Origin of the sequence: Actinoplanes sp. CA-051413, from assembly GCF_050955795.1 — a bacterium.
Classification (GTDB): Bacteria; Actinomycetota; Actinomycetes; order Mycobacteriales; family Micromonosporaceae; genus Actinoplanes.
Map to the genome: position 1 here is coordinate 6697009 of NZ_CP192100.1, position 56636 is coordinate 6753644.

Sequence of the window (56636 nt, forward strand, 5' to 3'; positions counted from 1 at the left end):
GTCCCACACGTGCAGACCCCAGCCGGAGTAGTCACCGTCGGCCCGCCGGTAGTGCACGATCGCGGTGTTCTGGTCCTGCTCGACGGCCGGGCCGGTGGTGGTGACCGTGGGATCACCCTGCTTCAGCCAGACCTCGGGTGTCTTCGTCGGATCCAGGAAACGGTCGGCGCCGACGTCCTTGACGCCGTTCTTGTCGACCACGATGAAGCCGACGTTCTTGGCGCCCGGCTTGAGCTTGACCCAGGCGAACCGGCCGTACGCGTCCACCCCGTCGAAGGGCTGCCCGGCGGGCCAGGTGGTCGGCGTCTCGACGTCGCCGAAGGCGTACAGGCCCCAGTCGTCGTAGTCGCCGGCCGGTCGCTGGTAGTGCACGATCGCGTAGTCCGGTCCGGCGGTCACCGGCGGCGTGCCGACCTTGATCCGCGTGTTCGTCACCGCGAGGCGCCCGCGGCTGTCGCGGGCCACCGCCTTGTACTTCACCGGGGTGCCGCCGGCCAGGCCGGTCAGATCGTGGAAGATCCGGTACGGCGCCCGGTCCGCGGTGCCGAGCAGCTGCCAAGGGCCGTTACCGACCTGCGCGGCGAAGGTGACCGTGGACAGCGGGTCGCCGGTGGTCGTGGCGGTCAGCTCGGTGCGCGTCGGCACCAGGGCCTCGGCCTTGGGCGCGGTGAATGTCACGGTGGGAGCGGCGGATGCCTGGGCGATCGGCTTGGCGGCCCGGTAGACGACCGAGGACAGGGCCGGGACGGTGACGGTCAGCTTGCCGTCGCCGCCGGTGGCCGCCGTACCCGTGGCGCCGTAGATGCCGGCGAACGAGCCCGCCGGGGTCCAGGTGTCGAGCGTGACGGTCTGCGCGGTGGTGGCGTTGTTGACCGCGACCACGTACTCGGTGCGCGACTTGCGATCAATCCGCGAGGTGGCGAAGACGCCGGGGCCGTCAGCCGCGTACCGGGTGACCTGCAGTCCGTCCCGCAGGGCGGGGTGGGCCTTGCGCAGCGCGGCGAGCGAGCCGATCGCCTTGTAGAGCGGGTGGCCGGTCTCGTAGTTGGCGACCGCGTGGGTGCGGTCGGTGCCGATCAGGTCGTCGTCGAGGTAGTCGGCCGACCGGCTGGCGAACATGTCCTGCCGGGCGTCCTTGTCGCCGCCCGGGCCGGTGAAGCCCTGCTCGTCGCCGGAGTAGACGACGGGCTGGCCGCGGCCGAGGAACATCAGCTCGTGGGCGAGCCGGTCGCGGCGCAACTGGACAGCGGGGTCCTTCTCGGCGGCCGCGACGAACGAGCCGATCCGGCCCATGTCGTGATTGCCGAGGAACGTCGGCAGGCGGTCGGCGCCGGTGTCGCTGGTGGTGTAGAGGTCGTCGGCGGCGTACAGGTCGGACAGTGCCTTGGCCGAGCCCCCGTCGGCGGCGAACGACTTCGCCGCGGCCTGGAAGGAGAAGTCCAGGATCGCCGGCAGGCCGCCGCGACGCACGTACGTCGACTCGACCTCCTGGTCGGCGCTGTAGACCTCGCCGAACATGAAGAAGTCCTGCTTGCCGGCCTGGCGCGCGGCCCGGTCGATGCCGTCGGCGAACTGCGGCCAGAAGTCCAGGTCGGTGTGCTTGACGGTGTCCAGGCGGTAGCCGTCGATGCCGGTCTTCGCGATCCAGTCGCCGTAGATCTTCGTCATGCCCCGGACGACCTCGGGACGCTCGGTGAACAGGTCGTCGAGGCCGAAGAAGTCGCCGTACTCGCTGTTCTCGCCGACGAAGGTCGAGTCACCGCGGTTGTGGTACATCGTCGGGTCGTTGAGCCAGGCCGGCTTCTTGACGGTGGCGTCCTCGGCGTCGATCACCGGCGTGTACGGGAACGACTCCTTGTTCAGCTGCGGGAAGGCGCGGCTGCCGTCGGCGTAGTTGCGGTCCTCGAACTCCCGGCCCTGCGCGTCCACGTACGGGGCGGTGGCCTTGTCGATGTAGTCGTACTTGTTCTCGGCGTACTTGATGACGTCGGCGGTGTGGTTGACGATGATGTCCAGGTAGATCTTCATGCCGCGCCGGTGCGCGAGGTCGACCAGCCGCTGCAGGTCGGCGTTCGTGCCGAAGTGCGGGTCGACCTGGGTGAAGTCGGTGATCCAGTAGCCGTGGTAGCCGGCCGAGATGTCGTCGCCGCTGCCCTGCACCGGCCGGTTCTTGAAGACCGGGGCCAGCCAGATGGCGGTGGTACCCAGCCCCTGGATGTAGTCCAGCCGGTTGATGATCCCCTGCAGGTCACCACCGTGGTAGAAGCCCTTGTCGGCCGGGTCGAAGCCGGTCGAGAGCCGGTCACCGGGCAGCCTGCCGGTGTCGTTGGACCGGTCACCGTTGGCGAAACGGTCCGGCAGCACGAAGTAGAACTGCTCGGCCGGCTCCGGCGCGGCGTCGAAGCCCCAGCTCGCCAGGGCGGCGGCGGACGGCTCGGCGGGACGGGCGGCGGAGGCGGGCACGACCGCGGCGATGCTCAGCAGCACGCCCAGGATGAGGGACCCGACGAACGTCGGACGCCGTCCGGGCAGGAGGGTTTCCACATTGAGGCCTTCCGATGGCGGGGCGACGACGCACGCTAACCTCCGGCGGACAGCCCTTGCAAGACTTTGCAGAAGTTGTCATGGAATTACAGCGAAACCTTCGAGCAACAATGTGGACATGACCGACGTCGTCTATCAGATCTACCCGCGCTCCTACGCCGACGCGGACGGCGACGGCGTCGGTGACCTGGCCGGCATCACCGCCCGCCTGGACCACGTGGCCAGGCTCGGCGCCGATGCGATCTGGCTGACGCCCTTCCAGCGTTCACCGCAAGCCGACCACGGCTACGACGTCAGCGACTACACCGACGTCGACCCGCTCTTCGGCGACCTCGCCGCGTTCGACACCCTGCTGGCCCGGGCCCACGAACTCGGCCTGCGCGTGATCGCCGACGTGGTCCCCAACCACTGCTCCGCCGCCCACCCGCTGTTCCGGGCCGCGCTGGCCGCCGCCCCCGGCAGCCCGCCCCGCGAACGGTTCCACTTCGCCGACGGCCGCGGCCCCGGCGGCACCGAGCCACCCAACAACTGGCCGAGCGTCTTCGGCGGACCGGCCTGGACCCGCATCACCGAGCCGGACGGCCGCCCCGGGCAGTGGTACCTGCACCTGTACGCGCCGGAACAGCCCGACTGGAACTGGCGCGACCCGCGGACCGCACCGTTCTTCGTCGACGTCCTGCGCTTCTGGTTCGACCGCGGCGTCGACGGCCTGCGCATCGACGTGGCCCACGGCCTGTTCAAAGCCCCGGGTCTGCCCGACCTGCCGGCCGGCGTGATCCCCGAGCCGGGCCGGCTGCGCGGCAACCCGCTGGCCTGCGACCAGGAAGAGGTCCACCACGTCTACCGCACGTGGCGGCGGCTCGCCGACTCGTACGACCCGCCGCGCGTCCTGATCGGCGAGGTGAACCTGTCCCCTGACCGCGCGGCCCGCTACGTCCGCCCCGACGAACTCCACCAGGCATTCGCGTTCGCCTTCGTGACGACGCCCTGGGATCCGCACGCCTGGGTGGCCACGGGCACTTCTCTGCTGGCGCACGCCGCGGGCCCGGCCCCGGTGACCTGGGTAGCCGAGAACCACGACGTGGTCCGAGCCCCGACCCGCTACGGCAACCCGGCCCGCGCCCGCGCGGCGATCTTGACCGTGCTGGCCCTGCCCGGTGCTGCGTACCTCTACCAGGGGCAGGAGCTGGGATTGCCGGAGGTCGACGTGCCGGTGGCCGCTCGGCAGGACCCGGCGTGGACCAGGGCCGGCTTCTCCCGCGACGGCTGCCGGGTGCCGTTGCCATGGCGGCGTGACCCGGCGGGGGCGTACGGCTTCTCCCCGGCCGGCGGTCAGCCGCCGTGGCTGCCGGTTCCGGCGGGGTGGGGTGCTCTGTCGGTCGAGGCGCAGGTGGCTGATCCGGGGTCGACGCTGCACCTGACCCGGCGGGCGCTGGAGCTGCGGCGTTTCTTGCCGGCCGAGGACACCGTGCTGTGGTCGGTCCAGGAGGACGGGCTGCTGCTCGCCCGGCGAGGGTGCGGCGTGACCCTCGCCGTAGCCATGGGTGACGGCGATGCTCGGCTGCCGGAAGGGGACGTGCTGCTCACCAGCGGACCACTCGCCGAGGACGGGCTGCTCCCCCGCGACACCGCCGCCTGGCTGCGCGAGCAGCCGAACTAGCTGGCCGCGGGTTCCTGTTCGCGTTCGACCTGCTGGTTCCATTCGCGCTTGGTCGACTGCCAGCCGTCCTCGTTCAGGCCGCGACGCCAGTAGCCCGAGATGGACAGCTGCGTCATCGGCAGCCCGCGTTCCACCCGCAGCAACGCGCGCAGGTCCTTGACGAAGGTCGCCTCGCCGTGGACGAACGCGTGCACCTGCCCCGCCGGGAACGTCAAGCCGTGTACCGCCTCGACCAGCGCCTCGCCCACCGGCCGGCCGTCGCGGTGCAGCCAGGTGATCTCGGCGTCCGCCGGGGTTTCCAGCTTCTGCTCCTCGGCCGCGTCAGCCACCTCGATGAACGCCCTCACCGGCGCCCCGGCCGGCATGCCCTCCAGCGCTGCCGCGATCGCCGGCAGGGCGCTCTCGTCGCCGGCCAGCAGGTGCCAGTCCGCCGCCGGGTTCGGGGTGTAGCCGCCGCCCGGGCCCATGAAGCGGACCGGGTCGCCGACCTGCGCCGCGACGGCCCACGGGCCGGCGATGCCCTCGTCGCCGTGCACGACGAAGTCGAGCCACAGCTCGGGGACCTCAGGGCGCCAGCGGCGCACCGTGTACGTGCGGACCAGGGGCTGCTGGTCGCGGGGCAGCGTCTCGCGGATCACGGCGAGGTCGAACGGCTCCGGGTACGCGACCCCGGGCCGCGGGAACAGGATCTTGACGTAGTGGTCGGTGTACGCGCCGGCGTCGAGCCCGGTCAGGCCGGCCCCGCCCACCACGATGCGGACCATGTGCGGCGTGAGCTGCTCGACCCGGGTGACTTCCCCGATCGTGGCCGCCCGGACAGGCCTGTTCGCCATGACAACACTTCCCTACTGGGTCTCGGTCGGGGTAAGGCTACCCTTACGAACCGACCGGCCGGTGCTGCCCGGTGGTGAGACGCGCGTCGCGGGACAGGGCCAGCGGCAGCAGCGCCGCCAGCACCAGGGCCGCGCCGAGCGGCAGCAGGTCCAGGTTGAGGCCGATCGCGGCGAAGCCCACCAGCACCAGCACCGGGCTCCAGACCGGCAGCCGGCGGGCCAGGACCAGCCGGACCAGCAGGATCAGGAGCCCGATCTGGAAGAGCGCCGGACCGATCAGCTCCAGCGGGTCCGGCAGCGGCGCCGCCGAGCGGAAGTCCTCCGAGAGGTCGCCGGTGATGACCCAGAGGAAGCAGCCCGCGCCGAACAGCACGGCGACCGTGGCCGCCTCAACCAGGATGCGGGACGCCGGCGCGGCGGGACGGTCCAGCCCGCGCAGCGCGACGGCGAGCACGGCGAACAGCACGATGGCGACGAAGAAGGCGACGTGGCCGAGGTCCCACGCCGGGCCGTTGTGCCGGTCGCCGTCGAGGCCGTCCACCACCCGCAGCAGCCCGTAGACCAGCATGAGCGCCGGGGCGGCGAGGGCACAGATCCTGAGGAGTCTCGGCATGGGCCTCAGCCTGCCGCCGGGCACCCTCGGCCCACATCCGGGAATGACCCCGACACGACCCCGAGAGTCGTGGCATGGTGTCCGCAAAGGAGGGTGCTCATGCCCGGGGACCGTACGTTCGTCATCGCCGGCGCCGGACTGGCCGGTGCCAAGGCCGCCGAGACGCTGCGCGCGGAGGGCTTCACCGGCCCGGTCGCGCTGATCGGCACCGAGCCGGAGATCCCGTACGAGCGGCCGCCGTTGTCCAAGGGCCTGCTGCTCGGCACCGCGCAGCGCGACGACGCGTACGTGCACGACCTCGACTGGTACGCCGGGCACGACGTGCAGCTGCGGACCGGCACCACGGTCAGCGCCATCGACGCCGAGAAGCACCGGGTCCGGCTCTCCGACGGTGACGACCTCGGTTACGACAAACTCCTGCTGTCCACGGGCGCCTCGCCGCGGACCCTGGGTGTGCCGGGCGCCGGGCTCGGCAACGTGTTCTCGCTGCGTACCCTGGCCGACTCGGACCGGATCGCCGCGGCCGTCAACGGCGCCACCCACCTGGTGGTCGTCGGGTCCGGCTGGATCGGGCTGGAGGTCGCCGCGGCCGCGCGCACGCGCGGCGCCACCGTGACCGTGGTGACGCCCGCCGAGCTGCCGCTGCGCTCGGTCCTCGGTGACCGCCTCGCGAAGGTCTTCCTCGGCCTGCACCGTGAGCACGGTGTCGACTTCCGCTTCGGTGCGCGGGTCCAGGAGCTGCGCGGCGGACCGGACGTGGCCCAGGTGGTGCTCACCGACGGCACGACCATCAACGCCGATGTCGTCCTGGTGGCCATCGGCGTCACGCCGAACACCGGCCTGGCCGACCAGGCCCGGCTCCCGGTCGACAACGGCGTGCTCGTCGACCGGCAGCTGCGCACCGCCGACCCGGACATCTTCGCCGCCGGGGACGTCGCCAACGTCGACCATCCGCTGCTGCGGACCCGGCTGCGGGTGGAGCACTGGGACACCGCCCTGCACTCCGGGCCGGTCGCCGCCCGCGCGATGCTGGGCCAGGACGCCGAGTGGGACCGGCTGCCGTACTTCTTCACCGACCAGTACGACCTGGGCATGGAGTACGCCGGCTGGGTGCCGCCCGGGACGGAGGCGCAGGTGGTGATCCGCGGTGACGAGCCGGGCCGCGAGTTCATCGCCTTCTGGACGGTCGAGGGGCGGGTCGCCGCCGGGATGAACGTCAACGTGTGGGACGTGACCGAGCAGATCCAGGAGCTGGTCCGGGCCGGGCTGCGGGGCCGTACCGTCGATCCGGTCCGGCTGGCCGACCCGGACGTCGCCCTGACGGAGGTGTTCGCATGAGTGAGGCCCTGGAACGGCTACGGCGTTGGGAGGAGTCCGGCGCGACCTGGCGGGTGCTGGTCCGTACCCCGGAATCGGTGGAGATTGCCCTGCTCTCCTGCGACGCGGGTGAGGAGATGGACCGCCTGCGGACCGCCGACCCGGCGGTGCTGGACCACGTCGATGCGCGGGAGCACGACGAGGAGTAGCGCCCGCGCTGGACGTCGTTTGCAAGGATCAGGCGATGTCGCGTCCGCCGTCCGAGGTGCGGGAGCGCCCGGCGGCGGCTCCGGCCCGTGCGGGCGTTCCGCGCTGGGCGCGTCTGGCCGCGATCGGCGTCGCGGTGGTCGTGCTGGCGGCCATCGGTCTGCGCGGGCGCCTGCCGGACCCGCGCGAGTTCCTCGCTGCCCTGGCCGGTGCGGACTACGGCTGGATCGCGCTCGCGGCCGCCCTGCAGGTCGTCTCGCTCGCGGCGTTCGCGTTCCAGCAGCAGCATCTCCTTGCCAATCTGGGGGTCCGGCTGCGGGTGCGGCGGATCATGGCCATCACGCTGGCCCGGTCGGCCCTGTCGATCAGCCTGCCCGCCGGGGCCGCGGTGTCCACCGCGTACGCGATCCGGGAGTACCAGAAGGCCGGCGTGTCCCGGCGGGTCGGTGCCGCGTCCGCGGTGGTGTCCGGGCTGGCCTCCATCGGCGGTCTCACGCTGCTGTACGTGGCCGGCGGCGCGGGCGTCGTCGCGCGTGACCCGGGCACCTATCTGAGCTGGCGCCCGCTGGTGGTGGTCGCCGCGATCGCCGCGCTCACCACGGCCGGCGTCGCGCTCGGGCGCCGGCACGCGGTCCGGCCAGAGCGGGCTTCCACCGGCGCGGGTCCGCTGCGGAACAGTCGGGCCGGGCGGCGCGTGGCCCGGCTGCTGAGCTCGGCCCGCGGCGCCTGGCGGGCCGGGGCCGGGTTGCGCGTACGCGACTGGGCGGTGGCGCTGGTGTACGCGGCGGTGAACTGGCTGACCGATCTGCTCTGCCTGGCGGCGGCCGCCCGCGCGCTGGGCCTGCCGGTGGGCGTGACCACGCTGGCCGGGATCTACCTCGGGGTGCAGATCGTGCGGCAGGTGCCGTTGACCCCGGGCGGGGTCGGAGTCGTCGAGACCGCGCTGGTCGCCGGCCTCACCGCGACCGGCGCGACGGCCATCAGTGCGGCCGCCGCCGTGCTGGTCTACCGGCTGCTCTCCTGCTGGCTGATCATCCCGGCCGGTGGTGCCGCGGCGCTCGCGCTGCGCCGGGCGACCACGGTGCCGGTGCGGTAACTCCGGCGATCGCCACGGAAACAGTGATCGCAGGTCTTGTCTGCTGCGGATTCGGTGAAAAGATGTCTCCGCGAGGCGTGATATCTCTGCGGGAGGCCCGATGAGCACCACCAAGCGCGTGCTGACCAACTTCATCGACGGGGCGGCGGCCGAACCGGCCGACGGCCGGTACGAGGACCTGATCGACCCGTCCACGGGTGAGGTCTTCGCGGCCGCGCCGGTGTCGGGGCAGGCCGACGTCGACCGGGCGATGGCGGCGGCGGCGACCGCGTTCGAGAAGTGGCGCGACACCACACCGAGCGACCGGCAGCGGGCCATGCTGCGGTTCGCTGACGCGGTGGAGGCCCGGGCCGACGAGCTCGTGGCCGCCGAGTCGCAGAACACCGGCAAGCCGCTCGGGCTGACCGCCAGCGAGGAGCTGCCGCCGGCCGTCGACCAGATCCGCTTCTTCGCCGGCGCGGCCCGGCTGCTGGAGGGCCGCTCCGCGGGTGAGTATCTGACCGGTTACGAGAGCTACGTACGGCGGGAGCCGGTGGGCGTCTGCGCCCAGGTGACGCCGTGGAACTACCCGCTGATGATGGCGGTGTGGAAGCTGGCCCCGGCGATCGCGGCCGGCAACACGGTGGTGCTCAAGCCCTCGGACACCACGCCGGTCACCACGGTCATGCTGGCCGAGATCGCCGCCGAGTTCCTGCCGCCGGGCGTGCTCAACGTCGTGGTCGGTGACCGCGACACCGGGCGGGCCCTGGTCGCCCACCCGACCCCGCGGATGGTCTCGATCACCGGGTCGGTGCGGGCCGGCATGGAGGTGGCCTCCGCCGCCGCGGCCGACCTCAAGCGCACCCACCTGGAGCTGGGCGGCAAGGCACCGGTGGTGATCTTCGACGACGCCGACCTCGAGGCGGCCGCGGCGGCGATCGCCGAGGCCGGCTACTTCAACGCCGGTCAGGACTGCACGGCCGCGACCCGGGTGCTGGCCGCCCCCGGCGTCTACACCGACTTCGTGGCGGCGCTGGCCGAGCAGGCCCGCGGCACCCGCACCGGTGCGCCGGACGACGAGGACGTGCTCTACGGCCCGCTGAACAACGCCCGCCAGCTGGACCGGGTCGGCGGCTTCATCGACCGGCTGCCCGACCACGCCAGCCTGGAGGCCGGCGGCGCCCGGGTCGGCGAGCGCGGCTACTTCTACTCCCCCACGGTCGTCTCCGGTCTGCGGCAGACCGACGAGATCATCCAGGACGAGGTGTTCGGGCCGGTCATCACCGTGCAGCGCTTCACCGACGAGGACGAGGCGGTGGCCTGGGCCAACGGCGTCGAGTACGGCCTGGCCTCGTCGGTGTGGACCCGCGACCACGGCCGGGCGATGCGGATGACCCGGCGGCTGGACTTCGGCTGCGTCTGGGTCAACTGCCACATCCCGCTGGTCGCGGAGATGCCGCACGGCGGCTTCAAGCACTCCGGGCACGGCAAGGACCTCTCCGTGTACGGCCTGGAGGACTACACCAGGATCAAGCACGTCATGCACAGTCTCGAGGGCTGATCCATGGGGTCTGAGGAGCTGCACAAGCGCCGCCACGCCGCCGTCGCGCGAGGCGTCACCTCCATGGTGTCGTCCTACGTGGACCATGCGGCCGGCGGCAGCCTGCACGACGTCGACGGCCGGGAGTGGATCGACTTCGGTTCCGGCATCGCGGTGACCAGTGTCGGTAACGCGGCGCCGCGGGTGGTGGCCGCCGTCCGTGAGCAGGTCGAGCGGTTCACCCACACCTGCTTCATGGTGACGCCGTACGAGTCGTACGTGGCCGTGTGCGAGCAGCTGGCCGCGCTGACCCCGGGGCGGTTCGACAAGCGGGCGGCGCTGTTCAACTCCGGTGCCGAGGCGGTGGAGAACGCGGTCAAGGTGGCCCGGCACGCGACCGGGCGGCAGGCAGTGGTGGTGTTCGACCACGCGTACCACGGGCGGACCAACCTGACGATGGCGCTGACCGCGAAGTCGATGCCGTACAAGCACCGGTTCGGACCGTTCGCGCCGGAGGTCTACCGGGCCCCGATGTCGTACCCGTTGCGCGACGGCGGGCTGTCCGGGCCGGACGCCGCCGCGCGGGCCATCGACGTGATCGAGAAGCAGGTCGGGGCGGCGAACGTGGCCGCGGTGCTGATCGAGCCGATCCAGGGTGAGGGCGGTTTTGTGGTGCCGGCCCCGGGCTTCCTGCCGGTCCTGGCCGCCTGGTCCCGGGAGGCCGGGGCGGTGTTCATCGCCGACGAGGTGCAGACCGGCTTCTGCCGCACCGGCTCCTGGTTCGCCTGTGCCGACGAGGGCGTGGAGCCGGACCTGGTCACCACGGCCAAGGGCATGGCCGGTGGGCTGCCGCTGGCCGGGGTGGTCGGGCGGGCCGAGCTGATGGACGCGGTGCACCCGGGCGGCCTGGGCGGCACGTACGGCGGCAACCCGATCGCGTGCGCCGCCGCGCTGGCCGCCATCGAGACCATGCAGGAGCTTGATCTCAACGCCGCCGCCAAGCGGATCGAGGCGCAGTTCATGCTCCGGCTGACCGCGCTGGCCATGAGCGACCCCGGCATCGCCGAGGTCCGCGGCCGGGGCGCGATGCTAGCGATCGAGCTGGTCAAGCCGGGCACGCTGGAGCCGGACCCGCTGCGCACCGCGGCCGTGGCGCGGGCCTGTCACGGTGCCGGGCTGCTGGTGCTGACCTGCGGCACCTACGCCAACGTGCTGCGCTTCCTGCCGCCGCTGGTCATCTCCGAGGAGCAGATCGCGCGGGGCCTGGACATCCTGGCCGAGTCACTGCTCGCGCAGCTGCCAGGGTGAGCCGTAGGCGGTGAGCAGGTCGAGGAAGGGGACGGCGTCGAAGGCCTCGGGGCCCAGGACGCCGGCCCCTCGCCACGCGCCGGTGGCGAGCAGTTCGAGGGCGACGACCGGGTTGACGGCGGTCTGCCAGACGACGGCCTGCGAGCCGTACTCCCGCATGGACCAGGCGTTGTCGACGACGTGGTAGAGGTACACCGAGCGGGGCCGGCCGTCCCGGCCCGTGCCGGTGACCAGGGTGCCGGCGCAGGTGCTGCCGGTCATCTTGTCGCCGAGCCCGGCCGGGTCGGGCAGGCAGGCGGCCACCACGTCGCGTGGTGACACCGAGACGCCGCCGACGCGCACCGGTGCCGTCCGGTCCAGACCCAGCTTGTGCAGGGTCTTCAGCACGTCGATGAACTCCTTGCCGAGCCCGTACTTGAAGGTCACCCGGCGGGCGTCGACCCAGCGCGGGATGAGCAGCACCTCCTCATGCTCGACGTGCACGCACTCCACCTCGCCGATGCCGCCGGGGAAGTCGAAGATCTCCGGCTCGCTCAGCGGCTCGGTGGTGAACCAGCCGCGGCCGGCCTCCCAGATGACCGGCGGGTTGAGGCACTCCTCGATGGTGGTCCACACCGAGAACGAGGGGGCGAAGTCGTAGCCGGCGACGACCAGGTTGCCGCCGTCGCGGATGCCGATCTCGTCGATGCTGGAGAAGAGGTGGTCGGCCGCGTACCGGGCGAAGACGTCGGAGAGGCCGGGCTCCACGCCCATCCCGACCAGCGCCAGCCGGCCGGCGTCGAGCCAGCGCCCGGCCGCGGCGAACTGCTCGTCGCCGAGCTTGACCCCGGTACGGCTGAACGGCTCCTGGGCGTGCGGGTGCGACAGGGACATCGCCATGTCGAGGTAGTCGGCGCCGGCCTCGTACGCGCCGTCGAAGATCGGCATGACGAACCGCGGGTCGACCGCGTTCAGCACGTGGGTGATGGCGTGTTCGCGGCAGAGCGCGGCTACCGCGGCGGCGGACGACGCGTCGGCCCGGGCGGCGGTGAAGCCCGCGTGCCCGGCGACCGCCGCGCGCGCCCGTTCGAGGTCGTAGTCGGCGACCACGAAGGCTTCGTAGAAGTCGCGTCGGGCGGCGATGCCGACAGCCGCCGCGCCGACCCCGCCGGCACCGACGAGTAGTACGCGCATGGCATGCCTCTCCACAAAAGGTGCGCTCGTCACATGAAAACGTGTGGCGATCACGGTATCGCGACGGAAACACTTGTCAATGGGCCAAAATTCTGCGATAAACGCAGCAGCAGGGTTTGCCTCCACCCCCCGGGAAGCCACCTCATGACAGTCACCGCACCGCCTCGGCGCCCGCTCCACAGAGCACGGTCAGCCCCGCCACGGATTCGCGGGAGTGTCCGGAATGCGCCGACGGATTCCGTTGCCATCCGCCGTCCTGCACGCCAGAATCGCTGCGTGACGGACCTGGCGCTGGACGACGTGAACAAGCAGATCATCGACCACCTGCAGCGGGACGGACGGATGTCCTACGCCGCGCTGGCGAAGATCATCGGGTTGTCCGAGGCGGCCGTGCGCCAGCGGGTGCAGCGCCTGCTGGACGGCGGGATGATGCAGATCGTCGCGGTCACCGACCCGCTGATGCTGGGCTTCGCCCGCCAGGCCATGGTCGGGGTCAAGTGCGTCGGCGACATGCGCGCCATCGCCGAGCAGCTGGCCGCCATCCCCGAGGTCGACTACGTGGTGATCTGCGCCGGCGGCTACGACCTGCTGGTGGAGCTCGTCTGCACCGACGACGAGCACCTGCTGACGCTGCTCAACGAGGCCATCCGCGCGGTGCCCGGCGTCACCGGCACCGAGACGTTCATGTACCTGAAGCTCGCCAAACAGACCTACGCATGGGGGACACGATGACCGAAGACCTGTCCGGGTCCGCCCGCGACCACCTGTGGATGCACTTCACCCGGATGTCGTCGTACACCGGGGCGCAGGCCGGCGAGGTGCCGGTCATCGTGCGCGGCTCCGGGCCGTACATCTGGGACCAGAACGGCCGCCGCTACCTGGACGGGCTCTCCGGGCTGTTCGTCGTGCAGGCCGGGCACGGCCGCGGCGAGCTGGCCGACGCCGCCGCGAAGCAGGCGTCCGAGCTGGCCTACTTCCCGCTCTGGTCCTACGCCCACCCGACCGCGGTGGAGCTGGCCGAGCGCCTGGCCACGCTGACCCCCGGCGACCTCAACCGGGTCTTCTTCACCACCGGCGGCTCCGAGGCGGTGGAGAGCGCGTGGAAGCTGGCCCGCAGCTACTTCAAGCTGACCGGCAAGCCGATGAAGACCAAGGCGATCTCCCGGTCCATCGCCTACCACGGCACCACCATGGGCGCGCTGTCGCTGACCGGGCTGCCGCTGATCAAGCAGGAGTTCGAGCCGCTCGTGCCGGGCGCGCTCAAGGTGCCCAACACCAACTACTACCGGCGCCCGGACGAGTCGATGAGCGAGGAGCAGTTCGGCATCTGGGCGGCCGACCGCATCGCCGAGGCCATCGAGTTCGAGGGCCCGGACACCGTGGCCTGCGTCTTCCTGGAGCCGGTGCAGAACGCCGGCGGCTGCTTCCCGCCGCCGCCCGGTTACTTCCAGCGGGTCCGCGAGATCTGCGACCGTTACGACGTGCTGCTCGTCTCCGACGAGGTGATCTGCGCGTTCGGCCGGCTCGGTGAGTACTTCGGCTCGACCCGGTTCGGCTACACCCCCGACATCATCACCTGCGCCAAGGGCCTGACCTCCGGGTACGTCCCGCTGGGGGCGATGATCGCCTCCGAGCGCCTGGTCGCGCCGTTCCTGGAGGGCGCCAACTCGTTCTCGCACGGTGTCACCTTCGGCGGGCACCCGGTCGCGTCCGCGGTCGCGCTGGCCAACCTCGACATCTTCGAGCGCGAGGACCTCAACGGCCACGTCCGGGCCAACTCGGCACTGTTCCGGTCCTATCTGGAGCGGCTCAACGACCTGCCGATCGTCGGCGACGTCCGCGGCGACGGCTACTTCTTCGGCATCGAGCTGGTCAAGGACAAGGCGACCAAGGAGACGTTCGACGCCGACGAGTCGGAGCGGCTGCTGCGCGGCTTCCTGTCCCGGGCGCTGTTCGAGGCCGGGCTGTACTGCCGCGCCGACGACCGCGGCGACCCGGTCATCCAGCTCGCACCCCCGCTGATCTGCGAGGAGGAGCACTTCGCCGAGATCGAGCACGCCCTGCGCGGGGTGCTGACCGAGGCGTGGGCCCGGCTCTGAGCCCACCCGGCCCCTCCTACTGGCTGGCTGCCCTCGGGGAACCGGAGGCGGTCCGGCCGCCGCTGCCCGGCGACCGCGACGTGGACGTCGCCATCGTCGGCGCCGGGTACACCGGGCTGTGGACGGCGTACTACCTGGCAAGGGCCGACCCGACGCTGCGGATCGCGGTCATCGAGGCGCAGTACGCGGGCTTCGGCGCCTCCGGCCGCAACGGTGGCTGGTGTTCCGGGCTGTTCCCCGTCGGCGTGGGCGCGCTGGCCCGGCGGCACGGCCGGGAGCAGGCGGTGGCCATGCACCGGGCGCTGGCCGAGACGGTGGACGAGGTGGGCCGCGCGGCCGCGGCCGAGGGCATCGACTGCTCGTACGCCAAGGGCGGCACGATCGCGCTGGCCCGATCGGCGGTCCAGTTGCGCCGGGCCGAGGCGGAGGCAGCCGAGGCCCAGGAGTACGGCTTGGACGTGACGCTGCTGAACGCCGCCGCCGCGCGGGAGAAGTGTGGCGCTGCCGGGGTGCTAGGCGGCACGTTCAGCCCCGACTGCGCGTCGCTGCAGCCGGCGGCCCTGGTCCGCGGGCTGGCGGCCGCCGTCGAGCGCCGGGGCGTCGCGATCCACGAGGGCACCCGGGCGCTGCGGCTGTCGCGCGGCGCGGTCCGCACCGACCACGGCACGGTACGCGCGGACGTGGTGGTCCGGGCCCTGGAGGGCTACACGGCCGCCCTGGCGGGACACCGCCGCACCCTGGCCCCGGTGTACTCCCTGATGATCGCCACCGAGCCACTGCCGCCCGAGGTGTGGGAGCGGATCGGCCTGGCCCGGCGCGAGACGTTCACCGACCATCGGCACCTGATCGTCTACGGCCAGCGGACCGCCGACGACCGGCTGGCGTTCGGTGGGCGGGGTGCGCCGTACCACTTCGGCTCGCGCGTGCGCCCCGCGTACGACCGGGAGCCCGGTGTCTTCGCGGCGCTGCGCAAGGCCCTGACCGACCTGTTCGGCATCGACCCGCCGATCGCGTACCGGTGGGGCGGTCCGCTGGGCATCCCCCGCGACTGGATGCCCTCGGTCGGCCTCGCCGACGGCCTGGCCTGGGCCGGCGGCTACGTCGGCGACGGCGTCGCCGCGGCCAACCTGGCCGGGCGCACCCTGGCCGACCTGATCACCGGTACGGACTCCGAGCGCACCCGGCTGCCGTGGACCGGCCACCGCTCCCGCGCCTGGGAACCGGAACCGCTGCGCTGGCTCGGCATCAACGCCGCCCTGCACGGGACAGCCCTGCGCGACGCCTGGGAAATCGCCCGGAAATAAGGGTGCAGATCCGCGCGACCCTGCCGATGGGGTGGCCCGACAGTCAGCGACGACGACAGGGGTTCACCATGGCAGTCGAGGCCATCGGCTCGACGGGGTCCAGCACGTCCAGCGCCCGCACCGAGTTCCAGCGCATTCAGCAGAAGCTGGCCGACGACCTGGCGGCGAAGGCGGCCGAGAAGGTCGCCGCCAAGGACAAGGCGGTTGTCACCCGGACCGAGGAGGACTCGCTGAAGGAGCGCCAGACGACCAGCAAGACGCTGGACATCGGGCAGCTCGGCAGCTCCCTGGACCTGATCATCTGAGCCGTCCGCCGGCGACGACACGCATGGGATAAAAGGCGCTGAACGGCCACAATGGCCGGCCGGGCGTCGTAGCATCCGGTGTCCGCATCGCCCAGCCCCGGAGTCGCCTCATGTACGGCCGGCTCGCCCTGGTGATCACGCTGGCCCTCACCGCCGCGCCGGGTGCGGCGGTCGCGGCACCACCGGACCCGGCGGCGCTGGAGGCGGTCACCGAACTGGTCGACGGCGAGATGTGGCAGAAGGTGACGTACCGGGTGCACCGCGGCGAGGAGGTCACGGCGGCCCTCGGCGTGATCAGCGTGCAGGCCGCGCCCGTCCGCGGCCTGGTCGCCGAGGTGCGGGCGTACGGCGACCTGGAGTTCACCCGGCACTACCGCAACTGCTGGTACACGACCGGGACCGACGCGGAGATCGCCTGGTGCCAGTTCGACGACGCGATCGTGCCCGGGCACGGCGGGCTCACCCTCGAGGCCCCGATGGTCTCGGTGCGGCCGGACGCCGCGCCTGGGCACATCCACGGCCTGCCGTTCCGCTGGCAGAGCCTGAGCTGGGCGGCCTCCCGTGGCGGTCTGCGCAAGGTGGTCGACTACTTCAAGGTGCCGGGCGCCGCGGTGACCCGGGGCACCGACGGTGTCGTCGGCCTGCGGGGGCGGGCGCTGCCGATGGCCGACATCCGCACCAACGGCAACTTCGCCCCGCTGGAGCTGGTTGACGGCCCGGCCCCGGCGAGCCCTTCGGCCTTCCCGGCCACCTCCTCCCCGAGCGCCACCGCATCACCCGCGCCGAGCGCCACCGCTTCACCCTCCCCGGCCGCCACCGCTTCACCCTCCCGGGCTGCCACCGCTCCGCCCTCCGCGGCCGCCACTGTGGCCGGAACCGGCCAGGACCCCGGCGCGGAGCCCGGCGCGGGCCCCGGCGCGGAGCCCGGCGCGGGCCCCGGCGCGGAGCCCGGCGCGGGCCCCGGCGAGGAGCCCGGCGGCGCGGGCCTGCCGGTGACCGGTGGCCAGACCGCCGGGGCGGCCGGCATCGGCGTGGCGCTGCTGCTCAGCGGAGTCGCGACCCTCATGCTCGCGCGCCGGCGGCGCCAATTGTATTGACACAAGTTCGACCGACTGGCACCCTCCCCTTGTATCGAGCGCATGACACAAAGGGGGACGGGTGTACGTCATCGCCACGGTGGTCCTGGTGTTGCTGCTGCTCGGCATCGCCGCCCTCGCGCTGGTCCGGGTCCACTGGCCCCTCACCGTGCCCGCCCCGGCCGTCCGCCGCCCCGACCCGGCCGCGAAGTGGCGAGTGGCCGGCATCCTCACCGGCGCCGTGGCCGCCGCCGTCGCCGTCGCCGCGCAGACCCCCGAGCTGGGCCGCGGGATCCTGCTGGCAGCGCCCGTCTTCAGCATCGGCGTCTTCGCCGGGGCGCTGACCGGCGAGGCGACCCGCGGCCTGCCGGCGGGCGGGGTCCGCCGGGCCGGGCTCCGCGTCCGCCGCACGCTCGACTACGTACCCCGCCTCCTCGGCGCGGGCGTCGCCGTGTCCACCGTGGCACTGTTCGCCGTGGCCACCCTCACGACCATGACCGCCTCCGCGGACTCCGGCGGTCGGCAGCTGACGTGCCCGGGAAATGTGCAGGAGCCGTGGCCGGGATCGCACTACACCGTTCCGGCCCTGTCAGCCGTGGTGGCCGGGCTCGTGCTGGCCGCGTTCACGCTGCACCGGGTGGTCCGCCGCCCGCAGGCCGCCGAGCTCGCCGCCACCGACGACGCGTTGCGGCGGCGTTCCGCCGAGGTCGTCACCGCCGCGACCGGCGTCCTGGTGCTCGTTCCGCTGACCGGGATCGCCCTGACCGCGGCCCTGGCCCTGCGGACCAGGTCGGAGTGCTCCGCCCAGTGGTGGGACTTCGCGGGACAGAGCCTGTCGGCACTGGGCCTGGTCGCGTTCGCGGCGGCGGCCTGGTGCGGCGCCTGCGTGCTGCTGCCGGCCAAGCGGGCCCGGGCATGAGCGAGCCGCCGGTCCTGAGTGTCACGACGACGGACCCCACCCCGCCGTACGAGCAGGTGCGCCGGCAGCTCGCCGCCCTGATCGGCAGCGGTTCGCTGCGCCGGGGTGAGCGCCTGCCGCCGCTGCGGCAGCTCGCCGGTGACCTGGGCCTGGCCGTCGGCACGGTCGCCCGGGCGTACCGGGAGCTCGAGGCCGCCGGCCTGGTCGTCTCCCGCCGCGGCGGCGGCACCCGGGTGGCCGACGACCCGGCCCGCCCGGCCGGTCCGGCGGACGACGAGTCGGTGCTGCGGCGGGCCGCCGAGGACTACGTCTGGCGGGCCCGGGCGGCCGGCGCCGACCGCGGCTCCATCCTGGACGCGCTGCACCGGGCCCTCGACGCCACCCCCTGACCGGAGATATCGACGCCCTTGACTATCCGCGAGACCGGGGCTTAACGTCTGCGAAACCTTCCCGAGCACCAGCGAAGTCTTCGAGGGCGTCGATGAAACGATTCATGACCGCCGTGATCCTGGTCCTCGCCACCGCACTCGCGGGCTCCCCCGCCCTGGCGGCGGCGCCCACGGTCACGCAGAGCTCCGTCACCGTGCTGACCACCACCGGCCGCACCGCGCTGACCTACACCGGCTACATGAACGGCGAGTCGTTCCAGCAGGACGGCATCACCACCGTCGCGGGCTGGCAGTACACGGCGTTCTGGGACCAGAGCGGCTACGTGAACCTGTCCCGGCGGCAGCTGCCCGGCGGCGGGTGGCAGAACCTGCGGCTCACCGACTACGCGACGACCTCGACCGACTCGCACAACACCATCAGCATCGGCATCTCGCGCCAGGACGGCACCATCCACCTGGCCTTCGACATGCACTCCTCGGTGCTGCGCTACCGCCGGTCGATCGCCGGGCTGGCCACCTCCCCGGGCACGGCGGCCTGGTCCACGAGCAGCTTCGGCCCGGTGGTGACCAGCCTGACCGGGGCGGGCATGCCGACGATGACGTACCCGCAGTTCCTCACCACCCCGGCCGGCAAGCTGCAGCTCGCCCTGCGCACCGGCACCAGCGGCGCCGGGGACGAGGTCCTCTACGAGTACGCGGGCGGCACGTGGAGCTCCGTCGGGCGGTTCATCGACGGCACCACGGCCAACAACAACGCGTACCTGTTCGGGCTGGAGTACGACAGCACCGGCCTGCTGCACGCCACGTGGACGGTGCGGGAGACGTCGAACGCCAGCACCAACCATGACCTGTTCTACGCGTACAGCAAGGACGACGGCCGTACCTGGCGCAACAACGCCGGGACCGTCATCGCGACCACCGGCAGCGCGCCGCTGATCTCCGACGCGGCCGGGCTGCGGGTCTGGGCCATCGGCCAGAACCGCGGCCTGATCAACCAGGAGTCGCAGGTGGTCGACAAGGCCGGGATCGTGCACGTGCTGGCCTCGCACCTGCCCGCGTCGGCCCCGAGCAACAGCGACTTCACCGCGGCCCGGGAGAACGCGGTGCTGGTGCACTACTGGCGGGACAAGGCGTCGAAGGTCTGGCACCAGACGTACACGCCGTTCCTGGAGCGCTCCAGCCGCGGTGACATCGCGGTCGACGCGGCGGACAACCTCTACGTCGCCAGCGGCGACTCCAGCACCCGCAAGCTGCACATCGAGACGGCCTCGAAGGCCTCCGGCTGGACCGACTGGACGCTGCGCTACACGTCCGGCGCGATCTACTTCTCCGACCCGCTGGTCGACCACGAGCGGCTGCGCACGCTCGGCGTGCTGAGCATCTTCGCGCCGCGCTACGGCGGCAGCCAGATCGACATCCAGGACTGGACGGTACGCCCCTGAGCGCATCGAACCCTTACGATCCTCTCCATGGAGCAGACCCAGCCGCCCGTCGACCTGCAGACCGACCGCCCGCACCCGGCCCGGGTCTACGACTACCTGCTCGGCGGCAAGGACAATTTCGCAGCCGACCGCGCCGCCGCCGAGCAGGGCATCAAGGCCAATCCGGCCAGCCGCACGCCACCGCGGGAGAACCGCGCCTTCCTGCGCCGAGCGGTCCGCTTCCTGGCCGCGGAGCGCGGCATCGACCAGTTCCTCGACATCGGTACGGGCATCCCGAGCGCCCCCAACGTGCACCACGTGGCCCAGCAGGTGAACCCGGCCGCCCGGATCGTCTACGTCGACAACGACCCGATCGTGCTGGCCCACGCCCGTGCCCTGCTGACCAGCACCCCCGAGGGCCGCACCGAGTATCTCGACGCCGACCTGCGCGACGTGGACTCCATCCTGAACGCCCCGCAGCTGCGGGACACCCTGGACCTCGGTCGCCCGGTGGGTCTGCTGCTGATCGCGATACTGCACTTCATCGGCGACGACAACGACCCGGACGACATCGTCGCGCGCCTGCTGGCGGCTCTGCCCCCGGGCAGCCACCTGGTGCTGTCCCACCTGACCGGTGACTTCGCGCCCGAGGCGTGGGAGCGCGTGGCGGCGATCTACCGGCGTACCGGGGTGACCATGCAGGTGCGCCCGCGCGAGCGGATCGCCCGCTTCTTCACCGGCCTGGAGCTGGCCGAACCGGGCCTCGAGCTGGTCAACCGCTGGCGGCCGGACGGCCCCAATCCCGATGGTGAGCCGACCGACGCCGAGGTCTCCGTCTACGGCGGAGTGGCCCGCAAGCCCTGAGTCACCAGTTGAAGCGGCCCGGGTAGGTCACGTCGGCGAGCTTGTTCTGGCCCTCGACGTCGGGGTGGAAGTAGTCGATCTCGTTGACCAGGTCGAGGGAGAAGCGGACCCGGTGCGCGTCACCGCCGTCCCAGCGGCACTTGCGGCCGTACTTCTCGCAGGCCGCCTCCAGCTCCCGGTTGTACGCGTCCACCCGGTCCTCGACCTGGTGGCGGCGCTCGTCGTCGGCCTTGGCGGTCGAGGTGGGCCGGGCCAGCAGGGACTGACACACGCCGCGGTTCCAGGCCCGCACGGCGCGCTCGTTCTCGTGGCCCAGCTGCCACAGCCGGTAGATGTTCGGGATGCTCACCACGAGCACCCGCGCCTTCGGCAGTCCCTTCTTGAGCCGGGCCAGGGCCGTGTCGACCTGCTTGCGGAAGGTCCTGGTCGTGGTCATGTCGGCGACCCGGCCGGTGCAGGCGTCGTTGGCGCCGATGAGGACGGTCACGTACTGGACCTTGTCGTCGACCGCCCGGCCGGCCTGACCGGCGAGATCACGCGCCCGGGCCCCCGGTACGGCGTAGTTCTCGGCGTTGCCCTTGATCGCGCCGTTGTCCTCCCGGATCCGCCGGTAGTGACTGTCCACCGCGGCACTGCTGCCGGTCGTCCACGAGTTGCGGCTGCACGCCACCAGGGTGAAGCAGGTGCCGTAGCCCGCCGTGATGGAGTCGCCCAGCGCCCCCATGGACGCCGGCAGGCCCTTGGCGGTGCCGGTGGGCTCCGGGGCGGCGGTTCCGGCTCCCTCGCAGGCCAGCGCGAGGGCGGCGAGGGCGACGAGCACGATCAGGTGCCAGCGGCGGAGCACAAGTAATCCCCCATCACGGAATGCAACGACTGCATCACCGTAAGGCATCTGCGCCGCGGCCGTCACCCCGGTCACCCCCGGCCGCGCGGGACATCGCAAGCTGATCACCATGACCTACTCCGCACTCAGCCACCTGGAGTGTTCCCGCACCGGCGCCCGCTACGACGCGGACGTGGTGCAGGGAGTCAGCGACGCCGGCGTACCGCTGCTGGCCCGCTACGACATCGAGCAGGCGGGCCGGTCCCTGACCCGCGAGTCGCTCGCCGCCCGCCCGGCGACCCTGTGGCGCTACCACGAGATGCTGCCCGTACGGGACCCCGGCCGGCTCGTGACCCTCGGCGAGGGCATGACGCCGCTGCTGCCGCTGCCGCGCTACGGTGCCCGGATCGGCGTACCCGCGCTGCTCATGAAGGACGAAGGCCTGGTGCCGACCGGATCCTTCAAGGCCCGCGGGGCCGCGGTGGGTGTCTCCCGGGCGGCCGAGCTGGGCGTCACCGGGGTGGCCATGCCGACCAACGGCAATGCGGGAGCGGCCTGGGCCACCTACGCCGCCCGGGCCGGAATGACGTGCCTGATCGCGATGCCGGTCGACGCGCCCGCGATCACCCGCACGGAATGCGTGGCCACCGGCGCCGAGCTGTACCTCGTCGACGGGCTGATCGGCGACGCCGGCCAGCTCATCAACGCGGCGGTCCGCGAGCGCACCGGCTACCAGGAGGTGTCGACGCTCAAGGAGCCGTACCGGCTCGAGGGCAAGAAGACCATGGGGTACGAGATCGTCGAACAGCTCGGCTGGCGGGTCCCGGACGTCATCCTGTACCCGACCGGCGGCGGTGTCGGGATCATCGGCATCTACAAGGCCCTGCGGGAGATGCAGGAGCTCGGCTGGATCGGCGCGGACCTGCCCCGGCTGGTGGCGGTGCAGGCCGAGGGGTGTGCGCCCATCGTGGAGGCGTTCGAGGAGGGCGCCGACGTGAGCCGGCCGTACCCGGATGCGAAGACCATCGCCTTCGGCATCACCGTGCCCAAGGCCCTCGGCGACTTCCTGGTGCTGGAGGCGGTCCGCGCAACCGACGGTACGGCGGTGGCTGTCAGCGACGAGGCGCTGCTGGCCGAGCAGCTGCTCGCCGCCCGCGACGAGGGCACCTTCATCTGCCCGGAGGGGGCGGCCTGCCTGGCCGCGGCCCGGCAGCTACGCGAGAGCGGCTTCATCGGCGCGGCCGACAGCGTGGTGGTGCTCAACACGGGTTCGGGCCTGATCTACCCGGAAACCATCACGGTCGACGTGCCGACCCTGCCGGTGGACGGAGTGATCCCTCGTCTTAGTCCACCGACGGAATTCCACCCGAACAGGTGACAGTCAGCCGCACGAGGTCGTTGCCGTGCTTGAAGACCGCGTAGACACTCGATCCCGGCCCATAGTCGGAATCGTTCACCTTGTACGGCTTCTTCGGGGAAGCGGACAGCAGCTCCGCGGTGGAAGCGCTTGGGCAGGTCGCCCGGACCGAGCCACCGTCCGAGGTGAACGTACGCTCCACGGCCTCCGGCGGCTCGGTCGTCGGCGCGGCCGTGGTGGGCTCGGGCTCCTCCGGGCCGGCCCCGGGCTCCGTGGTGGTCGGGGCCGGGGCGCCGTCGACCGGAGGCGGGAAGCCGGCACCCCCCGGGGGGCCGCCGGGCTCGCCGGCGGCGGCCGGTCCGGTTCCGCCGGTCCTGCCGGGGGTGGGGGCACCGGCAGGGGCACTCGGCTTGCCGGCGATCGACGGGGTGCGGGCCGAGGGGGCGAGCGAGGCGGCGTCGGCGGCGCTGAACATGGGGGCGGCGGCCGATCGGTCGGGGTTGGTGCCGTCCGGGTTGATCAGCCACCAGAGCAGGCCGACCGTGCCGAGCAGGGCGACTGCCACGATGAGGGGCAGGACCCGTCGGCGGCGGCGTCGCGCTGCGGCATGCGGGTCGGTGGGCGGGACTGCGGTGTGGGGTGGGGTGGTGGCGCGCTCGCCCGCGGGGCGAACGGTGTGGCCGGCCGCAGCCGACCCGGCGGCAGCCGACCCGGCGGCGAAGACCGGATCGGAGGGCCCGGAGGTCGGGGCGCCTGGCCCGCCTGCGCCGGCCGCAGCGCCCGGCCCGGCAGCCGCGGCAGGGCCCGACTGCGCGCCCGGCCAGCCGGAACCGGCGCCCGCGCCTTGCCCACCGAAGCCGCCCGCGGGATCAGGCCCTCTGGCATCCGTCCCGGCCGGCCCGCCGAAGCCGCTCGCCGCGTCCGGCCGACCGAAACCTGCGGCATCTGGGCCGCCGACATCGGCACGCTCATGCCACCCGGCGGGACCGGCAGCCGCAGCGCCCAAACCGGCCGCCGCACCTGGTCCACCAAGGCCGGCAGCCGCCGCGCCGGAGCCGGCCGCCGCACCTGCTCCCCCAAGGCCGGCCGCGCCACCCAGCCCGCCGGAATCCGGAACAGCCGGCCGCGGCGGGTGGAACATCTCCGGAGGAACTCGAGACGGATCACCGAGGGCCGCGACAGCAACCCCCGGCCCGGCCGCAACCGCCCCGGACGACCGCGGCCGGATCAGCACCGAAGGCTCGTTGTCGAACGACGGCCCCTGCTCCCCGGCCGGCGTCGCGTCCTCCACCACGCGTAGCCCCGCACCCTGAGCCAGCAGCGCCGCCGCTTCCCGGGCGCTCGGCCGTTCCGTGGTGTCCTTGCTCAGGCACCGGTTGCACAGCGCCGTGATGTAGTCGGGCACGCCCGGGCGGACCGGCAGCGGCTCCGGGTCGATGTAGACGTGGGCGTTGAGCATCTGGGTGGTCGTGTCGGCGCTCCACGGCGAGTGTCCGGAGAGCATCCGGTAGAGCAGGACGCCGAGGGCGTACACGTCCGAGGCCGGTTCGACGCCGTCGCCGGTGAGGCGTTCCGGGGCCAGGTAGGCCGGGGTGCCGAGCACCTCGAATTCCTCGTCGCCGGTGCCGGCCGGGTTGATCGCCGCCGCGATGCCGAAGTCGACGACCTTGGCACCGGTCTCGGTCAGCATCACGTTGGCCGGTTTGATGTCACGGTGCACGAGGCCGTCGGCGTGGGCCGCGGCCAGCGCCGCCGACACCTCCGCGGCGACCCGCATCGCGAAGCGCGGGGACATCGGCCCGGCGTCCATCCGGTCCTGCAACGTGCCGCCGCGGACCAGCTCCATCACGACGTACGGCACGGAGGCCCCGTTGTCGCGGGCCTCGCCGTAGTCGTACACCTGGGCGATGTTGGGGTGCGACAGCGCCGCCGCCGCGCGGGCCTCGGCCCGGATCCGGTCGCGTGCGTCCGGCTCGCCGGCGTGTTTGCCGGCCAGCAGCTTCACCGCGACGGGCCGGCCGAGCACCTCGTCGCGGGCACGCCAGACCACGGCCATGCCGCCGACACCGATCTCGTCGAGCAGCGCGTAGCGGCCGCCGAGCAATTGAGCCCCCTCCATCCGGGGCAGTCTGCCCGGATCCGCTTCGCCGCGCATCCCCGGGGTCCCCCACATCTTGACGTGGATCGATGTATTGCGCTGAGATGAACGACGTCACCGGTTGTTAACGGTCACATCATCCCAGCCCCCGGGAGGACCCGCCATGCCCATCTCCGGACGTCTGCTGACGGCGGCGGTGACCGGTCTGCTGGCCGGCGCGACGCTGACGGCGGTCACCGCGCAACCCGTGGCCGCCGCCGGGCCCGCGCCGCACTACCTGATGACAGCCTTCACCAACTCCAGCGAGTCGAACATGTACGTCTACGACTCGTCCAACGCCACGAACTTCGACCTGATCAGGGCGAACGCGTACACGCCGCCGTCGGGGCTGATCCGCGACCCGAGCATCATGCGGCACACCGACGGCTACTACTACATCGTCTACACGACCAACTGGACCGGCAACACGATCGGTTTCGCCCGCAGCACCGACCACGTGACCTGGACGTTCCTGCGCAACGTGACAGTCGGGCTGAACGGCGCGACCGGCAGCACCTGGGCGCCCGAGTGGTTCAAGGACACCGACGGCAGCGTCAACGTCATCTTCTCGGCGTCGAGCACCGGGACGGCGGGGCAGTTCCAGCCGTACAAGATCACTGCGACCAACGGTGACCTGTCCGCGTGGAGCGCGCGCACCGCGATCGGCATTCCGGCCAACCACATCGACACCTTTGTGGGGAAATCCGGCAGCACCTACCACGCGTTCGCGAAGAACGAGACGACCAAATACATCGAGCACGCCACGGCCGGCTCACTGACCGGACCCTGGACCTTCACCGGTACGGGCAACTGGGCGGGCTGGGGCTCCGGACTCGAAGGCCCGGCCCTGGTCCAGCTGCCGAACGGATCGTGGCGGCTCTACTTCGACCAGTACGGCGCCGGGCGCTACTACTACGCCGACAGCAGCAACCTGAACACCTGGTCGGCCAAGACCGAACTGCCCGGGCTCTCCGGCACCGTGCGGCACTTCACCGTGCTGCGCGAGAACGTCGGCGACAGCACCGCGGTCCCGACCGGCAACCGGTCCCTGCGCTCGGTCAACTTCCCCGACCGGTACGTGCGCCACCGCAACAGCCTCGGCTACCTGGAGCCGGTGAGCACCGCCACCGACAGGCTGGACGCGACGTTCACGATCGGCGCCGGCCTGGCCAACGGCAACTGCTACACCTTCCAGTCGGTGAACCCGGCCGGCCGCTACCTGCGCCACGCCAACAACCGCCTGGTGCTGGCGGCGAACGACGGCAGCGCGACGTTCCGCAACGACGCCACGTTCTGCGGACGGGCCGGGCTGTCGGGCAGCGGGACGTCGTTCGAGTCGTACAACTATCCCGGCTTCTACCTGCGGCACTACAACTACGAGCTCCGCATCGACCGCAACGACAGCAGCGCCGCCCTGAAGTCGGACGCCTCCTTCACAGTGACCGCGCCGCTCGGCTAGGTATCACCGCACGCCCTGCCGAATAGGCTCGCGCTCATGACCGGCGGCGACTGGAGGGATGGCGGGTTCAGGCAGCGTCGGCCCTCCGTGGAGACGCTCGCCTGGGCCGCGGCGTCGATGGGCCCGGGCAGTCGCATCGTCGGCCGGCGCCGGTTGACCGGTGGCGTCTGCTCCGCCGTGCATCGGCTGACTGTCGAGCGACGTGGCATGCGAACGTTCGTCGTCCTGCGGCAGTACCCGGCCGGGCTCGGCCTGCAGGAGAGCTTGGAGAAGGAGATCGCCAACCTCGGTGTGGTGGCGGGAAGCGGGCTCCCGGTTCCGGGCATCCTGGCCACTGATGTTGCTGGTGCTTCGACCGGGGGCGCGCCATCGTTGCTGATGACACGGTTGCCGGGGCATGTTGACCTCAGCCCGGCGGAACCTCGGGCGTGGCTGACGAGGATCGCGGAGATCGCCGTCTTGCTGCATTCTCTCGATCTCCCCGCGCAGACATTCAGACCGTGGACGGATTCCTGGATCGCTCCTCGTGACGGGTTCCAGGTGCCGGTCGACGCACAGAAGCCAGCTGTGTGGAAGGCGGCGTTCCGTGTCATGGCGACGCCGCCGCCAAAGGACACTGCCGTCTTTCTGCACTGCGATCTTCTGCCGGTCAACATGCTGTGGTCGCGCGGGAGGATCACCGGACTGACCGACTGGAACTCCATCCATCGGGGAGCGCGCGCGATCGACATCGGGCACTGCCGGCGATACCTGGCGGCGCTCTACTCGCCCGAGTGGTCGGAGCAGCTCCGGTCGCTCTACGAGTCGATCGCCGGGGTGACTCTCGATCCGTGGTGGGACCTGTACGCCCTGCTGCACTACGACGACAGCGGGCCGAAGTGGATCCGTGGTCAGGTCGCTGGGCGCCGTCCCGTCGATGTGCCGGGCATGACTTCCCGGGTCGAGGTCGCTGTCGAGACAGCGCTACGGCGCCTCGGATAGGCACCGGCTGACAACAAGACACAGACACCACAGCTGGCCGGCACGGTCGGACCGGCACGTGGCCGAAGGCCGCGTCACGCGGGTAAACCGTCGTCCGGCCCATAGACCGTCGCCTCCGCCGGACGGACATCGATCCAGGTAGAGCTAGCCATGCCGCGATGCGGATCCCCCGCATCGAGCAGCGGCCGACTCGACCAGGAGCCTGACGATGACCTCGCGAAGACTGACCTTTACCTTGGCCGCCTGCCTCGGCGCCGCCGCGGCGGCCTGGACCAACGGCTCCGCGGCGTGGGCGGCCGATCCCACCGTCGCCTGCCGGCCGGGGCCCCCGGCCGCCGAGAACGCTGCCGTGACCCGGCAGGTGTACGCCCAGGCGATCCGTGACGGAGCGTCACCGCGGGTGCTGCTCGCAACGTTCGAAGCGGCCTGGGTCGAGTCCCGGCTGAACAACTGCAGCAACGGTGACCTCGACTCGATGGGCGTCTTCCAGCAGCGGGCCAGCTGGGGCAGCGCCGACGCCCGGACCACGGTGGCCACCGCCACCCATGCTTTCGTCGTCCGGGCCAAGAACGTCGACGCGACCTCCGCGCCGTCGGTCACGGCGGGGCAGATCGCCCAGAAGGTGCAGGCGTCGGCGTACCCGGAACGGTACCCCCAGGCGCAAGGCACCGCCACGGCGCTGTTGAGCGCGTACGGCGTGACCAACGGCGCCGGCACCCGGATGATCGGCCCGAACGCGTACATGGACGTCAGCAACAGCGGGCAGATCTACGCGTGGAACTCCCGCTACCTGGGCGGGTCGCCGGGTGGTTACTCCGGACGCTTCACCGATGCCAAGGTGACCGCGGGCGACAACGGTTACTGGCTGCTCACGTCGGCCGGACAGATCTACGCGTATGGCGACGCTCCCTATCTGGGCGGCGGGGCCGCCGGGCACACCGGTGACCTGATCGCCCTGGCGGCGACGCCGAACGGCCAGGGCTACGTGATGCTCAGCGCGTCGGGCCAGGTCTACGCGTACGGAAACGCCGGCTACTTCGGCGGCAGCCAGGCCGGCGCGGGCGGCGAGTTCACCGACATCGAGATGACCCCGACGGGGCGTGGCTACTGGCTGCTGACCTCGGCCGGTCAGGTGTACGCGTACGGCGACGCCGGCTTCTTCGGCGGCAGCCCCGGCGGGTTCACCCGGGCCATCACCGCCATGTCTCCCACCGCCGACGGGCGAGGCTACGTCCTGGTCTCCAAGTCCGGCCAGGTGTACGCGTACGGCAACGCGAGCTTCAAGGGCGGCTCACCCGCCGGCATCTCCGGCGAGATCACGGACATCAGCTACACCCCGGGCAGCGGCTACCTGCTCATCAGCAGCTCGGGCCAGCACTACGGCTACGGTGACGCGCCCTTCATCGGCAACCCCAGCGGCGCCAGCCCGTTCTGATCCGCTCCCGCCGAAAGTTCCCACCTCATGACCGCGAACACTGTCGGAAAGGCAGCTCTGCAAATGACTTCCTGGAAGCGACTGAGGGCGATCATCGCCACCGCCGTGATGGGTTCCGCCCTGATCAGCTCGCCGGCGTCGGCCGCAGCGGGCACCTACCTGCTGGGGCCCGACGAGACCCTGGGCTCGGGCCAGAGCCTCGTCACCGCGAACGGCATCGCGCTGACCATGCAGGGCGACGGCAACCTCGTCGAGTACGCCCCGGGCAACCGTCCCGTCTGGGCGTCCGGCACCAACCGCAGCGGCTCGATCCTACGCATGCAGAGCGACGGGAACGCCGTCGTGATCGCCCCGGGGAACGTCGCCGTCTGGAGCACGGGGACGAACGCCAACCCCAACGCCACCCTCGAACTGCAGACGGACGGCAACCTGGTGGTGTACGCCCAGGGTCACGTTGCCCGGTGGGCCAACGGCGTCTCCGTCTCCACCGGCTCGAACGGTGCCACCGAGCAGGCGAACGCCATCCTGGCCAACCGGAACATCACCCTGCAGACCGTGCACGTGAGCGGCGTGGCTGACAACGCCCACGCCCGCCAGAACATCGTAGACACCGCCAACGGTCTGCAAGCGGCACGGTCGAACTACGGGGGCGCACCGGGCGGCCGGGTCTCGCTCGACCCGCGCATGCTCACCGCGCTCCGTCAGATCGGCGCCGAAGGGGCGCTGCGGGTCAGCGAGATCGCCGGCGGCAGCCACAGCACCGGCAGCCGGCACTACGCGGGACGCGCCTTCGACCTCGACCAGTACGGCGGCCGGTCCACCACGACCATCGTCAACCGGTGCCGCCAGCTCGGTGCGACGCTGGCCCAGTTCGAGAGCGGTAACCACGTCCACTGCGAATGGACCTGAGCCCCGCAGAGCACGGCCCTCGGCGTACGCGTCGGGGGCTGTGCCCTGTCTCAGCCCCCGCCCCAGTCCTCGATCGGCTGCAGCTGGACGCCGACGTCGGGACCGGCCGTGGCCAGCACTTCTCCGTTCGCTGAGAACGCCATCGAGGTCACCGGGGCCGGGAACCTCTCGAGCGTGTGCACCAGCGCGCCGGTGCTGACGTCCCAGACACCCTGACTTCCGTCCTGACCGCCCACCGTGATGCTGTTCCTGATCAGCGGATGGAAGGCTATGACGTTCGCCGCGGTGACGCCCTGGAGCTCACGGACAGGCTTTCCGCTGCTGGAGTCCCAGATCCCCACGTGGCCGGTACCAGTCACCATCGCCAGCGTATTTCGCACGAGCGGATCGAATTCCAGCCGCTTCGGCGGCTCCGGCAGACCCTGGATGGTACTGACGTCACGGCCGGCGCCCGGGTCCCACACGTGAATCTCGGTTCCGGTGCTGATCGCCAACTGCTCGGTGAGGAGATCGAACTGGAGGATACCGACCGGACCCTCGAACTTCAGCTCGCGCACGACCGCGTCCGACTTCGTGTCCCAGATCTTCACGATCCCGGCGGCGCTCCCGATGGCCATGATCCCCCGGCGGCGCGGGTTGAAGGCCAGGACCGGCGCCGCACTGGCCGCGTCGCCCCTGGTGCCGAGGATCGGCTTGCCGCTGCCGGTGTCCCAGATCCGGATCAGTCCACTGGTTCCCGAGACGGCCAGCACGTTGCGGTTCATCGGGTCGAACGCGAGGGCGGCGATCCGCGTCTCGCCAGTGGCGATGGTTTTCACCGCCTTCGGGTCCGAGCTCCACAGATGAACGTCACCGTCGGTGCCGGCGGTCGCCATCGACGCGGCCGCGAAACGGCCGAACCGGCTGTATGCCACCAGAACCTCGCCTCGGCTGGCCTGGGTGAAGCTTGTCAAGGACGCCGGCGTCGCCGCGGGGCGGTCACGGCTGCGGAACGGCAGATTGCCCAGTCCGAAGCCGACCACCAAGGCCAGAAGCGTGGTCACGACCAATTTCCCGTCACGGAGAAACGAACCGTGTTCGGTGACGGACTTCGCGGGCGAATCCGGCGGATCGTCGCCGCCTTTGATCTGTTCTTTCGCGGCTTCCCACTTCAAGCGCCACGCATCTGTATCGCCGCCGCAAAAGCTGACGAAAGCCTCGACGGTTTCCCACGTCGGTAAATGATCTCCGCCGGCGGCTTCGGCCAATGCCGTCCGCGAACGCCCGGTCGCCCTGGACATCTGCAGGTACTTCGGCAATCCCGCCTCTTCCCGCAGCATTCGAAGATCATGGGCGAACGCGGCGACCGGGCCCTTGTCCGGATCCAGGGGCCTTTCGGGGCGAGGCATGCAACCAGCATGCAGGGCCGCCTGTTCCCCAACAAGTTCTCACTTGCGTCCCATTCCTCAGGCCTACCAACCAACCAAAGTCCGAAATGGGCCATCCTCTGTAGATCGGTCAACGCGGCGCCTGTTCTCTTGCGGCGATTCGCTGCGTGAACGGAACGGTGATGCCATTAGTCGATCACCAGCCGGAGAGCTGCCGCGCTGGACGGGCTGTCCGTTCGAGGAGCGGCATCAGGCCGCGGTGAAGTCCGCGGTGGTGGCCGCCGGGTGGCACTCGGCGAGCCGGGCTCCGATGACCTCGGGCTCGATCGGCAGGGTGGCCGCGCCGGCGCCCGCGATCGGCCGGGGGCGGCGCGGCTGCACGCGGCCCGAGCTGCCGCCGCGGCCCGGGTAGACCATCAGGCCGTTGATCGGGTCGGGCACCGCGTCCAGCGCCGCGCGTACGCCCGGCAGCTCGCGGAACACCGGCCACTGCCCGTCACCACGGAACGCGATCTCGAACAGCACGCCCCACGAATGCTGGTGCCAGTGCCACTCGTACGCGCCGTGCGTCAGCGCCGCCTCGGTCAGGGCGTCGCCGTGCGCGTCCTGCCAGCGCGCCGCCGAGAGCGTCGCGCCGTCGAGGACCTCGACCGACCACCAGTGCAGTTCCATAGTGCGATCGACCGTACGCCTGCCGCGCCGGCCCGGGGACGACCGGCGGCGAGCTCCGCAGATGGTGCAACGCGGCGTCAGCGGCGGCCGGCGGCCATCCCCATCAGGTGGTCGAGGATGTGGTCGCCGGCGACGCGCAGGCCGTTGTGCTCGTACTCGCTGGTGACCCAGACCCGGGTGTTGCCGACCGCGCGGGCCGTCTCCAGCTGGAGCTGGGCGTCCACGTACATGTCGTCGAAGTAGACCGCCGCGTGCACCGGCACCTCGTTGGCGGCGAGCCGGTCCAGGTCGTACAGCGGCGGCCAGTCGTCGTAGCCGGCCAGCAGGTCGGCGGCCGCGGCGAACGGCCGGAGCGCGGCGATCTCCCGGAACATCCAGGGATACATCATCTCGCCGGTGAACAGCAGCGGGTCGGCGTCGGCGGCGAACTCCGGGTGCCGGGCCAGGGCCCGTTCCGCCGCCCAGCCGGTGGCCGAGCCGTCCGGGTTACAGGTGAACTCCTGCAGCGCGAAGATCGGGATGTCGATGAAGCCGGTCGTGGCCATCACCGCGTACCGGAAGCCGTCGGCCAGCTGGTCGCCGTGCCAGGCCTCGTCGAGCAGCCAGTGCAGGTTCGCGTAGCCGTCGCTCATCCCGAACGAGTTGCCCAGGAACCGCAGGCGGCGGGGGGTGAGCCGGTCGCCGTCGGGCAGCCGGACCTCGTTGTCGTCGAGGTGGTCGGCCAGCCGGCGCACGGCCGCGGCATCCTCGGGGTACGCGCGGTAGTACTCGGCGTTGCGGGCGGCCACGCGCGGGTAGGTGCGCGCGTACCAGTCGTCGACGGTGGCCTTGACCCCCGGCAGGCCGCCCGTCACGTAGCAGGTGCGCAGCCCCTCGGGCGCCCGCGAGAGGTAGGCGAGGGTGATGAAACCGCCGTAGCTCTGTCCCAGGGTGTCCCACCGCGCGCCGCCGGCGATCCGGGCCCGGGCGATCTCCGCGTCGGCCACGATGCTGTCGGCACGGAAGAGCCGCAGGTGCGCCGCGAGCTGGTCAGGTGCCATGCCCGTCACCGTCCGGGCGGTGACGGGCGAGCTGCGCCCGGTCCCCCGCTGGTCGAGCAGCAGCACCCGGTGGGTGCGCAGGGCCCGGCCGAGCCAGCCGTCCGCGGCCGTCGGCCGCGGCGCCTTGCCGCCCGGACCACCCTGGAGGAAGAGCAGCCACGGCAGGTCGTCGCCGGCCCGCTCCGGGGCCACGACCTCCCGGGCGAAGAGCTCGATGGCCGGTCCGCCGGGGTCGTCGTGATCCAGCGGTACGGCGAGAACATGGTCGCGGAAGCTCAGCCCCGGAGTAGCGATCATGCGGCCACGGTATCCGCCGCCCCGGCCCGTCAGCGGTGGGTCAGCGCTGCGATCAGAGCCGGATCCACCAGCACGGCCCGGGCCACCTCAGTGAGCTTGCGGTTCGTACGGCGCGAGTAGCCGCGCAACGCCGTGAAGGCAGCATCGATCGAGATGTCGTGGGCCTGGGCGATCGCACCCTTGGCCTGCTCGATGATGATCCGGCTGTTCAGCGCGCCCTGCAACTGCTCGGTGAGGACCTCGCCGCGGCGCACCGCGCGCTCCTGGAGCAGGGCGATCGCGGCCACGTCGGTGAGCGCCTGCACGATCAGCACGTCCGCGTCGTCGAAGTTGCCGCCGACCGTGCTGCCGAAGACGTTGAGCGCACCGATGACCTCCTGGCGTACCCGCATCGGGAACGCGTGCACGGACCGGAAACCCGCGCCGAGGGCGTGCCGGGTGAACTCCGGCCAGCGGGTCTCCTCGTCCGCCAGGTCAGCGTTGAGCACCGGCTGGGCGGTGCGGTACGCGTCGAAGCACGGCCCCTCGCTCACCTGCACCTGGAAGATCTCCAGGATCCGGGCCTTCTCGTCCGAGGCGGCCATGAAACGCAGCCGGCCCCGCTGGTCCGCCAGCAGGATGCCGACCGCGGAAGCGCCGACCAGGTCCGCCGTGCGCACGGTCAGCATGTGCAGGAAGTCGTGCAGGTCGAAGTCGTCCACGAGCGTGTCCGCCACCTCGACGAAGATCCGCGAGAGACGCTCGGCCGATACGGTCGTCATGTCTTCCTCCGGTGCCTGGACTGCTTCCCCGCAGTCTTCACCCATCACGCTCGAAGCGCAGTTCGCGGGCCACTATCGCGCGTGCCACGTCGGCGAGCCGGCGGTCGCGGGCGTACGCGTACGCCCGGATGCGGGCCATCGCCTCCGCCAGCGTGCCGCCGATCTGGACCATGACCATGCCCTGGGCCTGGAACAACTCCGTCGTCGCGCCCAGCGGCTCGTCCCCGTCCGGCCCGTCGGCCAGCAGGACCGTGACCGCCCGGTCGGCCAGGGTCAGCGCCCGCTTCAGCTCGGCACCGGTGAGCGAGCCGGTCCGGGCGCGGAACAGGTCGAGGACGCCGAGCTGGGCGGCGCCGATCTGGAGCGGGAACGCGAAGACGGCGCACATGCCGGCCTCCAGCACCGCCGAGGCGTAGGCCGGCCAGCGCTGGAGTCCCTCGCTCGCCAGATCGGCCACCAGCACCGGACTGCGGTCGGCGGAAGCGTCGACGCACGGGCCCTCGCCGAGGACGAACTGCAACTCCTCGAGGCGTTCGCTCACCGGGTCCGCCGCGGTCAGCATGCTGAACTGCTGGTCCCGGGCGAGCACGGACATCCCGGCACCCGAGGCGGGCAGCGTCCGCACCGCGAGACGGCAGAGGCGGCGCAACCGGTCGACGCGGTCACCGGGGTCGAGGTCCATCGACATCGCCGCTCACCCGCCGGTGCGGGGAGGGCGGTGCCACGGCGGCGCCGAGCGGGACATGGCCGCACCTTTCGGCTGAGGTGCTGCCGGGGTCCGGGGCAGCCGAGCATCGGCCGCCTCGACATCAAGACCGTGCCGGCCGGCGATCAGCCCCTTCGCCTGCTCGATCTCGACCCGGCTCTGCAGCGCGTTCTGCAGCTGCCCGGCCACCACCTGCCCGTGCCGGACCGCGCGTTCCTGCAACAGCCCGATCGAGGCGACGTCCGCGAACGCCTGCGCGATGTCCGCCGACTCGGCCGGCAGCTCGCCCGGCCGGGGACGGAACAGGCTCAGGGCGCCGAGGGCTTCGGTCCGCAGGCGCATCGGGAAGACGTGCACCGCGGCGAACCCGGCGCGGCGGGCCTCGTCGGCGAACCCGGGCCAGCGGTCGCGGTCGGCGTCGGGCAGGTCCGGCGCCGACACCGGCGTGCCCACCTGTTGGCAGTCGAAGCCGGGTCCGCGACCGAAGCGAACCTGCGCGGCCAGGAGCAGCTGGGCCCCGAGCGAGGTCGCGGCGACGACCTGCGGCTCGCCCCGATGATCGGCCAGCAGCAGGCCGGCGGCGGTGACCGGCAGCAGCGTGACGCAGCGGTCGACGAGCACCTGCAGAAAGTCGCTGACCTCGAACGTCTCGTGCAGCGTGTCCGCCAGCTCGACGAAGACGGTGGACAGGTTCGGTGCTGCGGACATGACGCGCCACCAAGGGTCGGACGGGGGGCCGCCACCGCGGACCGGGAGCGTGGGCCTCACCGTACGCCGGGTGGGTGGTTCCGCGGTATCGGTGCGGTCCCGGTGCCCGTCGCCGGTGGTACGTGACGAAGCCGTCAACCGGCGCCCGGCCGGCGGCGCGTAGGCTGGCACGGCCCGCCCTCGACGACGACCTCCGCCCCCGGGTGGCTTCAGCACGGCTCGTCAGCGGGCTTCCACGACCGGCACCAGCGGCGTCGACGACGCCCGGCCGGCGTGCGCCGCGCAGCTCGGCACCATTTTCTCCGATTCGCGCCCCGGTCCCGGCCCTCCGCCGGCGCTGCCGGGCGCGTCCCGGCGCATCCCCCCGAACCGGAAGGCAGGCCCTGTGGCCACCAGATACGGCTTCCTCAGCACGCACCCGCCGACCCACTGCGGCCTGGCCACGTTCAACGCGGCCCTGGCCGCCGCCCTCACCGCCGGTCCGGCCTCCGGCGGCGTGGTCCGGGTGACCACCGGCGCCGGCGACGGACCGCCGGGCCCTGACGTGGCGCACACCTGGCCGGGACACGACGCCGACGGCTGGCGGGCCGCCGCCGACGCCCTCAACGGCTACGACATCGCGATCATCCAGCACGAGTACGGCATCTACCCCGGCGCCGACGGCGCGGACGTGCTGCGGCTGATGCGCCGGCTGCGGGTGCCCAGCATCGTCGTCCTGCACACCGTGCTGAGCCGGCCCACGCCCCGGCAGAAGTCGGTGCTGGAGCAGGTCGTGGGGGCCGCGGGCGCGGTCGTCACCATGACCGGCACCGCGCACGACCGGCTGATCGTCGGCTACGACGTGGACCCGGCCAAGGTGTCGGCCATCCCGCACGGCGCGGCCGACCACACCGGTACGCCGGTGGTCCGTGGGCCCCGGCCGCACCTGCTCACCTGGGGTCTGCTCGGCCCCGGCAAGGGCGTCGAGTGGGCCATCCGGGCACTGCCGCACCTGCGCCGCCTCGATCCCGTCTACACCGTCGCCGGGCGGACCCATCCCAAGGTGCTCGAGCGGCACGGCGAGGCGTACCGGGCGAGCCTGCACCAGCTCGGCGCCGAGCTCGGGGTGGCGCAGTCCGTCGACTACCGGTCGCAGTATCTCGACGACGCGGCACTCGGCGCGCTGATCCGGTCCGCGGACGTGGTGGTGCTGCCGTACGACTCCGTCGAGCAGGTGACCTCCGGGGTGCTGATCGAGGCCGTCGCCGCCGGTGTGCCGGTGGTCGCCACCGCCTTCCCGCACGCGGTGGAGCTGCTCACCGACGGGCCGGGGCTGCTCGTACCGCACCGCAATCCCCGGGCGCTGGCCACCGCGATCCGCAAGGTGCTCACCCAGCCGGCCCTGGTCCGGACCACCGGCGACGCCGCCACCCTGCGCTGGCCGGCGGTCGCCGCCCGCTACGAGGCGCTGGCCGCGGGACTGATGACGACTGCGGCGCAGCCGGCCACGGCACCGGCGTGACCGCGGTCATCGGTGTCCCGGCCCGGCGCCGGCAGGCTCCGGCCCCCAGCTTCGCCCATCTGGCGCGGCTGAGCGACGACACCGGCCTGCTGGAGCACGCCCGGCACGCCGTGCCCCGGCGGGAGCACGGCTACTGCACCGATGACGTCGCCCGCGGGCTGGTCGTGGTCAGCCGGGAGCCGGACCCGGCACCGGCGGTGCTGCGGCTGGCCGAGGTGTACCTGAGCTTCCTGACCCACGCGCAGGACGACAGCGGCGCGTTCCACAACCGGCTCTCGTACGACCGGCGCTGGACCGACGACGCGAGCCTGGGTGACTGGTGGGGTCGTTCCCTGTGGGGGCTGGGCACCGCGGCCGCCCGGAGCACGGCGCCGTGGATCCAACAGGAGGCGCTGTACGCCTTCGACCTGGGTGCCGCCCGTCGCTCGCCGGCGCCGCACGCCATGGCCTTCGCCGGGCTGGGAGCCGCCGAGGTGCTGCGCCGGCATCCGAAGCACCCCGGTGCGGCGGCCCTGCTCGCTGATGCTGCCGCGGCCGTCGGGTGGCCCGACTCCGACCCGCTGTGGTCGTGGCCCCGGCGGCACCTGGCCTACGCCAGCGCCGCACTGGCCGAAGTCGTGATCCTCGCCGGTGCGGCCCAGCAGGACAAGGCGTTGCGGGCTGCCGGGCTGCGGATGCTGAGCTGGCTGCGCGGTCTGCAACTCGTCGACGGCCGGCTGTCGGTGCTGCCGGCGGCCGGCTGGCACCACGGAACTGCTCGGGAGCAGTACGACCAGCAGCCGATCGAGGTGGCGGCGCTGGCCGACGCGTGTGCGACCGCGGCCGCGGCCACCGGGGATCCCGGCTGGCACGACGGCGTACGGCAGTCGATCGGCTGGTTCCTCGGCGACAACGACACCGGGGCGGTCATGTGGGACCGGGCCACCGGCGGCGGCTACGACGGGCTGACCCCGGCCGGGCCCAACCTCAACCAGGGCGCCGAGTCGACGCTCGCGCTCATCGCCACCCTGCAACACGGGCGCGGGGTGGCCGGCTTCAGCACCGCCCACCGATGATCATCCGGGCTGTCAGGAGGCGGCGATCCGGCTCTCCGGCACGTCCCAGTCCGCTTCGAGGTCGCCGGCCCAGGGCACGACCCGTACCGCGATCGAGCCGCCGCCCGCGCAGCTCGCGGTCAGCAGACCGGTGGACTGGCCGGAGAAGTAACCCACGGTGACCGTGCGACCGGCCACCTCGACGTCGTGCGGGCGGCGGCTCCAGCCGGCCGCGCTGAGCCGGAGCCGGACGATCGGGCCGTACCGCTCGTCCAGGACCTCGACCAGGCCGGGCAGTTCGGCGGCCGGATCGGTGCCCCGGGGCCACCAGCAGCCCTGCACCACCGGGCGGGGACCTGCGGTCGGTTCGAGCCACAGCCGGGGCGCGGTGGTGGGAGTGCGGGTGTCGGTCGAGCGTGCCATCGGACTTCCTGTCATCGATGAGCGTCGTCGGGCACGGGTCCAGACCAGGAACGAGAGTTACGGCAGGGACGAGGTCCACCGAGGCGGTGAAGGGGGAAACACTGTGAACAGTACGCCTGCACCGCCAGAAGGAGGCGCCATGATCACCCCGGTGGTGTTCCTGACCGAGTACCGCGACCGGCCGTCCCGGCTGTTGACGCTGCTCCGGCGGGTCAGTGCCGGCGACCAGATCGCCTTCGGCCGGCTCTATCTCGCCCTCGAACCGGACGTCACGACCGTGGTCCAAGAGCAGGTGGGGGACCATCGGGAGGCCGGCGAGATCGCGGCGGCCACCTTCCTGGAGGCGTGGCAGTCCGCGGACCTGCACACCGCGCCGGGCACCGACGTGGCCGGCTGGATCACCGGCATCGCGGCGCGCCGGGCCGGGGAACAGCACGACCCGCGGACCCGGTCGCACCCGTCGCGCCACGACTACTCCCCGGGCGTGGCGCTGGCGGCGCTGCTGGAGCACCCGCCCGCGCGGCGCAGCCCGTTCCGCCGCGGCTGAGAGGCCGGCCCGGGAGGCCGGGCCGGGAAGCCGGCCCGCAATGCCGGCCGCAATGCCGGCCGCAAAGCCGACCGCGAAGCCGACCGCAAAGCCGACCGCAAAGCCGGCCGCAAAGCCGGCCCGGCTACGCGGCGAGGGTCCGTTCCGCGACGATGGCCGCGATGCACTCGTAGGCGTCGGGGTGGCCCGATCGGCCCGGATCCACGCAGGCCAGCGAAGCCGCGCGCTGCTCGTCGAAGACCGGCATCGGCACGCCGGCGGGGGCGCGGGACGCCGCGAAGGGGAACGGCCGGCTGCCGGCGGGCGCGGAATCGTCCCGTGGCCTGCCGTGGGATCGCGCGGAGGTGCCCGGGCCGCGCCCGGCACCGCCCGGCAGCAGTGTCGCTGCTTCCTCGTCGATGCCGCCGTCGCCGGTCACCAGCGACAGCTGGGTCTCCTCGCTGTCCGGCTGCAAGGGCCAACACCGGCTTCGGACGATCAGTCTGCCCGCGCTGCGCTCGCGGTGGGGCAGCTCCGTGCCGTCGTATGTATCGATGGTCTTCATCACGGCCTCCCTGTGGGACAGCGGCCGAGGTCTGGAGCCGTCTTCCACGGTACGCCGGATCCGGCCGGGCGAACCCGCCAAGATGTGCCGAAATCGTCAGGGTGCCGCCCGGACCGCGCCGCCGTCGAGCCAGCCGTCGGCGTCTCCGAGGTCCCAGTCGGCGAGGATCTCGCGGGTGTGCGCGCCGGGCAGCGCCGGGGTGCCGACCGGGCCGGGCGGTGTCGCGGAGAAGCGGGGCGCCGCCGCGGGCTGGACCACGCCGCCGGGGCGTTCGAAGGTGCCGCGGCTCGCCAGGTGGGGGTGCGCGGCGGCCTCGGCCAGTGACAGCACCGGCGCCACACACGCCTCGGTGCCCTCGAAGATCCGCGCCCACTCCTGCTGGGTGCGGGTGGCGAAGGCGGCGGCGATCCGGGCGCGCAGCTCCGGCCAGCGGGCGCGGTCGTACTGCGCCGGCAGGTCGTCGCCGGGAGCGAGCAGGCGGATGAACTCGGCGTAGAACTGCGGCTCCAGCGCGCCGACGGCCAGGTGGCGACCGTCCGCGGCCGGGTAGACGTCGTAGAACGGCGCTCCGGTGTCGATCAGGTTCACGCCGCGCTCGTCGCGCCACTGGCCGGCGGCGCTGAGGCCGTACAGCAGGGTCGTGAGATGGGCCGCGCCGTCGGTGATCGCCGCATCCACCACCTGGCCGTGGCCGGTGCGCGCGGCCTCGCGCAGCGCGGCCAGCAGGCCGACGACCAGGTAGAGCGAGCCGCTGGCGAAGTCGCCCAGCAGGTTGACCGGCACCTGGGGCGGGCCGCCGGCCCGGCCGATCGCGTGCAGCGCGCCGGTGACCGCCAGGTAGGTGATGTCGTGCCCGGCGCTCGCGGCGAGCGGCCCGTCCTGGCCCCAGCCGGTCATCCGCGCGTAGACCAGCCGCGGGTTGCGGGCCAGCGCCGCGTCCGGGCCGACGCCGAGCCGTTCGGCGACCCCGGGCCGGTAGCCCTCGACAACCGCGTCGGCCCGCTCGGCCAGGGCGAGCACCAGTTCCCGGCCGCTGTCCTGCTTGAGGTCCACCGCGATCGAGCGTTTGCCCCGGGTCAGCAGGTCGAAGCGCGGATCCACGGACAGCGGCGAGCCGGGGCCGACGCGGTCCACCCGCACGACGTCGGCGCCCAGATCGGCCAGCAGCATCGCGGCGAACGGGCCCGGCCCGATGCCGGCCAGCTCGACCACCTTGAGACCACGCAACGGTCCCCGATCATCCGGCATGCGTACCTCCGAGCACTGGACTCCCCTACGATGAACCTCGTCGATCCCCCTCGACCGGGAGGCAGGCGATCATGTATCCACCCCAGCCGTGGGATCTGCGCGGTCAGCTCCATCTTTCGGTCTTCGCGGTGCCGCGGTCCGCGCTTACGCCGCTTCCGGCACCGCTCGCGGCGGTCGTGCGGCCGATCCCGTTCGGCCGCCGCGCGCTCGTCGGGGCGGCCTGGGTGCGTTACGAGCCCGGCGGGGTGCTGCACTACCGGGAGCTGCTGTCGGCCGTGCTGGTTCACGAGCGGTGGCGGCCCCGGGTCAGCATCACCGAGATCTGGGTGGACAGCGTCGAGTCCCGCGACGGCGGCCGGGCCCTGTGGGGCATCCCCAAGGATCTGGCCGATCTCGAGCTGCGCGAGTCGCCGGGCGGCGACCTGGTCGCCGCGGCCGGCACCGGGCCGGAGCCGGGCGACCCGCGGGCTCCGATCGGCTCGGCCTCCGTGCGGCACGGCCTGCGGCTGCCCGGCCGCTGGCCGACGCCGCTGTCGGTGGCCCAGGCTCTGGGCGACAAGGTCCTGCGCACTCCGGTACGGGGAAGCGCCGGGTTGCGCCTCGGCACGGCCACCTGGCGGATGGAGGCGGGCGGGCCCCTGGGTTACCTCGCGGGGCGGCGTCCGCTGCTGACCCTGACGCTCACCGACTTCCGGCTCCGCTTCGGTGCCGCGGCTCCGGCACCGGCCGCCACCTGGCCCTGACCACATCAGGACTGCCCGGCCCGGCTGGCCGCGCGGAAGTCACCGGGACGCAGGCGGGCCGTGCGGCGGCGGTACTCCCCCGCCATCCCGGGCCAGTTGGTGACGACCCGCCCGCTGGGTGTGCGGTACCAGCTGCTGCACGCGGTCCAGACACTGCCGGCCAGGCGGGACTGCAGCTCGGCGTCGTAAGCGGCGGCCACTTCCGGGCGTACGTCCAGGGGCTGCGCACCGGCGGCGAGGGCCCGTACGGCCTGCACGATGTAGCGGGCCTGGGCCTCGTGGAAGTAGACCACCGAGGTGTTGCCGGTGTTCGTGTTCGGCCCGTAGACCAGGAACATGTTGGGGAAGCCGGGCACGGCCATCCCCAGGTACGCGTGCGCGCCGTCCCGCCACACCTCGTCGAGCCGCGCCCCGCCGCGGCCGGTGACCCGCATCGGCGTGAGGAACTCGGTGGCCGCGAAGCCGGTGCCGTACACCAGCACGTCGCAGGGGTGCTCGACCCCGTCGGTGGTGCGGATCCCGGCCGGGGTCACTGATTCGATGGGCGTGGTCACCAGATCGACGTCCGGGCGGGCCAGGGTGGGCAGCCAGGCGCTGGTGAAGAGGACCCGCTTGCAGCCCATCGGCTCGTCCGGCGTGACCTGCGCCCGCAACCGCGGGTCCCGGACCTGCCACCAGCGCTGGGTGCGTGAGGCTGTCCGCAGAAAAGCTCCGGCGGCCCGGTTGCCGAGCACGGCCGCGCCGGTGAACACGGTCATCGCCCAGGTGCCGGCGCGTGGCGGTCGCATCAGCGCGGGCACCCGCCGGTACAGGGCCCGGCGCAGCGCGCTGTAGCGGCGGTCCGGTTTGGGCAGCGTCCACGGTACACTGCGCTGAAAGACGATGACCCGGGCCGCCGTACCGGCGATCGCGGGAACGAGCTGGATGGCGCTGGCGCCGGTCCCGACGACCGCTACTCGCCGGCCGTCGATCCGCAGCGCGGGATCCCAGCGGGCGGTGTGCAACGCCGGCCCGCGGAACTGCCCGGCGCCGGGCAGCAACGGAATGACGGGCCGGGACAACTGCCCGACCGCCGGTACGAGCACATCGGCGACAACCTCGGTGCCGTCCGCGATCGCCAGCCGCCAGCAGGAGCGCTGCTCGTCCCACTCGGCCCCGGTGACCTCGGCGCCCAGCCGCAGGTGCGGGGTCAGGCCCAGATCGGTGACGCACCGGTGCAGGTAGGACAGGATCTCCGAGTGCGGCGGGAAACGCCGCGACCAGTCCGGATTCGGGGCGAAGGAGAACGAGTAGAGCGGGGCGGGAACATCACAGGCGCAGCCCGGGTACGCGTTGTCCCGCCACACCCCGCCCAGCCGATCGGCCTTCTCCAGCAGCACGAAGTCGTGGAAACCGGCCCGGCGCAACGCCGCGGCGACGGCCACGCCACCGAAGCCGGCGCCGATGATCGCGATCCGGGGTGGCACTCACTTCTCCGCGTACAGGGCGTCGATGCGGTCGGCGTAGGCGCGCAGGACCGGGCGTCGCCGTACCTTCATGGTCGGGGTGACCAGGTCCCCACCCGGCGGCCAGGCCTCGGTCAGGACCTCGAAGGCCCGGACCTGCTCGGCCCGCGACAACGTCGCGTTGGCCGCCCGCATCCCGGCCGCGACCGCGGCCGCCGCGTCGTCGCCCGCCTCCGGATCCAAGACCAGCAGAGCCACCAGGTACGGCCGGGCGTCGCCCACGACCACAGCCTGCGCGACCTGCGGGCAGTGCGCCTTGATGGCCAGCTCGACCAGCGCCGGGGCGACGTTCTCCCCGCCGGAGGTGATCAGCAGCTCCTTCTTACGGTCGATGATGATCAGATAGCCGTCCCCGTCCATCGCGGCGATGTCGCCGGTGGACAGCCACCCGTCGGCGTCGAGCACGGCGCCGGTGTCCTCCGGCCGGTCCCGGTAGCCGCGCATCATCATCGGGCCACGGACCAGCAGCTCACCGTCGGCGGCCAGGCGGACCTCGACGCCGGGCAGCGGCAGCCCCACCGTGCCAGGCCGGATGGCCTCCGGCGGGTTCATCGTGGCCATGCCGGAGAGCTCGGACATGCCCCAGGCCTCGCTGAGCGGTACGCCGAGCGCGTTGACGAACTCCACCACCCAGCGTGGCGCGGGCGCCGCGGCGGTGACGGCCAGCCGGACCTGGTCGAGACCGAGCCGGGCCCGCACGGCGCTCAGCGCCCGCTCGTCGACCATCCGGTACGCCGCAGCGAGTTCGGCCGGCACCTCGCCGGCCCGTGCGGCCTGGTGGTAGCGGTGGCCGATGTCGACCGCCTGAGCCAGCTCCGGCATGCTCCTGACCCCGGCGACCAGACGTTGCCAGACCTGCGGCACGCCGCCGAACAGGGTGGGCCGCACGTCCTGCAGGGCGGCGAGGATCTCGCGCCAGTCGGCGAGCGTGGTGACCTCGGTGCCGGTCCAGGTGTGCAGGTAGTGGTTGGCCCAGCGGTCGGCTATGTGTGCGGAGGGCAGGAACGAGATGAGGCGGTCGCCGGCGCGCATGCCGAGCAGGGGATGCGCTGGCGGTGGCCATGGCGACCATGCCGGCGTGGGTGATCTCCACACCTTTGGGGGCGCCGGTGGTGCCGGAGGTGTAGACGAGGGTGAGCAGGTCGTCGGGGCGGACCGCCTGCCAGGAGGTCTCGAGGTCAAAATCGGGCCGGCCGCCGGCGACGAGATCGTCCAGCGTGAAGTCCCCGGATTCCCCGTCGAGCACGATCACCTGGGGTGGCTTCCCTGGCCCCTGCCTGTCCTGGCGCCCTTTCCCTTGCTGGCCGTCCTGCCCGTGCTGCCGGCGCTGCTCGTGCTGGTTGGCCTGCCCGTGCTGCCGGCCCTGCTCGTGCTGGGCCTGCGCGGGCTGATCGGGGTCGTCCGGCGTCGGGCTGAGGGCTGTGCTGCTGGTCAGCAGGCCGGCGAGGCGGCGTTCGGTGATCACGACCTGGGCGCCGGAGACGGTCAGCAGGTGGGCGATCTGATCGGGCGAGGAGCTGTGATAGCAGGAGAACGGGACCGCGCCGAGGTGCTGGGCGGCGGTGTCGACGAGGTGGAACTCGGGGCGGTTGGTGAGCAGCAGGGCGACGGTGTCACCGCGGCGGACACCCAGGGCGGCGAGCCCGGCGGCGATGGCATGCACCTGGGTGGCGTACTGGGACCAGGTGTAGGAGGTGGTCCCGCCGACCGTCCGCAGGGCGACGGCGTCGGGCATGCGCCGCACAGTGGCCTGGAAGGCGGCACACATGGTGGTGGGAACGGGCTGGGAGGTGGCGGTGCCACCCGGGGTGGCCGTCATGGTGCCGAACGTTAGCAAGCTGTTGACAGGTTGCCAATAGGCTCAGCGGCCGGGCGTGACGACGGTCGGAATGACCTGCTCCACGATGGCCAGCAACGTCGTCGCGAGCAGTAGATGCACCTGCGCGCGGGTCAAGGCGTCCCGGTTGAGCCACTCCTTGGCGGTGGCGGAGGCCATGCCGACATAGGCCCGGATCATGCCGCGCAGTTCCTCCCGATGCTCGGCAACCTCGGCCAGACCGACGGCGATCAGCACGTACTCGGCGGCGGTGTCCTCGGCCTCGGCCAGCACCCGCTCCACATCGACATCCCGTCCGGTGCCGGCCGCGGTCGCGGCGGCGAGCCATGAGGTGCTGTGCCGGGAGACGACGTCGAGAAACCAGGACACGCTGGCGTCGACCCGGGTGCGAAGATCGCCGGCGGGCAGATTCTGCACCGCAACCTCGGGGATGGTCAGCATGACCCGGATGACCTCGAGATAAAGGTCCTTCTTGGTGCCGAAATAGTGGTTGATCAGCCCTCGGGCAACCCCGGCAGCGCGGGCGATGTCGGTGGTGGAAACCTCGGCGTAGGGGCGCTCCCCGAAAAGCCGGACCGCGCAGGCGAGAATCTGTCCCCGGCGGACGTCCGGCTCCAGGCGTCTTCGGGTCTGCGCTGCGTCGACACTCACTGGCCGACCTTATCCGCCGGGTGCACGCGTTGCCGCAGGCACAGCGCCGGCGACGCCTACGCCATCGGCCACGATGACCGGCGATGGGCAGATCCCGCGGGCCGCTGCCCGCGTGGGTGGCCCAGCCGATGTCCGGTCAGCGTCCCCCTATGCGCATTGCGGGAATGTGGTGCGGAGATCGGCGAGGAACTGCGGGTAGCCGTCGGGGCCGAAGGTGATCGCCGCCGACTCCACGACACTGACCGCTGCTGCGAGCGGGTCTTCGATGGCGAAGGAGCCGAGCCCTGACAGGGCGTACAGCTGTTGGTCCTCTTGCCGGCCGGGCTCGTCGTCGAAGATCGGGAGACGCGGCACGTAGGTACGCGCGCCCACGTCGTCGAGCACGGAATACCAGCCGTCCTCGTCGTCGAAGGGCGCCGGAAGAGGCTCGCCGGTATGTAACGCCGTGACGGCCGGGACCAGCGCGTGATGGTCGGTCAGCCGGGCAACAGCCAGAGCCCGCAACGCGGCCCAGCGGGCAACCTGACCCAGCACCTCGTCATCGGCCTCGGACAGTGCCAGTACCAGCTCGCGGTCGATCAAAGTCAGGCCGGTGGTGAAGGCATCGGCCGCCTGCAGCCGGGCGTTCGGGATCGCGCCGTACTTCTCCAGCAGGTGACTCTGTTCCTCGCCGGCCACGCTGTGATCTTCTGCGTCCTGCTCGGCCGGCGGCAGGGGCCGGCTGCGGTGGGCGCGATGCCAGTAGGCGGCCCGAAGGCTGGTCCGGCGCAAGATGCGGTCCGCTGCCGGCGTGCCCGGCCAGAACTGCAGCAGGTACGCGTCCGGTGCTTCCTCACTGTGATCCGCTTCGTCGATGCCGCGGACGCTGTACCGGACGCGGTAGTCGCCCGGCGGCAGGCGGAGCCGGTGCGGCGTGTCGTCGTCGAGACCCAGCAGGTGCACCTTCTCACGGGTGGGACGGAACGATACTTCGACGATCTCCTCCCAGCTGTCGTCCACCTCGGGCGCAGTGCCGTGCAGCTCGACACGGAACGGGACCCAGCCGGTGTGCGTACCTACCGTCAGCTGCAACAGCCCGGGAACCGCCGCCCCACAGATGCCGTTCTCCTGCCCGGCGTACACGTCGTCCGGCTCGTGGTCGGTCTCGAACGGATCGTCCCCGCAGAACACGGAGGCGAACCCGCCTCGACATCAACCGGATGATCATGGCACGGTGGCCACGGCGCAGCGGACTCATCCGCCGCGAGCGAGCCGGTTGCAGACCGGGGTCGCCACGACGCGCCGCCGCAAAGCCCGGTGCCGCCTTGCCCGGCCACTCGGCGCCACGCCCGGCGGCACCTCCTGCCCGCAACGGCACTCAGCCGAAGCGCAGTGCCGCCGGAGCCGAAGCCGGCACAGCCGGATGTCGCGGCGCGACCGGAGCCACCCGCACATAAGGCGCACCCACCGCCGGCCGCGGATCCGCCTCCCCCACATTGGGCCACAGCGCCACCGCCCGTTCAGCCAGCGCAGTGATGGTCAGCGAAGGATTGACCCCCAGATTCGCCGCGACCACCGACCCGTCGATCACGTGCAGGCCCGGGTGTCCGTACAGGCGTTGGTAGGGATCGACCACCCCCGCCGCCGGGCCGGCGCCGATTGCGCAGCCGCCGATGAAGTGGCCGGTCACCGGCCGGCCGATCAGCTCGGTCACCGCACCCAGCGGCACCCCGTCGATCTTCTCGGCGACGCGGCGGGCGACGTCGTGCGCGGCCGGCACCCAGGCCGGGTTCGGCGAGCCGACGCCGGGCCGGGTGGTCAGCCGCCGGCGGCCGAGCACCGACCGGGCGGTGTGCACAGTGACCGAGTTGTCCAGCGGCTGCATCGCGAGCAGCACGATCGTCTGCTGCGACCAGCGCCGGGGTACCGCCAGCAGCCGCAGGTCGCGCCAGCCGCGGGCGAGTTGCCGCAGGCCGGCCACCCAGCGCCGACCACCTCCGGTGTCGTCCACCAGCACGGTGGCGAGCAGGGCGAGCAGGTTGCTGCCGCGGCCGTAGCGGACCGGTTCGACGTGGGTGACCGGGTCCGGGTGGATGGAGGAGGTGATGGCTACGCCGCGGCTCACGTCGAGGTCGTGGCGGCGGGTGCGGGCGCCCAGGATGGACTCGGAGTTGGTACGGCTCAGTTCGCCGAGGCGGGGCGAGACCGCGGGCAGCAGGCCACGGTCGCGCATGCGGTGCAGCAGGCGCTGGGTGCCGAGCGCGCCGGCGGCGAAGACCACCTGCGCGGCGGTGAAGCGGCGGGTGCGCCGGCGTGGGCTGCCGGTGGCGCGCGTGTCGATGTCGTACCCGCCGCCGGGCCGCGGCCGGACCGCGACCACCGTGGTCAGCGGGTGCACCACCGCGCCGGCCGCCTCGGCCAGGTACAGGTAGTTCTTGACCACCGTGTTCTTCGCGCCGACCCGGCAGCCGGTCATGCAGGCGCCGCACGAGGTGCAGGCCCGGCGGGCCGGCCCGGCCCCGCCGAAGAACGGATCCGGCACGGCGGCGCCGGGCCGCTCACCGAAGAGCACACCCACGGGGGTACGCCGGTACGTGTGCCCGACGCCGAGATCCTCGGCAACGGCGCGCAGCGTGACGTCGGCGAACGTCTCGACGGGGTTGGTGACCACGCCCAGCATCCGCTTCGCCTGGTCGTAGTAGGGCGCGAGCTCGGCCTTCCAGTCGGTGATCGACGCCCACTGCGGATCGCCGAAGAACGCGTCGGGCGGCTCGTAGAGCGTGTTGGCGTACCCCAGAGAACCGCCACCGACCCCGGCGCCGGACATGACCAGCACGTCGCGGAGCAGGGTGAGCTGCAGAATGCCGTAGCAGCCGAGCGCGGGAGCGTAGACGTAGTCCCGCAGCCGCCACGAAGTCTTGGCGAACTGCTCGTCGGTGAAACGCCGGCCGGCTTCGAGGACGCCGACCCGATAGCCCTTCTCGGTCAACCGCAGCGCGGTGACACCCCCACCGAAGCCGGAGCCGATGACCAGGACGTCGTAGTCGTACGCCATGAGTTACCGTGGCACCGTTATTGTCGGGCTGTCAATAAGGGGTGCGGGTGATGCTGGCTCATGAGCGTCTCGGCAGCGGGCCCCCGCTGGTGCTGATCCACGGGTTGGGCAGCCGGCGCCAGGTCTGGGATCCACTGATCGCGGAGCTGGCACGCCACCGTGAGGTGATCGCCATCGACCTTCCCGGCTTCGGCGAATCCCCGCTCTGGCCGCCTCTCGCCGGCCCGCACTCACCCCACCGACCCCGAACGTCCGGCCCCGCCTTGCCTGGCGACCGGCGGCGATCCGACAGCCGCTGGGCCCTCGGCCCGGCGGCGGCCGGCGGCGAGACGGCATCCGGTCGCACATCCCCCAGCGATTCGGCACTTGTCGGCGCCCACTCGATGTTCCATCCGGCGTCGCCGGACGACGCGGCATCGCCCGGCGGGCCGACCGCGCCCGACCGCCCCACCACCTTCGACGAACCGACCGCCATGACCGACAACCCAATACCGGACGACAACCCCGCGGTCTTCGAAGCCTCACCCGTTCCCGGGTCGGTAGGTCACCTCGCCGACCTGGTCGCCGCATTCCTCGACAAGCTCGGCCTCGACCGGCCGGAACTGGCCGGCAGCTCCCTCGGCGGCGGCATCGCCCTGGAACTCGGCCGGCGCGGCCGGGCGTCAGCCGTCACCGCATTCGCCCCCGTCGGTTTCTGGGGCCCCGCAGGCCGCCGCTGGTGCCAGGCCGTGGTCGGCGGCGCCCGCGTCCTGAGCGCCACCCTCGCGCCCGCCCTCCCCCGCATCTTCGCCACCCGGGCCGGCCGCGTCGCCTTCTGCGGAGTCTTCTACGGCCACCCGAGCCGACTGTCGCCCGAGGACTGCCTCGACTCGGCGCGGGCACTGTCGCACGCGCCGGGCTTCGCCGCCGCGCGACGGGCCTTCGGCGTCTGGCGGCTGCCGGTCGGCGCCGATCCCGGTGCACTCTCCGGCATCCCGGTCACAATCGCCTGGGGTACGCGTGACCTGGTCCTGCCGCACCACCGCCAGGCCGCCCGGGCCCGCGAAGAGCTGCCCGCCGCCCGGCACGTCCTGCTGCCGGGCTGCGGACACCTGCCGTTCGCCGACGACCCGGCCCGCTGCGCCGAGCTATTGACAGTCCGCCAATAACTCGCCAAGGTGGAGTCATGGGAGCCTCACCGTGGCGCGAGCCGGAACACGACGAGCTCGCCGCGCTGGTCCGGGCCTTCTTCACCAAGGAGGTCCTGCCGCACGCCGATCGGGTGCTCGCCCAGGGCCATCCCGATCGCGAGCACTACCGCAAGGCCGGTGAGCTGGGCCTGCTCGGCCTCTCCGTGCCGGTCGAGTACGGCGGCGGAGGCGGCAACTTCACCCACGAGGCCGTGCTGCTCGACGAGCAGATGCGCTCGGGCGACAGCAGTCTCGGGCTGGCCGTCCACAGCGGCATCGTCACCGGCTACCTGGTCGCCTACGGCACCGAGGAGCAGAAGCAGCGCTGGCTGCCCGGCCTCTGCGCCGGCACCCTGATCGGCGCGATCGCTATGACCGAACCGGACGGCGGCTCGGACCTGCAAGCCATGCGCACCCGAGCCCTCCGCGACGGCGACGACTACGTGATCTCCGGCGCGAAGACGTTCATCAGCAACGGCGGCCTGGCCGACATCGTCATCCTGGCCGCCAAGACCGACCCGTCGCAGCGCGCCTCCGGCGTCTCCCTCCTGATCTGCGAAGTCAGCGACGCGAACGACGCCGACGGGACCAGCGAGGCCGGCGAAGGCGCTGAGACCTACAGAAGCGGCGGCGAAGGCGACGAGGCACGCCGAGAGCCGGCCGGCTTCCGGCGGGGCCGGCTGCTTTCCAAGATCGGCCTCAAGGGCAACGACACCGCCGAGCTGTTCTTCGACGACTTCCGCGTCCCGGCCGCCAATCTGCTCGGCGGCACCGAAGGCCTCGGTTTCGCCCAGCTCATGGGCCAGCTCCCCCAGGAGCGCCTGGTCATCGGCATCGGCGCGGTCGCCGCCATGGAACGCGCGATCGACCTCACCGTCGCCTACGTCAAGGAGCGCACCGCTTTCGGCAAGCCGCTCATCGGGCATCAGAACACCCGCATGGTCCTCGCCGAGTGCGCCACCCGTACCCGGGTCAGCCGGGTTTTTCTCGACGACTGCATCGCCAGGCATGTTCGCGGTGAGCTTGATGTCGCCACCGCCGCGATGGCCAAGTACTGGCTCACCGACGGGCAGTGTGAGGTGGTGGACCGGTGCCTGCAGCTGTTCGGTGGCTACGGCTACACGACCGAATACCCGATCGCCCAGATGTACGCCGACGCCCGCGCCCAGAAGATCTACGGCGGGACCAACGAGATCATGAAGGAGCTGATCGCTCGTGCGCTCTGACGGTCAGGCGTACGTCTTCGACGCGGTGCGGACGCCGCGGGGCAAGGGGCGGGCCACCGGTTCGCTGCACGGCGTCAAGCCGATCTCGTTGACCGTCGGGCTCATCGACGCCTTGCGGGAACGGCTGCCCGGCCTCGACACCGACCGGCTCGACGACCTTGTCATGGGCATCGTCACGCCGGTGGGTGAGCAGGGCGGTGACCTGCCCCGCGCGGCGGCGCTGCTGGCGGGTCTGCCCGACCACGTGGGCGGGGTCCAGCTCAACCGCTTCTGCGCCTCGGGGCTGGAGGCCGTCAACATCGCCGCGGCCAAGGTGCGGTCGGGATGGGACCAGCTGCTCCTGGCCGGTGGCGTCGAGTCGATGTCGCGGGTGCCGATGGGCTCGGACGGCGGCGCGTGGGCGATGGACCCGGAGACCGCGCTGGCCACCTCCTTCGTGCCGCAGGGCATCAGCGCCGACCTCATCGCCACCCTCGAGGGCTTCAGCCGGGACGACGTGGACGCGTACGCGCTGCGGTCGCAGGAGCGGGCGGCCAAGGCGTGGGCCGGTGGGCACTTCGCCCGTTCGGTCGTGCCGGTGCGGGACCGTACCGGTGGGGTGATCCTCGCCGCGGACGAGCATCTGCGGCCCGACACGACCCGGGAAGGTCTCGCCAAGCTCAGCCCGTCCTTCGCCGGTATCGGCGCGGCGGGCGGCTTCGACGCGGTGGCGTTGCAGAAGTTCCACTGGCTGGAGGAGATTGAGCATGTGCACCACGCCGGGAACTCCTCCGGAATCGTGGACGGGGCGGCGCTGGTGCTGATCGGCTCTGACACGGTCGGACGGGAGCTCGGGCTGACGCCGCGCGGGCGGATCGTCGCCGCGGCGGTCAGCGGGGCCGATCCGACGCTGATGCTCACCGGGCCGATCCCGGCCACCCGAAAGGCGCTGGCGACCGCCGGGCTCGGTGTCGAGGACATCGACCTCTTCGAGATCAACGAGGCGTTCGCGGCGGTGGTGCTCAAATACATCCGCGATCTGAAGCTTGATCCCGAGCAGGTGAACGTGAACGGTGGTGCGATCGCGCTGGGGCATCCGCTCGGGGCCACCGGCGCCATGCTGCTCGGCACCGCGCTGGACGAGCTGGAACGCCGGGACCGGCACCGCGCCCTCGTCACCCTGTGCATCGGCGGCGGCATGGGCGTCGCCACGATCATCGAGAGGTGCTCATGACCGGCACCATCCGCTACGACCGTGATCCCGGCGGCGTCGTCACGCTCACGCTGGACGACCCGGGCCAGTCGGCCAACACCATGAACCGGGCCTACGCCGCGTCGATGACCGCGGCCGTCGACCGGCTGGAGGCCGAGCGCGACGAGATCACCGGGGTCATCGTGACCAGCGCCAAGCGGACGTTCTTCGCCGGCGGGGACCTGCCCGAGATGATCAAGGCGACCCCGGCGGACGCGCCGGCGCTGACCGCGCTGCTCACCACGATCAAGGCGGACCTGCGCCGGCTGGAGACCCTCGGCCGCCCGGTGGTCGCGGCGATCAACGGTTCCGCGCTGGGCGGCGGGCTGGAGATCGCGCTGGCCTGCCACCGCCGGATCGCGCTGGACGCGCCCGGCTCCCGGATCGGCTTCCCGGAGGTCACCCTCGGCCTGCTGCCGGGTGCGGGCGGCGTGACCCGGACCGTACGGATGCTGGGCCTGGCCGACGCCCTGACGAACATCCTGCTGACCGGGCGGCAGTTGCGCCCCGCCGCCGCCCGCGCCGCCGGTCTGGTGGACGAGGTCGTGGACACCGCCGAGGAGATGCTGGCCGGGGCGCGGGCCTGGATCGCCGCGCACCCCGACGCGGCCCAGCCCTGGGACCGGCCCGGCTACCGGATCCCCGGCGGTGGCCGTGAGCTGGCCGCACAGCTGCCGGCGTACCCGGCGAATCTGCGCAAGCAGCTGAAGGGCCGCCTGCCGGCGCCCGAAGCGATCCTGGCCGCCGCGGTCGAGGGCACCCAGGTGGACCTGGACACCGCGCTGACGGTGGAGACCCGCTACCTGGTCTCGTTGCTGACCGGGCAGATCGCCAAGAACATGATCGGGGCGTTCTTCTTCGACCTGAAGGCGGTCAACGACGGCGCGAGCCGGCCCGCGGTCGAGGTCGCCCCGGTGACCCGGGTGGCGGTGCTGGGTGCGGGCATGATGGGCGCCGGGATCGCGTACGCGTGTGCCCGCGCCGGCCTGCCCGTCGTCCTCAAGGACATCACCGAGGAGGCCGCCCAGCGGGGTCGCGCGCACGCCGAGAAGCTGCTGGCCCGCGAGGTCGGCAAGGGCCGGCTGGACGCGGACCGGGCCGCCGCCGTGCTGGCCCGGATCACCGCCACGGCCGACGTGGCCGCGCTGGCCGGTTGTGACGCCGTCATCGAAGCCGTCTTCGAGGACCCCGCCCTCAAGCACGCGGTCTTCGCCGAGGTCGAACCGGTGCTGGCGCCGGACGCGCTGCTCGCCTCGAACACCTCCACGCTGCCGATCACCGGCCTGGCCGACGGGGTGAGCCGCCCGGCGGACTTCATCGGCATGCACTTCTTCTCCCCGGTCGACCGGATGCCGCTGCTGGAGATCGTGGTCGGGCAGCAGACCGGCGACGCGGCCCTGGCCCGCGCCTTCGACCTGGGCCGGCGCATCGGCAAGACCCCGATCGTGGTCAACGACGGCCGGGGCTTCTTCACCAGCCGGGTCATCGGGCGCTTCCTGGACGAGGCGATCAGCATGCTGGCCGAGGGCGTTCCCGCGCCGTCGATCGAGCAGGCGGCGCTGCAAGCGGGCTATCCGACCGGACCGCTGGCGCTGGTCGACGAGGTGTCGCTGACCCTGATCCGGCGCATCCGGCGCCAGTTCGAGGCGGCCGCGGACGGGAACTTCCCGGTGCTGCCGGCGCACGCCGTCGTCGACCGGATGCTGGACGAGCACGACCGCCCCGGACGGGCCGCGGGCCGCGGCTTCTACGACTACGACAACGGCAGCCGGGGCAAGCTGTGGCGCGGCATCGCCCGGCTGGCCACCGCCGAGGGCCGGGCCGTCCCGCTGATCGACCTGCAGGAACGGATGATGTTCGCCGAGTCGCTGGACGCGTTGCGCTGCCGGGACGAGGGCGTGCTGCGCTCGGCGGTGGACGGTGACATCGGCTCGCTGCTCGGCATCGGCTTCCCGGCCTGGACCGGTGGGGTGCTGCGCTACGTCCAGCAGTACGCGGGCGGGCCGGCGGGTTTCGCGGCGCGCGCCTCGGAACTGGCGAAGACCTACGGCGATCGTTTCACCCCTCCCCCGGCGCTGACCGACCACTGACCCCGGCCGGCCAGCGACGGCATCAGGCGGGGCGGACGTCGAGGCCCAGCGCCATCGCGACGACCACCGCCTGGTCCGCCGTGATGATCGCGTGGCGGATCTCGGTCGTCGCCGGATCCAGCCCGGACAGGTCGGTGCCGCGCAGGTCGGCGCGGGTGAAGTCGGCATTGCGCAGCGAAGCGCCGGAGAGGTCGACGCCGCGGAAGGTCGCGCCCTGGCAGCGGGCACCGGTCAGGTCGGCCTCGCGCATCCGGACCCCGGTGAAGGTGGCCGTGCCCAGCGCCGCGCCGGGCAGCCCGACGAAGGACCAGTCGCCGTCCTCGACCGTCATGATGTCGTACGTGCAGCGGTCGAACATGCTGCCCACGAGCTTGCACCGGGTGAACGTGGCGTCGAAGAACGAGCAGCTGGCGAAGGTGCAGTTGACGAACGCGACGTCGGTCTGGACCGAGCAGTTGAACCGCACGTTGCGGAAGGTGCACTCCTGGAACTCGACGGCCTGCAGCGTCGTCTCGCACAGGTCGAGGTCGATGAAGGCGACGCCCTCGTGCCGCTTCTCGTCGCCGACGCCGTCGTCCCACTCCTCGGTGCGCACAACGCTGTGCGTCTCAGGTGCCATGCCGGAAACCCTAGAAGGCACCCCCGACATTTTCCGTTCCAGGAGAAGCGAAGCGTCACCAGGTGAACTCGCGGCCCTCCGCGCTGCCGCCCGGGAACAGCGACCGGCCGGTGTACTCCCAGGACTCCACCACCACGTAGCGGCGGCCGCGCGGCGCCTTCAGGTCGACCGGCCCGCAAGTGTGTTCCGGGGCGAAGTCCGTGAACATCATCGCCTTGCAGGTGTACGGTCCCGCGGCGACCTCGCCCGTAGTCGCGTCCCGCACCGACAGGGAGATGTCGGCCTGGACACCCGGTCCCGCCTGCATGTGACCGACCACCCTGATCGCCCCGCCGACCGCGTGGCACGGCTGGGCCAGCACCGGATGGCCGATGTCCCAGTCGAGTTCGTCGCCGCACTGCCACGGCCCGAACTTGGCCTCGGCCTGTGCCCCGCCGGGTCCCGCGGACGCCCCGACCGCCGCCGGGCCCGCGGACACACCGACCGAGGCTCCGGCCCGGCGGCCCCTCGATGCCGGAGCCGAACGTTCGGCCGTACCGGTCGGCTGCGCCCCGCCGCCGCCCGGCACGCTGCCGCCGTACACCGGATTTTGTGAGGTCTGGACGCCCGGTGGCACCGGCTGGGCCGCGAAGCTCGGCCCGGCACCCAGGCCCTTCTCCGGCGCCGCGCCGGCGCTGCTGCGGGCCGCGGCGGTGTCGCTGTACTTCCAGACGGTGTAGCCGCCGACGCCCGAGACCGCCAGGGCCCCGGCGACCAGGGCGACGATCGCCGCCGAGCGGCCCCAGACCCAGCTGCGGGGCCGGTTCGGCGGGCGGCGGCGGGGGGTGGCGCCCCGGCGCGGTGGGGTCGCGCGTACGGCCGGACTGGGCAGCGGCGGCTCGGGGGCTTCCAGGGGCGCGGGCAGGGCGGGCTCGCGGGCGCTGATCCGGGCCAGGTCCCGCAGGATCGGGGCCAGTTCGTCGCCGGCCGGGCGCCGGTCCGGGTCCTTGTCGAGGCAGGACTCGATCACCGCCCAGGCCGGGTCGGACACGCCGGGCGGGCGCGCCACCACGTCGTCCAGGTGGTGGCGGAGCACGGCGAGCGGCTCACCCGTGTACGGCGTGTGCCCGGTGAGCAGCTCGTAGAGAACCACGCCGACCGCGTACACGTCGGCGGCCGGGCCCGCGTCGGCGCCGCTGATCACCTCGGGGGCCATGTAGTGCGGCGTACCGATGATCGCGTGCGGGGTGGTGAGGCCGGCCGCGTCGACGACGCGGGCGATGCCGAAGTCGGTGAGCCGCGCGTCGGCGCGGCCATCCACCGTCTGCAGCAGGATGTTGTCCGGTTTGACGTCGCGGTGCACGACCCCGAGGGTGTGCGCCTCGGCCAGCGCCGCCGCCACCTGGGCGAGCAGCCGGGCCGCCTCGGCGGGGGCCAGGGTGCCGGCGGAGCGGAGCCGTTCGCGCAGGCTGCCGCCGGCGACGAAGTCCATCACCAGGCCCAGCGACTCGCCCGCGCTGAACAGGTCGCGGACGCCGACGATGTGCTCGTGGCGCACCATCATCAGGATCGTGCGCTCCTGCACGAAGCGGGTGACCAGCTTCGGCTGGCGCAGCAGGCCCTCGTGCAGCAGCTTGACCGCGACCTGTTCGCCGGAGGTCCGCTCGATGCCGCGCCAGACCGTGCCGGTCGCGCCCTGGCCGACGGGGCAGATCAGGATGTACGAGTTGCCGACGCACCGGCCACTGAGGTCGACGGTGGCGGGCTCGTCCAGGCCCGCTCCGTTCGCGGTGGAGTCTGGCTGCACGTGTCGTGGTGTCCTTCCCCGGGACTGCTTCGCTGGCGACGACGATCGTGGTGGTCGATCCCCGGGGCGGCAATGGCACAGTGCCCGAACTGTCGTAGAGAGTCAGGTCATCGCACCTGCCGTCACCATTGCCCCGGATACTCGTTGGC

The 56636-nt window shown here is 72.4% G+C and carries 50 protein-coding genes and 1 pseudogene (1 of these 51 running past the window's edge); 28 read left to right on the forward strand and 23 right to left on the reverse strand.

Annotation, left to right across the window (positions count from 1 at the left end; genetic code table 11):
* On the reverse strand, nt 1-2487 hold the beginning of the coding sequence (gene pulA, locus ACQP2Y_RS31530; protein ID WP_433732157.1) for a pullulanase-type alpha-1,6-glucosidase. It extends 2871 nt beyond the left edge of the window; the window shows 2487 of its 5358 coding nt (coding positions 1-2487); it begins with the start codon at nt 2485-2487; its stop codon lies off the left edge, out of view.
* A 175-nt stretch (nt 2488-2662) separates the two neighbouring features.
* Here pulA and ACQP2Y_RS31535 point away from each other — a divergent pair, with 175 nt between their 5' ends.
* The gene (locus ACQP2Y_RS31535) at nt 2663-4204 is read left to right on the forward strand and encodes a glycoside hydrolase family 13 protein (RefSeq protein ID WP_433718958.1); all 1542 of its coding nucleotides are present in this window, start codon (nt 2663-2665) and stop codon (nt 4202-4204) included.
* On the opposite strand, the gene ACQP2Y_RS31540 is transcribed toward ACQP2Y_RS31535, so the two are convergent.
* Together ACQP2Y_RS31540 and ACQP2Y_RS31545 are read right to left on the reverse strand one after the other, a co-directional pair.
* Complete coding sequence (locus tag ACQP2Y_RS31540; RefSeq protein ID WP_433718959.1) at nt 4201-5037, reverse strand: siderophore-interacting protein; 837 nt, start codon at nt 5035-5037, stop codon at nt 4201-4203. The two genes, ACQP2Y_RS31535 and ACQP2Y_RS31540, sit on opposite strands and share 4 nt — an antisense overlap.
* A gap of 43 nt (nt 5038-5080) precedes the next feature.
* Nucleotides 5081-5650 (reverse strand): hypothetical protein, encoded by a 570-nt coding sequence (locus ACQP2Y_RS31545; protein WP_433718961.1) that lies wholly within the window; start codon nt 5648-5650, stop codon nt 5081-5083.
* Between the two features lie 99 nt (nt 5651-5749).
* Between ACQP2Y_RS31545 and ACQP2Y_RS31550 the strand changes: the two genes are divergently transcribed.
* The 5 genes from ACQP2Y_RS31550 to gabT all read left to right on the forward strand — a co-directional run bounded on the left by ACQP2Y_RS31550 (nt 5750) and on the right by gabT (nt 11097).
* The gene (locus ACQP2Y_RS31550) at nt 5750-6988 is read left to right on the forward strand and encodes an NAD(P)/FAD-dependent oxidoreductase (protein ID WP_433718963.1); all 1239 of its coding nucleotides are present in this window, start codon (nt 5750-5752) and stop codon (nt 6986-6988) included.
* On the forward strand, nt 6985-7176 hold the full coding sequence (locus ACQP2Y_RS31555; RefSeq protein WP_433718965.1) for a hypothetical protein: 192 nt from the start codon (nt 6985-6987) through the stop codon (nt 7174-7176). Before ACQP2Y_RS31550 ends, ACQP2Y_RS31555 begins: the two co-directional genes overlap by 4 nt.
* Before the next feature lie 35 nt (nt 7177-7211).
* Nucleotides 7212-8270 (forward strand): lysylphosphatidylglycerol synthase transmembrane domain-containing protein, encoded by a 1059-nt coding sequence (locus tag ACQP2Y_RS31560; RefSeq protein WP_433718967.1) that lies wholly within the window; start codon nt 7212-7214, stop codon nt 8268-8270.
* Between the two features lie 100 nt (nt 8271-8370).
* A complete protein-coding gene (locus tag ACQP2Y_RS31565) occupies nt 8371-9810 on the forward strand; it encodes a gamma-aminobutyraldehyde dehydrogenase (protein ID WP_433718970.1) in 1440 nt (479 codons plus the stop codon).
* Nucleotides 9811-9813: 3 nt separating this feature from the next.
* Nucleotides 9814-11097 (forward strand): 4-aminobutyrate--2-oxoglutarate transaminase, encoded by a 1284-nt coding sequence (gene gabT, locus ACQP2Y_RS31570; RefSeq protein WP_433718972.1) that lies wholly within the window; start codon nt 9814-9816, stop codon nt 11095-11097.
* Here gabT and ACQP2Y_RS31575 read toward each other — a convergent pair.
* Nucleotides 11071-12270 (reverse strand): saccharopine dehydrogenase family protein, encoded by a 1200-nt coding sequence (locus tag ACQP2Y_RS31575; protein WP_433718973.1) that lies wholly within the window; start codon nt 12268-12270, stop codon nt 11071-11073. The genes gabT and ACQP2Y_RS31575 overlap by 27 nt on opposite strands.
* A 276-nt stretch (nt 12271-12546) precedes the next feature.
* On the opposite strand from ACQP2Y_RS31575, the gene ACQP2Y_RS31580 reads away from it, so the two are divergent.
* The 9 genes from ACQP2Y_RS31580 to ACQP2Y_RS31620 all read left to right on the forward strand — a co-directional run bounded on the left by ACQP2Y_RS31580 (nt 12547) and on the right by ACQP2Y_RS31620 (nt 20647).
* Nucleotides 12547-13002: an Lrp/AsnC family transcriptional regulator gene (locus ACQP2Y_RS31580; protein ID WP_360544365.1), complete on the forward strand. Its 456-nt coding sequence runs from the start codon at nt 12547-12549 to the stop codon at nt 13000-13002.
* Nucleotides 12999-14369 (forward strand): aspartate aminotransferase family protein, encoded by a 1371-nt coding sequence (locus tag ACQP2Y_RS31585; protein WP_433718975.1) that lies wholly within the window; start codon nt 12999-13001, stop codon nt 14367-14369. Before ACQP2Y_RS31580 ends, ACQP2Y_RS31585 begins: the two co-directional genes overlap by 4 nt.
* Nucleotides 14354-15673 (forward strand): NAD(P)/FAD-dependent oxidoreductase, encoded by a 1320-nt coding sequence (locus ACQP2Y_RS31590; RefSeq protein ID WP_433718978.1) that lies wholly within the window; start codon nt 14354-14356, stop codon nt 15671-15673. The genes ACQP2Y_RS31585 and ACQP2Y_RS31590 overlap by 16 nt, the downstream gene beginning before the upstream one ends.
* 68 nt (nt 15674-15741) lie before the next feature.
* The gene (locus tag ACQP2Y_RS31595) at nt 15742-15978 is read left to right on the forward strand and encodes a hypothetical protein (protein WP_433718980.1); all 237 of its coding nucleotides are present in this window, start codon (nt 15742-15744) and stop codon (nt 15976-15978) included.
* Nucleotides 15979-16088: 110 nt separating this feature from the next.
* Complete coding sequence (locus tag ACQP2Y_RS31600) at nt 16089-17075, forward strand: LPXTG cell wall anchor domain-containing protein (RefSeq protein WP_433718982.1); 987 nt, start codon at nt 16089-16091, stop codon at nt 17073-17075.
* A gap of 61 nt (nt 17076-17136) precedes the next feature.
* Entirely contained in the window at nt 17137-17973 is an 837-nt protein-coding gene (locus tag ACQP2Y_RS31605; protein ID WP_433718985.1) for a hypothetical protein, read from the forward strand.
* On the forward strand, nt 17970-18362 hold the full coding sequence (locus tag ACQP2Y_RS31610; RefSeq protein WP_433718987.1) for a GntR family transcriptional regulator: 393 nt from the start codon (nt 17970-17972) through the stop codon (nt 18360-18362). The genes ACQP2Y_RS31605 and ACQP2Y_RS31610 overlap by 4 nt, the downstream gene beginning before the upstream one ends.
* 104 nt (nt 18363-18466) lie before the next feature.
* The gene (locus tag ACQP2Y_RS31615) at nt 18467-19804 is read left to right on the forward strand and encodes a BNR repeat-containing protein (RefSeq protein ID WP_433718990.1); all 1338 of its coding nucleotides are present in this window, start codon (nt 18467-18469) and stop codon (nt 19802-19804) included.
* Nucleotides 19805-19831: 27 nt separating this feature from the next.
* Nucleotides 19832-20647: an SAM-dependent methyltransferase gene (locus ACQP2Y_RS31620; RefSeq protein ID WP_433718993.1), complete on the forward strand. Its 816-nt coding sequence runs from the start codon at nt 19832-19834 to the stop codon at nt 20645-20647.
* A gap of 1 nt (nt 20648) precedes the next feature.
* Here the strand turns inward: ACQP2Y_RS31620 and ACQP2Y_RS31625 are convergent, their stop codons facing one another.
* The gene (locus ACQP2Y_RS31625; protein WP_433718995.1) at nt 20649-21491 is read right to left on the reverse strand and encodes an SGNH/GDSL hydrolase family protein; all 843 of its coding nucleotides are present in this window, start codon (nt 21489-21491) and stop codon (nt 20649-20651) included.
* Nucleotides 21492-21600: 109 nt separating this feature from the next.
* On the opposite strand from ACQP2Y_RS31625, the gene ACQP2Y_RS31630 reads away from it, so the two are divergent.
* Nucleotides 21601-22848: a threonine synthase gene (locus ACQP2Y_RS31630; RefSeq protein ID WP_433718998.1), complete on the forward strand. Its 1248-nt coding sequence runs from the start codon at nt 21601-21603 to the stop codon at nt 22846-22848.
* On the opposite strand, the gene ACQP2Y_RS31635 is transcribed toward ACQP2Y_RS31630, so the two are convergent.
* Nucleotides 22814-24946, reverse strand: coding sequence for a protein kinase domain-containing protein (locus ACQP2Y_RS31635; protein WP_433719001.1), 2133 nt, complete (start codon nt 24944-24946; stop codon nt 22814-22816). The two genes, ACQP2Y_RS31630 and ACQP2Y_RS31635, sit on opposite strands and share 35 nt — an antisense overlap.
* Nucleotides 24947-25088: 142 nt before the next feature.
* On the opposite strand from ACQP2Y_RS31635, the gene ACQP2Y_RS31640 reads away from it, so the two are divergent.
* The 4 genes from ACQP2Y_RS31640 to ACQP2Y_RS31655 all read left to right on the forward strand — a co-directional run bounded on the left by ACQP2Y_RS31640 (nt 25089) and on the right by ACQP2Y_RS31655 (nt 29748).
* Nucleotides 25089-26423 (forward strand): glycoside hydrolase family 43 protein, encoded by a 1335-nt coding sequence (locus tag ACQP2Y_RS31640; protein WP_433719003.1) that lies wholly within the window; start codon nt 25089-25091, stop codon nt 26421-26423.
* Nucleotides 26424-26459: 36 nt separating this feature from the next.
* The gene (locus ACQP2Y_RS31645; RefSeq protein WP_433719005.1) at nt 26460-27404 is read left to right on the forward strand and encodes a phosphotransferase family protein; all 945 of its coding nucleotides are present in this window, start codon (nt 26460-26462) and stop codon (nt 27402-27404) included.
* 208 nt (nt 27405-27612) lie between these two features.
* Nucleotides 27613-28839: a hypothetical protein gene (locus ACQP2Y_RS31650; RefSeq protein ID WP_433719007.1), complete on the forward strand. Its 1227-nt coding sequence runs from the start codon at nt 27613-27615 to the stop codon at nt 28837-28839.
* A gap of 63 nt (nt 28840-28902) precedes the next feature.
* Entirely contained in the window at nt 28903-29748 is an 846-nt protein-coding gene (locus ACQP2Y_RS31655; protein WP_433719009.1) for a hypothetical protein, read from the forward strand.
* A gap of 50 nt (nt 29749-29798) precedes the next feature.
* On the opposite strand, the gene ACQP2Y_RS31660 is transcribed toward ACQP2Y_RS31655, so the two are convergent.
* The 6 genes from ACQP2Y_RS31660 to ACQP2Y_RS31685 all read right to left on the reverse strand — a co-directional run bounded on the left by ACQP2Y_RS31660 (nt 29799) and on the right by ACQP2Y_RS31685 (nt 35299).
* Entirely contained in the window at nt 29799-31136 is a 1338-nt protein-coding gene (locus tag ACQP2Y_RS31660) for a helix-turn-helix domain-containing protein (RefSeq protein ID WP_433719010.1), read from the reverse strand.
* 228 nt (nt 31137-31364) lie between these two features.
* Complete coding sequence (locus tag ACQP2Y_RS31665; protein ID WP_433719011.1) at nt 31365-31787, reverse strand: hypothetical protein; 423 nt, start codon at nt 31785-31787, stop codon at nt 31365-31367.
* A gap of 77 nt (nt 31788-31864) precedes the next feature.
* Complete coding sequence (locus tag ACQP2Y_RS31670) at nt 31865-33124, reverse strand: alpha/beta fold hydrolase (RefSeq protein WP_433719013.1); 1260 nt, start codon at nt 33122-33124, stop codon at nt 31865-31867.
* 29 nt (nt 33125-33153) lie between these two features.
* A complete protein-coding gene (locus tag ACQP2Y_RS31675) occupies nt 33154-33885 on the reverse strand; it encodes a GAF domain-containing protein (RefSeq protein ID WP_433719015.1) in 732 nt (243 codons plus the stop codon).
* Between the two features lie 37 nt (nt 33886-33922).
* The gene (locus ACQP2Y_RS31680) at nt 33923-34573 is read right to left on the reverse strand and encodes a GAF and ANTAR domain-containing protein (protein WP_433719018.1); all 651 of its coding nucleotides are present in this window, start codon (nt 34571-34573) and stop codon (nt 33923-33925) included.
* Between the two features lie 6 nt (nt 34574-34579).
* Nucleotides 34580-35299, reverse strand: coding sequence for a GAF and ANTAR domain-containing protein (locus tag ACQP2Y_RS31685; protein WP_433719020.1), 720 nt, complete (start codon nt 35297-35299; stop codon nt 34580-34582).
* A gap of 385 nt (nt 35300-35684) precedes the next feature.
* On the opposite strand from ACQP2Y_RS31685, the gene ACQP2Y_RS31690 reads away from it, so the two are divergent.
* Entirely contained in the window at nt 35685-36800 is a 1116-nt protein-coding gene (locus tag ACQP2Y_RS31690; protein WP_433719023.1) for a glycosyltransferase, read from the forward strand.
* Nucleotides 36797-37855, forward strand: coding sequence for a glycosyltransferase (locus tag ACQP2Y_RS31695; protein ID WP_433719025.1), 1059 nt, complete (start codon nt 36797-36799; stop codon nt 37853-37855). The genes ACQP2Y_RS31690 and ACQP2Y_RS31695 overlap by 4 nt, the downstream gene beginning before the upstream one ends.
* Nucleotides 37856-37867: 12 nt before the next feature.
* On the opposite strand, the gene ACQP2Y_RS31700 is transcribed toward ACQP2Y_RS31695, so the two are convergent.
* Complete coding sequence (locus tag ACQP2Y_RS31700) at nt 37868-38257, reverse strand: DUF5994 family protein (RefSeq protein WP_433719028.1); 390 nt, start codon at nt 38255-38257, stop codon at nt 37868-37870.
* 139 nt (nt 38258-38396) lie between these two features.
* Between ACQP2Y_RS31700 and ACQP2Y_RS31705 the strand changes: the two genes are divergently transcribed.
* Complete coding sequence (locus ACQP2Y_RS31705) at nt 38397-38804, forward strand: RNA polymerase sigma factor (protein ID WP_433719031.1); 408 nt, start codon at nt 38397-38399, stop codon at nt 38802-38804.
* Nucleotides 38805-38928: 124 nt separating this feature from the next.
* Here ACQP2Y_RS31705 and ACQP2Y_RS31710 read toward each other — a convergent pair whose 3' ends face one another.
* Nucleotides 38929-39348 (reverse strand): hypothetical protein, encoded by a 420-nt coding sequence (locus ACQP2Y_RS31710; protein ID WP_433719034.1) that lies wholly within the window; start codon nt 39346-39348, stop codon nt 38929-38931.
* Between the two features lie 96 nt (nt 39349-39444).
* A complete protein-coding gene (locus tag ACQP2Y_RS31715) occupies nt 39445-40596 on the reverse strand; it encodes a CaiB/BaiF CoA transferase family protein (RefSeq protein ID WP_433719036.1) in 1152 nt (383 codons plus the stop codon).
* Nucleotides 40597-40667: 71 nt separating this feature from the next.
* Here ACQP2Y_RS31715 and ACQP2Y_RS31720 point away from each other — a divergent pair, with 71 nt between their 5' ends.
* Nucleotides 40668-41339 (forward strand): acetoacetate decarboxylase family protein, encoded by a 672-nt coding sequence (locus ACQP2Y_RS31720; protein ID WP_433719037.1) that lies wholly within the window; start codon nt 40668-40670, stop codon nt 41337-41339.
* A gap of 5 nt (nt 41340-41344) precedes the next feature.
* On the opposite strand, the gene ACQP2Y_RS31725 is transcribed toward ACQP2Y_RS31720, so the two are convergent.
* The 6 genes and pseudogenes from ACQP2Y_RS31725 to ACQP2Y_RS31750 form a co-directional block, all read right to left on the reverse strand.
* Nucleotides 41345-42805 carry a flavin-containing monooxygenase gene (locus ACQP2Y_RS31725; protein WP_433719038.1) on the reverse strand — a complete coding sequence of 487 codons (1461 nt, stop codon included), beginning with the start codon at nt 42803-42805 and terminating at the stop codon, nt 41345-41347.
* Entirely contained in the window at nt 42806-43876 is a 1071-nt protein-coding gene (locus ACQP2Y_RS31730) for an AMP-dependent synthetase/ligase (RefSeq protein WP_433719040.1), read from the reverse strand.
* A 73-nt stretch (nt 43877-43949) separates the two neighbouring features.
* Nucleotides 43950-44663 (reverse strand): annotated as a pseudogene (locus ACQP2Y_RS31735) (AMP-binding protein); the annotation flags it as partial.
* Between the two features lie 42 nt (nt 44664-44705).
* Complete coding sequence (locus tag ACQP2Y_RS31740) at nt 44706-45332, reverse strand: TetR/AcrR family transcriptional regulator (RefSeq protein ID WP_433719043.1); 627 nt, start codon at nt 45330-45332, stop codon at nt 44706-44708.
* 147 nt (nt 45333-45479) lie between these two features.
* Nucleotides 45480-46502 carry a hypothetical protein gene (locus tag ACQP2Y_RS31745; RefSeq protein ID WP_433719046.1) on the reverse strand — a complete coding sequence of 341 codons (1023 nt, stop codon included), beginning with the start codon at nt 46500-46502 and terminating at the stop codon, nt 45480-45482.
* 187 nt (nt 46503-46689) lie between these two features.
* Entirely contained in the window at nt 46690-48366 is a 1677-nt protein-coding gene (locus ACQP2Y_RS31750) for a GMC oxidoreductase (RefSeq protein WP_433719047.1), read from the reverse strand.
* Between the two features lie 50 nt (nt 48367-48416).
* Here ACQP2Y_RS31750 and ACQP2Y_RS31755 point away from each other — a divergent pair, with 50 nt between their 5' ends.
* From ACQP2Y_RS31755 to ACQP2Y_RS31770, 4 genes are read left to right on the forward strand one after another with little or no spacing between them, the layout of a single operon-like run.
* On the forward strand, nt 48417-49514 hold the full coding sequence (locus ACQP2Y_RS31755) for an alpha/beta fold hydrolase (protein WP_433719048.1): 1098 nt from the start codon (nt 48417-48419) through the stop codon (nt 49512-49514).
* A 17-nt stretch (nt 49515-49531) separates the two neighbouring features.
* Nucleotides 49532-50761, forward strand: a complete 1230-nt coding sequence (locus ACQP2Y_RS31760) for an acyl-CoA dehydrogenase family protein (protein ID WP_433719050.1) — start codon at nt 49532-49534, stop codon at nt 50759-50761.
* Nucleotides 50751-51974 (forward strand): acetyl-CoA C-acetyltransferase, encoded by a 1224-nt coding sequence (locus ACQP2Y_RS31765; RefSeq protein WP_433719052.1) that lies wholly within the window; start codon nt 50751-50753, stop codon nt 51972-51974. The genes ACQP2Y_RS31760 and ACQP2Y_RS31765 overlap by 11 nt, the downstream gene beginning before the upstream one ends.
* Nucleotides 51971-54082, forward strand: a complete 2112-nt coding sequence (locus tag ACQP2Y_RS31770; protein WP_433719054.1) for a 3-hydroxyacyl-CoA dehydrogenase NAD-binding domain-containing protein — start codon at nt 51971-51973, stop codon at nt 54080-54082. The genes ACQP2Y_RS31765 and ACQP2Y_RS31770 overlap by 4 nt, the downstream gene beginning before the upstream one ends.
* Nucleotides 54083-54104: 22 nt before the next feature.
* Here the strand turns inward: ACQP2Y_RS31770 and ACQP2Y_RS31775 are convergent, their stop codons facing one another.
* Complete coding sequence (locus tag ACQP2Y_RS31775; protein WP_433719055.1) at nt 54105-54701, reverse strand: pentapeptide repeat-containing protein; 597 nt, start codon at nt 54699-54701, stop codon at nt 54105-54107.
* A 55-nt stretch (nt 54702-54756) separates the two neighbouring features.
* A complete protein-coding gene (locus ACQP2Y_RS31780; protein WP_433719057.1) occupies nt 54757-56487 on the reverse strand; it encodes a serine/threonine-protein kinase in 1731 nt (576 codons plus the stop codon).
* Nucleotides 56488-56636 lie beyond the last annotated feature (149 nt).

Bases quoted from the DNA above. Each gene is read 5' to 3' on its own strand.
- ACQP2Y_RS31670 (WP_433719013.1), bottom strand. From the start codon at position 33,124: ATGATCGCTACTCCGGGGCTGAGCTTCCGCGACCATGTTCTCGCCGTA.
- ACQP2Y_RS31535 (WP_433718958.1), top strand. From the start codon at position 2,663: ATGACCGACGTCGTCTATCAGATCTACCCGCGCTCCTACGCCGACGCG.
- ACQP2Y_RS31550 (WP_433718963.1), top strand. From the start codon at position 5,750: ATGCCCGGGGACCGTACGTTCGTCATCGCCGGCGCCGGACTGGCCGGT.
- ACQP2Y_RS31650 (WP_433719007.1), top strand. From the start codon at position 27,613: ATGACCTCGCGAAGACTGACCTTTACCTTGGCCGCCTGCCTCGGCGCC.
- ACQP2Y_RS31545 (WP_433718961.1), bottom strand. From the start codon at position 5,650: ATGCCGAGACTCCTCAGGATCTGTGCCCTCGCCGCCCCGGCGCTCATG.
- ACQP2Y_RS31775 (WP_433719055.1), bottom strand. From the start codon at position 54,701: ATGGCACCTGAGACGCACAGCGTTGTGCGCACCGAGGAGTGGGACGAC.
- ACQP2Y_RS31640 (WP_433719003.1), top strand. From the start codon at position 25,089: ATGCCCATCTCCGGACGTCTGCTGACGGCGGCGGTGACCGGTCTGCTG.
- ACQP2Y_RS31685 (WP_433719020.1), bottom strand. From the start codon at position 35,299: ATGTCCGCAGCACCGAACCTGTCCACCGTCTTCGTCGAGCTGGCGGAC.
- ACQP2Y_RS31585 (WP_433718975.1), top strand. From the start codon at position 12,999: ATGACCGAAGACCTGTCCGGGTCCGCCCGCGACCACCTGTGGATGCAC.
- ACQP2Y_RS31575 (WP_433718973.1), bottom strand. From the start codon at position 12,270: ATGCGCGTACTACTCGTCGGTGCCGGCGGGGTCGGCGCGGCGGCTGTC.
- ACQP2Y_RS31560 (WP_433718967.1), top strand. From the start codon at position 7,212: ATGTCGCGTCCGCCGTCCGAGGTGCGGGAGCGCCCGGCGGCGGCTCCG.
- ACQP2Y_RS31715 (WP_433719036.1), bottom strand. From the start codon at position 40,596: ATGCCGGATGATCGGGGACCGTTGCGTGGTCTCAAGGTGGTCGAGCTG.
- ACQP2Y_RS31620 (WP_433718993.1), top strand. From the start codon at position 19,832: ATGGAGCAGACCCAGCCGCCCGTCGACCTGCAGACCGACCGCCCGCAC.
- ACQP2Y_RS31615 (WP_433718990.1), top strand. From the start codon at position 18,467: ATGACCGCCGTGATCCTGGTCCTCGCCACCGCACTCGCGGGCTCCCCC.
- ACQP2Y_RS31635 (WP_433719001.1), bottom strand. From the start codon at position 24,946: ATGGAGGGGGCTCAATTGCTCGGCGGCCGCTACGCGCTGCTCGACGAG.
- ACQP2Y_RS31720 (WP_433719037.1), top strand. From the start codon at position 40,668: ATGTATCCACCCCAGCCGTGGGATCTGCGCGGTCAGCTCCATCTTTCG.
- ACQP2Y_RS31595 (WP_433718980.1), top strand. From the start codon at position 15,742: ATGGCAGTCGAGGCCATCGGCTCGACGGGGTCCAGCACGTCCAGCGCC.
- ACQP2Y_RS31675 (WP_433719015.1), bottom strand. From the start codon at position 33,885: ATGACGACCGTATCGGCCGAGCGTCTCTCGCGGATCTTCGTCGAGGTG.
- ACQP2Y_RS31600 (WP_433718982.1), top strand. From the start codon at position 16,089: ATGTACGGCCGGCTCGCCCTGGTGATCACGCTGGCCCTCACCGCCGCG.
- ACQP2Y_RS31760 (WP_433719050.1), top strand. From the start codon at position 49,532: ATGGGAGCCTCACCGTGGCGCGAGCCGGAACACGACGAGCTCGCCGCG.
- ACQP2Y_RS31680 (WP_433719018.1), bottom strand. From the start codon at position 34,573: ATGTCGATGGACCTCGACCCCGGTGACCGCGTCGACCGGTTGCGCCGC.
- ACQP2Y_RS31705 (WP_433719031.1), top strand. From the start codon at position 38,397: ATGATCACCCCGGTGGTGTTCCTGACCGAGTACCGCGACCGGCCGTCC.
- ACQP2Y_RS31540 (WP_433718959.1), bottom strand. From the start codon at position 5,037: ATGGCGAACAGGCCTGTCCGGGCGGCCACGATCGGGGAAGTCACCCGG.
- ACQP2Y_RS31770 (WP_433719054.1), top strand. From the start codon at position 51,971: ATGACCGGCACCATCCGCTACGACCGTGATCCCGGCGGCGTCGTCACG.
- ACQP2Y_RS31700 (WP_433719028.1), bottom strand. From the start codon at position 38,257: ATGGCACGCTCGACCGACACCCGCACTCCCACCACCGCGCCCCGGCTG.
- ACQP2Y_RS31610 (WP_433718987.1), top strand. From the start codon at position 17,970: ATGAGCGAGCCGCCGGTCCTGAGTGTCACGACGACGGACCCCACCCCG.
- ACQP2Y_RS31565 (WP_433718970.1), top strand. From the start codon at position 8,371: ATGAGCACCACCAAGCGCGTGCTGACCAACTTCATCGACGGGGCGGCG.
- ACQP2Y_RS31665 (WP_433719011.1), bottom strand. From the start codon at position 31,787: ATGGAACTGCACTGGTGGTCGGTCGAGGTCCTCGACGGCGCGACGCTC.
- gabT (WP_433718972.1), top strand. From the start codon at position 9,814: ATGGGGTCTGAGGAGCTGCACAAGCGCCGCCACGCCGCCGTCGCGCGA.
- ACQP2Y_RS31660 (WP_433719010.1), bottom strand. From the start codon at position 31,136: ATGCCTCGCCCCGAAAGGCCCCTGGATCCGGACAAGGGCCCGGTCGCC.
- ACQP2Y_RS31730 (WP_433719040.1), bottom strand. From the start codon at position 43,876: ATGCGCGCCGGCGACCGCCTCATCTCGTTCCTGCCCTCCGCACACATA.
- ACQP2Y_RS31645 (WP_433719005.1), top strand. From the start codon at position 26,460: ATGACCGGCGGCGACTGGAGGGATGGCGGGTTCAGGCAGCGTCGGCCC.
- ACQP2Y_RS31630 (WP_433718998.1), top strand. From the start codon at position 21,601: ATGACCTACTCCGCACTCAGCCACCTGGAGTGTTCCCGCACCGGCGCC.
- ACQP2Y_RS31755 (WP_433719048.1), top strand. From the start codon at position 48,417: ATGCTGGCTCATGAGCGTCTCGGCAGCGGGCCCCCGCTGGTGCTGATC.
- ACQP2Y_RS31555 (WP_433718965.1), top strand. From the start codon at position 6,985: ATGAGTGAGGCCCTGGAACGGCTACGGCGTTGGGAGGAGTCCGGCGCG.
- ACQP2Y_RS31750 (WP_433719047.1), bottom strand. From the start codon at position 48,366: ATGGCGTACGACTACGACGTCCTGGTCATCGGCTCCGGCTTCGGTGGG.
- ACQP2Y_RS31655 (WP_433719009.1), top strand. From the start codon at position 28,903: ATGACTTCCTGGAAGCGACTGAGGGCGATCATCGCCACCGCCGTGATG.
- ACQP2Y_RS31710 (WP_433719034.1), bottom strand. From the start codon at position 39,348: ATGAAGACCATCGATACATACGACGGCACGGAGCTGCCCCACCGCGAG.